Origin of the sequence: Legionella bononiensis, assembly GCF_016786215.1 — a bacterium.
In the GTDB taxonomy this organism is placed as follows: Bacteria; Pseudomonadota; Gammaproteobacteria; order Legionellales; family Legionellaceae; genus Legionella; species Legionella bononiensis.
Genome location: NZ_JADOBG010000003.1, coordinates 1 through 57,671, shown reverse-complemented (window position 1 = coordinate 57,671; position 57,671 = coordinate 1). Strand labels below are relative to the sequence as shown.

Sequence of the window (57,671 nt, the reverse complement as noted above, 5' to 3'; positions counted from 1 at the left end):
TAAAGAGTTGGAAGAGGCAGAGCTTGCAAGACAAGAAGTTATAAAAGTTGATGATTTTGCTGATGATGAACTTAGACGTGAGCCTTTATCTAGTGATCATAAGTCTGTTAAAAGAAAGATCATAAAGGACACTATAGAAAGTGAAATTGTATAAATAGATTTGAAGTTGGCCATCTTCGGGGCACTGCCATTTTGACTGGATTATTTCCTTGTTTAACGGTAGTGCCTTATTAATTGAATAAAAAATAGTCATCTCTTGATTTTAGTTATCCAATCAATTCAACCATTTATTGTTGTTGACATTCATTATTTAATTACGGCTGTTTGCTATTCTAGCAGAGACTTTTAGATATTATGATTAAACGAATATTCTTAATGTATAATAACCCTAAGTTTAAAATAACCACAAAATGTGATAAGTGAAGAAGTATTTTTCCTGTAAATATGCGTTAAAGTCATCAAGTTTAAAGTTATTATTACATATTGATGATATCAAGCATTGAATTGGCATATTCTATACTTTTAAGGTAGTGCTTTGTAAGCTCTTCTTCATTTATAGATAAAGAATTAAGACTGGTACAATTTGCCTGTTCATAGTCAATCGAAAATTTAAGGAATGAACCTAACTCTCCTTTCTTATAGAGTAGTGCGTCATTTAGTTTTTCACTCAAATGGATCTTTGATAAGAGCAAATCTAATGGCTTATTTAATATGCCATCTAAGGTAGATAAGATCCCTACAGTGTATGCTTGATGTGGTGTTGCATGCTTCATTGTTTTGGCCAGTGATTCACACATTTTAGCTCGGATTAAAGTGCGCTCAAGCAGGTCAGGTGCTATCTCATCAAAGCTCGCTAATAACAATAAATTTAACCAGTTACGAATTTGTATTAGCCCCAACTGGCCAATTGCATCAAGCAAGGATTCAAATTTTCTACTGGAATACATAGAAGGAGAATTCGCTAAGCGTTAAATTCGATAACTTAGTTTGGGAATTTGTAAAATAATTTCCTCGATGCGCTCAATACTTACATTATCATCATTCAGTTCAGTCAATAGACGTATGAGTTGCGCTTTATTTTCAGTGATCACTGTGCCTTCAACTGATTCTGGTTTATTTAGAAAAAATCCTTGAAAATATTGAAATCCAAGATCTTGACAGACTTTAAATTGCACTTTGTCTTCAATTTTTTCTGCTAAAAGAATACCCTTATATTTTTTCAAGGGAGCCAATTGATTCTCAATTTCTTGCTCATTTTGGTTCAGCACATCAATTTTTATGATGTCTGCAATTTCAATAAGCTCTTCAAGATTTTTATTGTACACAAAATCATCTAAAGCAATTTGATAACCTTTCTCTTTGAGTGTCCATAAATTGTCTACTATATCCTTGTCCGCTAATACTGTTTCAAGAACTTCAATAACAATTCTATCTTTAGGAAGTAACATTGGTATTTGTTGAATGATGTTGTTATAAGTAAAATTGATAAACGCCTTTTTTCTTCCAATAAGTGCTGTGAAGTCCAGATTTGTAAAAAGTTGAGTGAGTACAGAGGAGGTTGCTGTATCTCCTTCATGATGATTGTTATTATTCACTTCTGCTGAGAGTAAATTGCCATTACGGTACAATATTTCGTAAGCATATACGATACTGTCTTTATCATATATTCCTTGACGAGCGAGCAATATACATGGTTTGTGATCAGTCATTATAATATTATTCCTATTCTATAATTTTGTTGATTGTTCAACGGACTGATTTATTTTTAAATGGGCTATATTAATTTTGAAAAGACATAATCAATTAATCTAAAATGTTCTCTCGTAAAGTAACATTCATGTTTTGATTTAAATTATAGCTTAATTTCATCAGATATTTGATTTTATGTTCTTATTCAAATAGAAACATTACAAAATTATTTCTTTTGATAATAATCTAATTATGTACTGTGTTGAATTGAGGTAAGAATGCAATTTCAATAATTGTTACAGCTTGAGATTGCCTATAAATTTAGTAGAAATCAATGAAAAGCAGTTATCTATTGGTTCATTCTGATCAATGATTTAAACTTGTTCTGCAACATCTGGCATTGTAATATTTAATTCCAGAACTGCATTATCGCCCATACGTTCCAGATTAACACTTACCTGATCACGGGTAATATGTACGTATTTTGCTATAACCGCAAGAATTTCTTCTTGCAGTTTAGGTAAATAATCCGGAGTATTACGTTGAGAACGCTCATGAGAAATAATGATTTGCAGACGTTCTTTAGCAACCGAAGCGGTAGAGTTTCTTCTACGGAGGTAATTAAAAATACTCATATTGTCACTTCCTCCTTGTTCTTACCAAATAGGCGACGAAGTAATCCTTTACGCTCATTATTAATAAAACGCATTGGTCGCTCTTCCCCGAGAAAACGTGCTATAGCATCCTGATAAGCAATACCTGCATCACTTGCTTCATCAAGTATTACTGGTGTTCCTGTATTAGATGCCCTTAAAACGGATTTCGATTCGGGTATTACTCCAATCAATGGAATTGCCAATATTTCTTTAACATCAGTAACGGACAGCATTTCACCACGCTCAACACGTTCGGGGTCATAGCGTGTTAACAAGAGATGCTCCTGAATTGGCGCTGCATTCTCTACAGCTCTTTTAGTCTTGCTGGCCAATATGCCTAAGATTCGATCTGAATCTCTAACGGATGATACTTCCGGATTGGTCACAACAATTGCATGATCGGCGAAATACATGGCCATTAGAGCGCCAGTTTCAATTCCTGCAGGGGAGTCACAAATGATAAAATCAAAATCTTTAGCCAAATCATTTAGTGTTTTTTCTACACCCTCAAGAGTTAATGCATCTTTGTCTCGTGTTTGTGAGGCAGGTAGAATATACAAATTCGGGACACGTTTGTCCTTAATAAGCGCTTGATTCAAACTCGCTTCGCCATTGATGACATTAACAAAGTCATATACTACACGGCGTTCACAGCCCATGATGATATCAAGGTTTCTTAATCCTATGTCAAAATCTATAACTACAGTCTTATGCCCTAATAAGGCAAGACCCGAAGAAATAGCCGCAGAAGAAGTGGTTTTTCCCACTCCGCCTTTACCTGATGTGATTACTATTATTTTAGCCAACGCTGAACCCTTCCTATTATTCGATTCAACACAATATTTAACCAACAGTGTACACGCTAATCAATCCTTAATTCAAGATGTCAAGAGCTACAAACAGAATTAAACCCGAAATTAATAATAAAGTGTAATAATTATGAATTAAATGTTTAACTTTTCTTACAAATGTAGTAAACTATTCGGTTAATTTAACTACTGGAGTGAGAACAATATGGCTCTTTCCATTGTACAGCACGCTTTAACTTTTGATGACGTTTTACTTGTACCTGCCCATTCCCTTATTCTTCCTAAAGATGTGACTTTAAAAACCAAATTAACGCGCTCAATAAACTTGAATATGCCCTTGCTTTCAGCGGCAATGGATACGGTTACTGAAGCACGATTGGCTATTGCCCTGGCTCAGGAAGGTGGTATTGGGATTATTCATAAAAACATGGGAATTACGGATCAGGCTGAAGAAGTAAGACGGGTTAAAAAGTTTGAAAGTGGTATGGTTAAAGATCCGATTTCAGTAACACCAGATGTAACAGTTAAAGAATTACTTGATGTGATGACCAAATATAACTTTTCAGGAGTACCGGTTGTTGATGGTCAAAATCTGGTTGGAATTGTAACCAGTCGCGACATTCGATTTGAAACGAATATGGCACTGACTGTAGCACAGGTCATGACCCCAAAGGACAGGCTGGTTACAGTCAAAGAAGGAGCCAGTAGAGAAGAGGTGCGCAGCTTGTTGCATAAGCACCGAATTGAAAAACTTTTGGTTGTAAATGATTCATTTCAATTAAGAGGTTTAATTACCGTTAAAGACATTCAAAAAGCTAAGGATAATCCTTACGCTTGTAAAGACGGATCAGAGCAGTTACGTGTTGGAGCTGCAGTTGGCGTTGGCGATGGTACAGATGAACGCGTAGAAGCACTGGTTGACGCTGGTGTGGATGTTCTGGTTGTAGATACTGCTCATGGGCATTCTCAGGGCGTATTAAACCGGGTTAAATGGATAAAACAGCATTTTCCAGAAGTTCAGGTCATTGGTGGAAATATAGCCACGGCTGCCGCAGCTCGCGATTTATACAAAGCTGGAGCTGATGCTGTTAAAGTAGGTATAGGTCCAGGTTCCATATGCACTACACGAATTGTGACAGGAGTTGGAGTACCTCAGATCAGCGCAATAGCTAATGTAGCTAATGAACTTAATGGCTCGATTCCGGTTATTGCTGATGGAGGTATTCGTTTTTCAGGCGATGTATGTAAGGCACTGGCCGCAGGCGCAGATACTGTTATGTTAGGTGGTATGTTTGCCGGTACTGAAGAATCGCCAGGTGAAATTGAATTATATCAAGGACGTACTTATAAAAGTTATAGAGGAATGGGGTCCATTGGAGCGATGTCCTTGGCACAAGGTTCCAGTGACCGCTATTTTCAGGATGTTTCGCAAGGTGCGGAAAAACTGGTTCCTGAAGGAATTGAAGGGCGGGTACCTTACAAGGGGCCGGTACAAACAATAATTCATCAATTACTGGGTGGACTACGATCCTGTATGGGTTATACAGGTTGTTCAACCATTGATGAGTTGCATTCCAAAACAGAATTTGTACAGGTTACCAATGCGGGAATTCGTGAATCACATGTACATGATGTGAGTATTACCAAGCAGGCGCCTAATTATCAAGTGGATAATTAATAATGATTGATTTAAAACAACGTCCTTTACTTATACTGGATTTCGGTTCTCAGTACACACAGCTAATTGCACGACGAGTTCGTGAAATGGGAGTTTACTGCGAAATATATCCCTACAATATAAATCAGGATCTGTTCAAACAACGAGATCCTTGCGGTGTGATTTTATCTGGTGGTCCTTCAACTGTAACTCATGATGCCAATCCTAGAGCACCTCAATGGATATTTGACGCTGGCTTACCTGTATTAGGCATTTGCTACGGTATGCAGACGATGGCTGTACAACTGGGAGGTGAGGTTCAATCCTCTTTAATCAGAGAGTTTGGCTATGCGGAATTAAGTCTGCATGGGAAGAGCAAACTTTTTGAAAATATTGAAGATCGTACATCAGATAAAGGGGAGGCGCTTTTAGATGTATGGATGAGTCATGGAGATAAGGTAACTCAATTACCCCCGGGTTTTAAAATCATCTGTGAGACCCGTAATGCACCTATTGCTGGAATGGCTGATGAGTCACGTCAGATGTATGGCCTTCAATTTCATCCTGAAGTAACCCATACTTTGCAAGGATTACGCATTTTACAACGTTTTGTTGTAGATATATGCAAGGCCTCAACTACCTGGACTGCGGGACATATTATTGATGAAGCAATCACTAAGATAAGAAAACAGGTAGGTCATGATAAAGTGCTTCTTGGTTTATCTGGCGGTGTTGATTCTTCTGTCGTTGCTGCACTGTTACATAAAGCCATAGGCAAACAATTAATTTGTGTCTTTGTTGATACCGGGTTGTTACGTTTACATGAAGCAGAACAGGTGATGACCATGTTTGGTCAACACATGGGAATCAATATTATCGCTGTTAATGCAGAAGAGAAATTTTTATCCGCTTTGCAGGGAATTACCTGCCCGGAAGAAAAAAGAAAAATCATCGGTAGAACTTTTATTGAGGTATTTGACGAAGAAGCTCAAAAGATCACGGAAGTTACCTGGCTGGCTCAGGGAACTATTTATCCCGATGTTATTGAGTCTGCGGCAACCAGTACGAATGGAGCGTCAGTGGTCATTAAATCGCACCATAATGTAGGTGGATTGCCAGAAACGTTGAATTTAAAACTATTAGAACCTGTTCGTGAATTATTCAAGGATGAAGTGCGTAAAGTGGGTCTTGAATTAGGGTTACCTCATGAAATGGTGTATCGACATCCATTTCCGGGGCCTGGATTAGGCGTTCGTATTCTTGCTGAAGTGAAAAAGGAATATGCGGACATTTTACGTAAAGCAGATGCTATATTTATTGAAGAACTCCACGCGGCGCAGCTGTATCATAAAGTCAGTCAGGCCTTTGCGGTATTTTTACCAGTAAAAAGTGTTGGAGTAATGGGGGATGGACGTCGCTATGATTACGTGATCTGTCTTCGTGCTGTAGAGACAGTAGATTTCATGACCGCTCATTGGTCCCATTTACCATGGGAGTTTTTAGGTACAGTATCTAATCGAATTATCAATGAAGTAGAAGGTGTATCCCGTGTCACTTATGATATTTCAGGTAAGCCTCCTGCAACTATAGAATGGGAATGAACGATAAATTCTGGATGCAAATGGCATATGAACAGGCACTTCTTGCTCAGTCGGAAGGGGAAGTGCCGGTTGGTGCCGTGTTAGTGAGTAAAGACAATGAATTATTGGGCATTGGTAGAAATGCTCTGCAAACCAGCCACGATCCGTCCGATCACGCGGAATTCATGTCCATCAGACAAGCCTCTCAACATCTTAAAAATCACCGGCTTTTGGATACCACCCTCTATGTGACGCTCGAACCTTGTGTCATGTGTGCGGGACTCATAGTTCAGGCTCGCATCAAACGTTTAGTCTTCGCAACTCGAGATTTTAAAGGCGGAGCAGCTGGTTCTGTATTTAATCTTCTCCAAGGTTATCCATTGAATCACAAGGTATTAATAGATGAAGGACTTATGCAACATGAATGTTCGAATCTATTATCTGATTTTTTTAAATCATGCCGTTAAGAGTATTATTATTGCGTTAATTTGGATCGTTAAGATTATTTTAATATCAATCTGATATAAAGGTAAATTAACTGTGGTCGCATTCAAATGTTTAGGTAATAAATCAGTTATAGAAGCACAGGTTTCTGATCATGAACCGATTATCGATGGGGCTGTCTGTGTATTTAATTTGATGTGCAGGGGGAGTGGCTCTAATAATTATTTCAAAAAATCTGAGTCAACTACAGAATACCTACAGAGATTGGATCAACTTATCCAGGTCATCAAGGAGTTGAAAAACTCAGGAGTTGATGTATTTATTTTTCAGGAAGCGCCTCAATACAATAGTACTGATGACAGAAGCAACTCGGTTTATAATAAATTAAAACAAATTCCCGGTTTTGAAACCCTTAATTTAAGTAATATAACGAATACAGTTGGTACTCGTTCAGCATTATTCACTATTGCTGATTACAATCGCTTTCCAAAACCAATAAATACTACTGCTAAATCCAACATTCCTATTCCAGGAAGGGGTCAATCGGTACAGATTACCTCTCTCTATTATCGAACTCTGACTGTGGTTAATATTCATGGTGATTACATGAAGCAGGGTGACACTCGTAATGCGCTTCGGTATTGTGTATCAATGGATTCTGCTGTTGTAGTTGGCGGTGAGTTTAATATCACAACTGGCGCAGCTGATTTCAATGAATTTCAAGGAGCAGGCATCTATCAAAAGACAGATTGGTTTGGTACTTGTGATGGTTTACTTGCGAGCAGTAATGGCAGAGTACAGGATTTTGTACCCGTGATTAATAAGCAACAGGATCATTAGGAATACCGGTTAATAGTCATGAGGAGAAAACCTTATTAGGTAATTTTAAATACAGTCCTTACTTTCGTGCACTTCATATCGGTTTGAATCAATCAGGACATATACCCAATATAAAATTAACCAGCCCACCCGAGTTATTAGTGAATAGACAGTCACTTATTACTTTCATAGGTACTCATGCTGTGGCTCTGAGTAACGTTTTTTAATAGTTACTGTGACAATCAGGTAATTAGGGAAAGCACGCAAAGAAACCTTAACCCTAATGAGCATTTATCAACAGACTCTGATTTAACTAGAATTGAGACTGCAAGAGCGCTCTTTTATAAATCTCATCGTGAAGCGTTCAAGAAATCCCAATCAGGTTTTTTTTGATTTTTTAGAAGTACTGAAGTACGTTCAAATATGACTTTAACTGAAATTATTGAACACGCGCAAAAACATGATAATCGAAGTCATAAAGTAAGCGTGGCGCTGGGGTGGATGGATATAAATGGATCTTTGAACGAGGTGGTCAGGGCGCTAATTCAGATGTATACACCTCGAACTTCGAATAAATTCCATGAGCTGGTTTGTATTTATCTGTTTTGATTTTTAATAAGGTGGGGTAATTTATTTTGGTTTGGCATTTGTAACAATAATTAATTAAACCAGCTCTAGTATCTGAGGAAGTGGTTCTGTAAATGATTGGATTGTCGCTGGTAACCCTTCTGTCATTTCAACTTCAGTTGCAGCTGATTGTCTGGGCTGAATATCAGGAGTCTTCTCTTGATTAGCATTTAAAATAGTATCTAATGAATTGGCTTGATTATCCAGTACAGAATATTCATTAATCAGCTCATAAGCAAAAGCCACATCAGCAGTTTTTCCGATAGATCCGTCACTATAAGTAAAAATCCCTTGGCCAAATTCAATAATGCCTGTCTCGGGAATTTGATAATGATTATCAGATTCCAGTTGAATAGATAAAATATTTAACTCATCCAGATTCATAAATTGATTATTTTGAGTTACTCCAAAAGAAGCCCAATCTTTATCATCCTGATCCAATTGATTATTATGATTAGTATCAAATGCCTTTAACCCCTCTAAATCGGTACGAGCCCCTTCACGATAGGTTACAAATGAAATTTCAGTTATATCAGTTAGACGTCCATCTGCATTTTTATCAAATGTAAGCATTCCATCTTCTTTACTTATCCATTGCGTCTTATCTAAAATGCCATCGCCATTTGCATCAAATAGTACTGGTTGGTTTGAATAATGAACGCCATCACCATTCAGGTCCAGAACTACCGGGGGAATTACAGGCGTAAATACGCCTGCATTGAATGAATACAGCGTACCATTGAAGTTGTAAAATTCAAAGTTGACATAGGTATCTTTTTCGACTCCTTCTACAGTATTGGTTGCTGTCAGGATCTGTGTTCCAGCATTGTAGCTGAAGGTATAGTCACTATAATTAAAACGTAGTAATGCGGTATCAATGTCAACTCCACCATTTGATACATCGTTTCCTTTTCCATCGTTCACGAAATCGTTACCTGCATCTCCAAAAAGAATATCATTGCCATCATTTCCGTTCAGATCATCATTGTTTTCATTACCATGAATGGTATCGTTACCGGCATTACCGTAAAGAGTATCATTGCCCAGATTACCATTGATGACATCAGTACCATCATTACCGTAAAGGGTATCATCGCCATTAAAGCCATTTAGCGTATCATTGCCCAAGCCTCCGTCGATGGTATCATTTCCTGTTGATCCGGTGACTGTGTCGTTACCACTACCGGTTTGAATGGCATCAATATTAGTTAATGCGGTAGTGGAAAAATTCCAGTTTTCATTAATTCCATCGCGGCCTTGAATGATGTTGGTACTGGGGTTGACTGCACCGTTAATCTGTTCTATGGAATTTGCTGCACCATAAGTGGTGCTTAAAAAGAGGGTTGCGTTGGTAGCAGCAACTATTTGATCGGTTCCTGTACCACCCTGGAAGGTATTTACCCCTGATTCACCGGCATTGACTTTGAAGGTGTCGTTGCCTGCCCCCCCATCCATAGTATTAGTACCATTTCCACCCTCAATAATGTCATCATTATTATCACCGAAAATGGAGTCATCGCCATCATTGCCAAACAGCAGATCGTTGCCGTTACCTCCTCTCAGGGTATCATTCCCTAGGCCTCCGTCGATGGTATCATTTCCTGTTGAACCGGTGACGGTATCGTTGCCACTGCCGGTTTGAATGGCATCAATGTCTGTTAAGGAAGTAGTAGAAAAATTCCAGTTTTCATTAACTCCATCCTGGCCTTGGATGATGTTGGTACTGGGGTTGATTGCGCCGTTAATCTGTTCTATAGAATTAGTCGCACTATAAGTGGCGCTTAAAAAGAGGGTTGCGTTGGTTGCAGCAACTATTTGATCGGTTCCTGTACCACCCTGGAATGTATTCACTCCGGTTTCAACGGCATTGACTTTGAAGGTGTCGTTTCCTGCGCCTCCATCCATAGTATTAGTACCATTTCCACCTTCTATAATGTCATCACCATCATCACCAAAAAGAGAGTCATTGCCAGCGTTACCGTAGATCAAGTCGTTGTTTTCATTACCATGAATAGTATCGTTACCGTCATTACCGTAAAGAGTATCATTACCCAGATTACCATTGATGACATCAGTACCATCATTACCGTAAAGGGTATCATCGCCATTAAAGCCATTTAGCGTATCATTGCCCAAGCCTCCGTCGATGGTATCATTTCCTGTTGATCCGGTGACTGTGTCGTTACCACTACCGGTTTGAATGGCATCAATATTAGTTAATGCGGTAGTGGAAAAATTCCAGTTTTCATTAATTCCATCGCGGCCTTGAATGATGTTGGTACTGGGGTTGACTGCACCGTTAATCTGTTCTATGGAATTTGCTGCACCATAAGTGGTGCTTAAAAAGAGGGTTGCGTTGGTAGCAGCAACTATTTGATCGGTTCCTGTACCACCCTGGAAGGTATTTACCCCTGATTCACCGGCATTGACTTTGAAGGTGTCGTTGCCTGCCCCCCCATCCATAGTATTAGTACCATTTCCACCCTCAATAATGTCATCATTATTATCACCGAAAATGGAGTCATCGCCATCATTGCCAAACAGCAGATCGTTGCCGTTACCTCCTCTCAGGGTATCATTCCCTAGGCCTCCGTCGATGGTATCATTTCCTGTTGAACCGGTGACGGTATCGTTGCCACTGCCGGTTTGAATGGCATCAATGTCTGTTAAGGAAGTAGTAGAAAAATTCCAGTTTTCATTAACTCCATCCTGGCCTTGGATGATGTTGGTACTGGGGTTGATTGCGCCGTTAATCTGTTCTATGGAATTTGCTGCACCAAAAGTGGTACTTAAAAAGAGAGTTGCGTTGGTTGTAGCAACTATTTGATCGGTTCCGGTACCACCCTGAAAGGTATTTACCCCAGATTCACCGGCATTGACTTTGAAGGTATCGTTTCCAGCGCCTCCATCCATGGTATTAGTACCATTTCCACCCTCTATAATGTCATCATTATTGTCACCGAAAATGGAATCATTGCCATCATTGCCAAACAATAGATCGTTGCCGTTTCCACCCCTCAGGGTATCATTGCCCAGGCCTCCGTCGATGGTATCATTTCCTGTTGAACCGGTGACGGTATCGTTACCACTGCCGGTTTGAATGGCATCAATGTTCGTTAAAGCGGTAGTGGAAAAATTCCAGTTTTCATTAACCCCATCCTGTCCTTGAATGATGTTAGTACTGGGGTTGATTGCGCCGTTTATTTGTTCAATAGAATTCGCCACGCTATAAGTGGAACTTAAAAAGACGGTTGCATTGGTAGTAGCAACGATTTGGTCGGTTCCGGTACCACCCTGGAATGTATTCACTCCGGTTTCACCGGCATTGACTTTGAAGGTGTCGTTGCCTGCGCCTCCATCCATGGTATTTATACCATTTCCACCCTCTATAATGTCATCATTATTGTCACCGAAAATGGAGTCATCGCCATCATTGCCAAACAGCAGATCGTTGCCGTTACTACCTCTCAGGATATCATTACCCAAGCCTCCATTGATGTTATCATTTCCTGTTGAACCAATAACTGTGTCGTTACCACTGCCAGTTTGAATGGCATCAATGTTCGTTAAAGCGGTAGTGGAAAAGTCCCAGTTATTACTTACATCCTGGCCTTGAATAATGTTGGTACAAGAGTATCATTACCCAGATTACCATTGATGACATCAGTACCATCATTACCGTAAAGGGTATCATTGCCATTAAAGCCATTTAGCGTATCATTTCCCAGTCCTCCATTGATGGTATCATTTCCTGTTGAGCCGGTGACTGTGTCGTTACCACTGCCAGTTTGAATGGCATCAATGTTCGTTAAAGCGGTAGTGGAAAAGTCCCAGTTATTACTTACATCCTGGCCTTGAATAATGTTGGTACTGGGGTTGATTGCGCCGTTAATCTGTTCTATGGAATTGGTTGCGTTGTAAGTGGAACTTAAAAAAATGGTTGCGTTGGTTGCTGCGACTATTTGATCGGTTCCGGTACCACCCTGGAAGGTATTTACCCCAGATTCGCCGGCATTGACTTTGAAGGTGTCGTTGCCTGCGCCTCCATCCATGATATTAGTACCATTTCCACCTTCTATAAAGTCGTTGCCATCATCTCCATAGATTATATCATCGCCATCATTGCCTAAAATATTATCATCATTTTCATTACCATTCAGGACATCATTACCATTATTTCCTGCAAGAAAATCGTTTCCTAATCCACCATCAATAATATCGTCATTATTATTTCCAGAAATAGTATCTGATCCGTCTCCACCAGCAAGAGAGTCATTGCCATTTCCTCCCTCTAGAATGTCATTTCCATCATCTCCAAAAATAGAATCATTATCGTCATTACCCATAATGTGATCGTTACCAGAACCACCCTGGATCATATCATTTCCATCATCACCTGAAATAACATCGTTTCCACCTCCACCAAGCGCGACATCCGATCCTTGTCCTAAATTGATGTTGTTTTGGCTTAAAGAGGTGGAGCTGTCGACAAAATCATTTCCACTGTCTGTATTAATGTGATTGATGATGTCAAAACCGGAGTTAATATTGGGGATGCCGTTGACGGTATAAATAAACTGAGAAGGCTTGATATAAATCATATCATCACCCGCCAACGTATCAATTTTAAATACACCCGGAGTTCCATCATCATTACTGGAGTGATAGATGATAATATAATCATTTACTGAGGTGGCTTTAATGGAGCCTTCTTTTGCTCCATCTATAGAGAGATTTATGCCTACCTTGGGTAACTGATCATAGAGAGGTGAATCAAACATCGCGATTTGTACCGCTTTAAAATTGGTAAATGACAGTTCTTTGCTGCCGAGATCAAATGCATCACCTGTAAAAAGTATGTCTTTAATAGCTCCCCATTCACCTTGAGAAATAAAGTGTACCTGTAAATCGGTAATAGCATAGTTAATAATTTGCCCACCGACTGAGTATTGAGTAAATGATGTTGTATTTCTCGCTGTTGTATCTTTAAATAAATTATAGTTTTGATCGATTTCAACCCATGCTGATAAGGTATATAGAGTTTCAGGGGTTGGGCCTGGCGTAGGGGGTATTACGTCTGTCACAGTGGGAATTTCCATTGGTAATTCATAAAAGAAAACCTGTGGACTCTCATAATCAGCAGCGTTTGCAGAACCTGGATTTAAAATTGAAATAGTAAAAAATGTATCACCAGCAGGGGAGTGGAACGCATTCATTAAAGGTACATAGACCAAAGTGCCAAAACCTGAGCTGAGGGTGTCAATACCTGAGGCAGTGGAATTTAAAGATTCAATATAGGATTCAAGTTCCTGATTTTGATCTGTATCTATAGGATTTATAAAGGATTCTTTACCCGTTTCAATTATTTTAGAGAGTTGAATAATTATGTCCATCAGCGAACTTGGGGCAAAGTTTATCAAGAGCTGAATCAACTCAGGTTTTAATACCGATGTAAGAATGAACTTATTATAATTATTCATATAGTTACAAAACCTCCACTACATTTATAAATTATAGACCTATATTTTAGATATAATTATTGAAATTGATTGTTTTGTAAAAAAATGCTAAGTAGTTCAATAGGAATGAAGGAGAGGAATCAATACATTTTTAGATTAATTTATAAAATCATATAGTTATAACTTTTGTCACAAACTGTTCAAAGTCATGGAAATTTTTATATCCCTAAAAAAAACTGAGATTCAAAAGAAGGCATTTGGTCGATTTCAGGAGATTTTTCACTTCGTTGGAGATGATGAATACCGGTCTGTTGAGATGTTACATAGGTATTGACTTCTAATTCATATTTGTTTAAATGGATAAAGTAAACCTGATTAAAGAACAATTCCATTAACTATTTAGTACTGGCTAAGTCATGAACTAATTTTTGCCGTAGCACTTCTTTTTCTTCGCTAGATAATGGTTGACCTTGATGATTAGTAATATAAAACATATCTTCGACACGTTCCCCAGCTGTTGCAATTTTCGCATTATGTAAATGAATGTTTAAACTAAGAAAAACTCTGCTAATGGCTGCCAGTAATCCGGGTCTGTCATTGGTTACCAGGAATAGACGAGTGTGGTGATTTAGATTATCTTCGCTGTAGTTAATTTGTGTTTTGACATTAAAATGAGCGAGAACTCTTGAGAGTCTTTTTCGAGTAACCGGAGGGAGATGGTCTTTATCAGCTAGATGGATGCATAAAGCTTTTTGGATGTCGTTTGAACGTTCCTCATCAAAAAATGCCTGGTTCTGTTCATCTAAAATAATATAGGTATCCAGGTCAAATTGATTATCGCAAGTTGTAATTGCTGCTTCCTGAATGGTTACGTGATGATTACTCAGAACAGTGGTGGTAATTGTAAACCGTTCATCTCTATGGGGCGTATATATAAATACTTCTGTTCCTCCCTGGCTATGATGCGGCATGATCATGACCAGGGGAAATTGTTTGCAGGATAGAATTGCTCGGGTATGTCGAGCGATGATCTCTGGTGATTCATGAAGAAAATATTTACCCTTAAATTGACTCCAGAGTTGTTGAATGGATTCATCTGAAATGTGTTCTGAAATCAGTATATCTCGTGCGAGTTGTTTACGAGTATTAATAAGTTCGGTTTCATCCATCAGTTCTTGTTCTTTGTGCAACATATGTTTTGCAGCACGATAGAGTTCTTTTAATAATGAGTCTTTCCAAGCATTCCAGAGTGTAGGGTTGGTTCCGCATATGTCAGCGACGGTCAGTAAATACAAATAATCCAGATAGCGTGGATGAGGGAGGAGTTGGCAAAAATGCTCAATGGTTTTGGGATCATATATATCCTGACGTTGAGCTGTTTGTGACATTAATAAATGATATCGTACCAACCAGATTAATAGGTCACTGTCTTCTTTATTGATCTGGTGTTTTTCGGTGAATAATTGCGCTTCATAAGCACCCAACTCAGAATGATCTCCTCCTCGACCTTTGGCAATGTCATGAAATAATGCACTTAAATACAAAATTTCCGGCTTATCAAGGGTTGGCATAATTTTGGCGCAGAGTGGAAATTGTTTTATAAAGGCCTCTTGTTTGAACCGTGATATGTTGCGAATAACAAAAAGGGTATGTTGATCTACCGTATACACATGAAATAAATCGTATTGCATTTGTCCGGTAACTGTGGCGAAGCAATCAAGGTAATGAGCTAATACACCGTATCGATTCATTCTTTGTAAAGCTTCATAGGGATCGTTCCCTGTTCTGAGAATGCTGATAAAAATTTGTGTCGCTTCAGGTGAATCTCGAAATCGTTTACTCAATAAAAATAAGGATTCCCTGATTAATCTGATTGTACTGGCTCGTACCCCTTCAATATCAGGACGTTTTGCTATCCAGAGAAAGAGTTTAAGTATGGAATAGGGGCGATGCTTGAATACATGAGTATGACGTACTTCAATATAGTTATTGGATAATTGGAATTCATTATCAAGGTGAATTATTTTTTGCTTTTGGTGATGAGCAATTGTTTCTTCAAACCATTGCAGGAGCATTTCATTTAATTCACGATTACGTTTAATGACTTTAAAGTAATCCTTCATAAATTGTTCTATTGCCAATGAATGTGGTTGATCCTGATAACCAAAAACCTGAGCTAATTTAACCTGATAATCGAAGGATAAACGCTCCTCTGCTTTCTCTGCGAGCATATGTAAAGCAAAGCGTACTCTCCACAGAAAGTGTTGGCAATACATGAGTTTTTCATACTCTTTTTCTGTAATAAATCCATAACCGATACCGTCAGCCAGCTTTTTAACGTTGAAGTGACGTTTACCGATACTGAGGAGTATTTGAAGATCACGTAAGCCTCCTGGTCCGTATTTAATATTAGGTTCAAGGTTATAAGCTGTTTCTCCGTATTTTGCATAACGATTTTTTTGCTCTTGCTCTTTGGCATAAAAATATTCATTGCTTGGCCACATGTGAAGAGGATGAATTTGGTAATTTAATTCTTCCATTAATGTTCCTTTGCCACAAATCAGAAACATATCCATAAGGGTAGAGATAACGGTTAAATCCTTACTGGCCAATTCAGCGCAGGAATTTACACTGGTAATTTGATGGCTTACTTCTAAACCAACATCCCAGCAATCCTGTATAAACGTTTGTGCCTTATGCAGTTGAGCTTTTGATATTTTATCAGTATGCAGAATGAGTAAATCAATATCGGAATGGAGTTGAAGCTCTCTGCGCCCGTAGCTGCCCAAGGCAAGCAGGCAAAAATGATCACCTTGATCCATTTTATTTTTAGTAAAGAGGTCTATTAGCAGGGTATCAATAAAGGCAGCCAATTTGCGTGTGATGGAAATAATATTGGCTTTTTGTCTGAATTCATTACACAGCTCATCCTTGAACTGTTTAATAATATTTTTAATGGTACGATTATCGTTCTTCATTACGCAGAGTCAAAATTTCTACACCGTTATCTGTAACAAGCAAGGTATGTTCCCATTGAGCAGAAAGGCTATGATCTTTTGTAACTACGGTCCAATGATCGGGCAATAAACGCGTATGGTATTTCCCAACATTCACCATAGGCTCTATAGTAAATGTCATTCCCGGTTCCAGTTTCATACCAGTACCAGGCACACCATAATGTAATACTTGTGGATCTTCATGAAACACTCGGCCAATTCCATGACCGCAGTAATCTCGCACTACAGAGCAGCGATTTTTTTCAGCATGCTGTTGAATTGCATGGCCAATGTCACCCAGCTGTACTCCGGGTTTAACCATATCTATTCCAATGAACAGGCAATCATGAGCGATTTGGACCACGTGTTTTGCTTTGATGGATGGCTCACCAACAATAAACATTTTACTGGTATCACCATGGTATTCATCTTTAATTACGGTGATGTCAATATTGATGATGTCTCCATCTTTTAAGGTTTTTTTACCAGGTATTCCGTGGCAGACTACATGGTTGATCGAGGTACATATAGATTTGGGAAAACCATTGTAGTTTAATGGCGCGGGAATTGCCTTTTGAACATTAACGATGTAGTCATGACAAATGGTATTAAGTTCATCGGTGCTAATTCCTTCTTTTACATAAGGCCCGATCATTTCCAGAACTTCACCTGCCAGTCGACCTGCGACACGCATTTTTTCTATTTCATCAGGTGTTTTAATTGTTACTGCCATTATGGATTTTCCAAAAATATTAATCTTAACACATGCAAAAGGAGAGAAACAGTATCGCTGATTTAATGAGGATATTCATTTACCAGGTGGCCGCAATCCATTCATTTGTAAGGATAAATTGAACTGAGCATATTAGCTCATCTGGATTTACCCTCTGAAGCAAATATCGTGAGACCTTGGGTTTTGAACCATTCTTTGTCTTCATTGATAACCAGAGACTCCAGACCGGGGATGGATGCAAGTGTTGGGTAGTCTGTAGTGACAAAATAGGTTTGTCCTAGAATATAAAATTCCTTGTTTTTTTGAGTGGGACTTACGAGTACATGACCTGATGGTACCAGTTGCATTAATTGCGTAATAAATTCAACGATCTCTTCTTTTTTTTCTATTCCATTAGTTACACCTAGTAAATAAGGAACGAACGCAGTATCAAAAACGGGTTTATTTTTGTTGTGCATCAGGTGTTTTAATTCTCCAGCATAAAAGCAGATATTTTTTTCAAATTCATAGTGTTTTTTATCTTTATTTTGAATGGCGTTTCGAACAAGCGATAAAATATAAAAAATATAGTTACGACGTAACCACCTGGGATTGAAAAGCCAAAGGATTCTATGGGTAATTTGTCCTGTAGGTAACTTAAGCAGGGGCGGATACCAGCATGTCAGTGCGGTTAATAGTTCTCCAACTGAAGGATAGGGGTTTCCTGCTTCGTCATATTCTCTGTAATGATAATATTTTTTATAAGCTTTCATCCAGGCAATTGTCACGGGATCCTTATCATAAACAGTAATGGAGTTCGCTCCAGCTTGGGCAAATATAAAGCTGCTGTTGCCATAACCCGGGATGATAAGGATGTTTTTATTTTCTATGTCCGCTTTAATATTATAACGATGCTTATTTTCACCTGATAAAACTGAGAACAGATAGCGTTCCGCTCCCATTGGATAAATCAAGACTTCTTTTTGATCCGAGATTCGAGTAATCCGCTGTTCCTGGATCCAATTTTTTTCCTGCTTGCTTAAAGTGGTTGTATTCATATCAGAGGCTGACATGGGGTATTCCTTAACTTGGAGAGTTCCTCAGTTTTATCGTTTCAGGATTCTTTGAGCAAAGTATCAAAATTTTCTCCCAACCGCCATCTTATCATTATTAAATATAGATTTTGCCTATCACAAGGATAGGTTGTTCTGGATTTACACAAATTATTTTAAAGATTAAAGTGCTTTTGATTTAATTAATTACAGAGGTATTTATATGCAGCAAATGAAACTAGTGTCCTTGTTCCTGCTGATTACAGGTGTATCGTATCAATCCATGGCCGCCATTGGTACCGACGATCAATCCTTATTAAAATTGAGACAGGAAGTCATTAAACAGTATATTGAGGATCTGGCCTCAGGAAATGCTGAAGAGATGAAAAAATTATTTGAACCTGATGGAATCGTCGTATCTACTTCAAGAGGAGCTGTTAAAGCCGAAGAGTTCTTTGATTCCTTCTTGCCATTAATTAATCAGGCCAATACACAAATTCATGCTCGATATTCTGTTGATTCCGATCTGAATCGCTATGGCGCTCGATTTCATTTTGATTTTGTTCTTAATGACGGCGAACATGGTGGTGGAGAGTATGTTGATGAATTTGTTTTTTAGAAGGAACTTCAAAATTATCAGCAGTTTATATGTTTGAAAACCTTAAATTTCCAGAACATAATTTAATGTAATATAAGTGGTTGAGCTCTGTTGAAAGCTCAACCTCATTGAATCACCCTCAGGATTATTGCTGAGTACATTGAACAACCACGCAATTCTTGGCAAATTCTGAACCTTCTGAACACAATTCCATTGCAGTTCCCAGAGCGGCTGCTCTGTCTGGACCGGTACCGTTGAATACTTTTCCTTTTGCGTCATTGACTATACATAACCAGTTGGCACTTGCATTGAAACTTAATGTAATGATCGTTAATGCCAGTAAAAATTTAAAGGTTTTCATTGAACTTTCTCCTTGTGGACACTTTTTTCAAGTTGATGTTGAGCTTATTGCCAACATCAGTACTCTGGTTTTCAACTTGGTTCTCGACCGGATTGGGAATAACTTTAATTTGAAGGATCAAATGTGAATAAAATCCGAACTTATTGGTTCAAATTATAATTACAGTGCAAAAAAATATAATTAGTGTTAAACTTGCTCAATTAATTGTACTTAATGAGCATAATTTGTTCATTTGTTTCGACGCTAAAATTAGGAACTATTGATGCATACAGGAACTGTAAATCGTTTTAATAAAATTAAAGGATATGGATTTATTACACCAGATGAAGGTCAAAAAGAGATTTTTGTGCATTTTTCAGAAATTCAGGCTGCTGGTTACAAAGAATTAAAAGAAGGACAACGGATTAGTTATGTGTTGGGACATGGTGAACGAGGTGAGTTTGCTACCCAGGTTATGATTATTAGTTAGAATGTGTCATTGAATATAAAATAAGGCTGGGCAGATGTTAGAAGTAAAAAATATCAGTATGCAGTTTGGACCTAAATCGTTATTCCAAAATGTGGACTTAATCTTGTTGCCTACCCAGCGTTATGGCGTTGTCGGAGCAAACGGTACCGGTAAATCGACTTTTTTAAAAATATTGGCTGGAGAAGAACAAGCGTCCAACGGTACAGTTGAAAAAGCTAAAAATCTTAAAATCGGTATATTAAAACAAGATCATTTTCGCTATGAAGAAGATCGACTTGTTGATGTAGTGATTCGTGGTAATTCGGACTTATGGGATGCATTGGTTGAAAAGGATAATTTATATTCCAAGGATGTTTTTAGTGAAGCGGATGGGTATCGATTAAGTGAGTTAGAAGAAATCATCATGAACCAGGGCGGTTATGAAGCAGAAGCCACTGCCAAGAAGCTGCTATTGGGCCTGGGTATTGCTGAAAAATTTCATTATGGTCCTCTTAGCGCATTATCAGGCGGATATAAATTACGTGTTTTATTAGCTCAAGTACTCTATCAACAACCGGATATCATGTTACTTGACGAACCGACAAACCACCTGGATATCGTATCTATTGCCTGGCTTGAAGAATTTTTGAAAACACAATTTAAAGGGTTATTGATCTTCATTTCTCATGATCGCAGTTTTCTTAATAATGTTTCGACGAATATTCTCGATATTGATTACGATACGGTACTCGATTATCCGGGTAATTATGATAAATTCTGTTTCTCTAAAGAAGAAAGTTTACGTTTAAAACAAAGTGAATTAAAAAATCAGGAAAAAAGAATTGAAGCCTTACAAGGTTTTGTCGATCGTTTTGGGGCAAAAGCAAGTAAAGCAAGTCAAGCCGCTTCCCGACAAAAAATGATTGATCGGATTGAGTTGGTAGAAATCAAAGAGTCCAATATATTCAAACCGTATTTTAATTTTCATCAGAAAAGACCATCAGGTAAATCAGTAGTTAAGGTAGAACAGCTTCATAAGAAATTTGATGAGCGCGTTTTATTAAAAGACGTCTCATTTACCATCCAGCGTAGTGATAAATGTGCAATCATTGGACCAAACGGCATCGGTAAATCAACTTTATTGAAAATCCTTTTGAATGAGTTGCATTCCGATCATGGCGCATTCGAGTGGAATGACACCGTGAGTATTGGTTATTTTGCCCAGGATTATCGTACTCAATTAGTGCCTGAACAAACAGTATTGCAATGGATGGAAGATCAGATTGCTGCGCCGTCACAGGAAATCAGGAAAGTTTTGGGACAGGTGTTATTTCGAGGTGTGGATGTAGATAAAAAAATTGGGATGTTAAGCGGGGGCGAATCAGCCCGTTTAATCATGGCAAAATTAATTTTGGAACAACATAACGTCCTCATCTTTGACGAACCAACCAACCATTTGGATTTGGAATCTATTGATGCTTTGATTGAAGCGATACAGATATTCCAAGGCGCTGTTTTATTTGTTAGCCATAATCGGTATTTTATTGATAATATTTCAACACGGGTATTGGTTCTTACTGAACAATATGGAGTACAAAATTACCTGGGTAACTACAACGATTATCTGGAGCAATACGGTGAAGATTATCTTGCCACAGCATAGATAAATTGTTTGAATGATAGGGTAGGTTGACAATTCATCAATTATTTTCCAATGACACGTGACGTTGAATCCTAAATTGTCAACAAGCCTGGTGTGATGTAGAACCTTATTGAACTGAGGAAAAGCTCATGAAACTCAAGCAGTTGATTCTGTCCCTATCTATTTTAATGTTCTTATTCTGTAATTCGGTTAGTGCATCTCAACCCGATGCGGAAAAGAATTTAGATCTCCTGGTACCTTCGATTGCTAAACCGTTTATTTCATCTCATCAGATTCCCGGAGTTTCAATAGCTATTTATTATAATGGCCAGGATTACTTTTATAACTATGGAGTAGCCGATAAACAAAAAGGTACTCCAGTTACCAAAAATACTATTTTTGAATTGGCTTCGATTACTAAAATATTTGTGAGCACGTTACTTGCTCTTGAAGTAGAGATGGGGAAAATTAAACTATCAGATTCTGTCGTTCAATACATACCTCAGCTTGCTAACACGAAGGGTATGCCTATAAATCGAGTTAAAATAGTTAATCTTGCGACACATACGGCAAGTTTTCCGCGTCAAATGGAAGAATTTGGTGTGGCCAGAAGTGACAGGGAAGCGTTTATTAAACAATTAAAAACATGGCATCCCAATGTACGAATTGGAACTCACTATCACTATTCAAACATTGGCTTTGGTTTTTTAGGCCTGATTTTGGAACAGGCTACCGGAACCTCTTTAACTGCTTTAACCGCTGAAAACATCACCGGACCTTTAGGAATGACTCATACTTATTTTGATGTTCCTCAATCCTTGAAAGCGAAAGAGGCTCAGGGTTATCGAAAAAATAATAACAAAGCACCCTATTATGTTCCTGCTAACTATTTAGGTGGGGGTGCATTACGATCATCTTCTGCTGATATGTTGAATTTTATGAAAGCGAATCTGGGTATTAAAGTGAATAATGCTTCTTCACAATTGCTGACCGCCATGCAATTGGCTCAACAACCTGCTTTTGTAGTCAGACCTAAGTTTATTATGGGGTTAGGCTGGCAAAGAGTGATTCGTGGAAACAACCTGCTGATAACCAAAAATGGAGGGAATCAGGGTTTTAATACCTTTATTGGTTTTTCGCCAGAGAAAAAACTTGGAGTTGTTGTTTTAACCAATAAAGCGAAAGTTAATGCTACCCGTTTGGGTAATCTGATTTTGAATTCTCTTATTAATTAGGTGCGTCACCTAATATTTTCATTGTTTTGTCGTATTAAATGCTTACTGTTGCGCATTTGATTTACTTTATCTTGTGTTTAAAAAATAAACTATAATTAAGGATGAAAACATCAGACTTAATGAAGATTGGATGATTCCATGAACAGCAAAGTAAAGAAAAATGCGTTACGAACTCTTGTTTTTGCATTGTGTGTTATTGCCAGTGCCGCTGCTGCAGCATATGGAGGTTGGCATGCTGTAGGTTGGCATGGTGCCGTTGGTGGATGGAATGGTGTTGTATGGCATAACAACGGTTGGAACAATATAGGCAGGTATGGTGGGGCAGTAGTAACAGGAGCCCCCGGTGTCGGATACTATGCTCCTATGTGCCAGCCTGTAAGACTATGTAATTTAGATGGCGAATGCTGGACACAACAACAATGCGATTAAATCGATCGTGTAGCGTATCTGAATGCCCCAGGGCACATGAACATTAAGAGAATCTGTAAACCTGTATTAGCGTAGCGTAATACAGGATCGAAGTAACAACAAACTCCACTGATTCCCGTATTACGCTGTGCTAATACGGGCTACAATAAATAAATTTTAATTTAATTAAGGAATCCAGAACAGGGACACTAACTATTGGATACTACCCAGATAATCTGTTTTACCAATGACTAGACCATTGTGACGCAGAATGGCATAGGTCATGCTGATATGAAAATAAAAGTTTGGTAGAACAAAATGCGTTACATAATCCAGTCCTTTAAAATGAAGTTCATGATGTTGTGCTTTCAAAGTAACTTCTCTGTTTTCGCTACTGTCAATTTGTGATGAACTGAAGCTTTGTAAAAAATGGATGGTTTTTTGGATTCGATCGTCCAATTCCGCGAAGCTGGATTCAGTATCTTCGTAAACAGGGATTTCAATAGCCGCAAGACGAGAAGCGCAACCCTTTGCTGTATCAGTGGCGATTTGTACCTGGCGTACCAAGGGAAACATATCCGGCGCTAAACGAGCATTAAGCCATTCGGCTGGATCAATTTGTGCTTTGACACAATGAGCTTCGGCTTTTTTTAGAATAATTGATATGTTATTTAACATTCGAATGAATACAGGGATGGTTATTTGATGCATTGATAAAGACATGTTTGCTTCCTGATTGAGTTGTTAATACGTTTATTTACCCAGTGAATATATAACATGTTTTGCAGTAACTTGGGGATAGTATATTTCGTTAAAAAAATCGAGCTCAAATTCAACGGATTTGGAAAAAAATTCTATGAGTTCAGAATGTTTCATTTGATTCGCATCCCCCACTATTAAATTCACGGTTGCTGCCAGATCTTTTGTAACCTGTACGAATTCAGCTCCTGAATAGGTCGCTATCCATTCATAATAGGGATGTGGTGTCATTATGGAAGACGTTTGTATCATGGTGCCTAATTGGTAATATATCCAGAAGCAGGGCAGGATACTGCAAAGAGCTTCAGGTACTCTGGCTTGCGTTGAGGTGTTAACCAAATATTGTGAATATTGTGATACCGAATAACCCATTTGATGTTCATTAAAATCATTAAAATGAATTCGGTATTGTAACTGCATGGTGTGTTCATTGTTTATAACATCTTCAGCCAGCTTGTTAAGCTGTGATGATAAATCCGGATTAATCTTGATTGTTCGTTTGGCAATGTTCTGCAGCGCGGATGAAAATTGACGCAAATATAAAAAATCATCACGCAAATATTGTCCGAATTTTTCTTGGGGCAGTGTTCCTGCAAATAACTCCTGATTGAATGGATGATCGTAAATTGATTGTAAGGAGTTCCGATTAAGACGAATTAGCCTGGATAAAAAACTGCTATCCGGCTTTTTTTTATAAAATAAATGGCAGTACTTCAAGTAAGACATAATTCACTCTTCCTTCGCAGGTATTATCCAGATCAGGTACAAAGGGTTTTTCTCAGCCAAACCAATTAACGGTTTAGCACCCCTGGTGATAATTTGATGTTGATTTTAGGCCTGTCTCGATTGAGAGTCAAGGAAGGGATGTAGCACTGTTGAGTAGCAATTCAACAGTGCGTGAGGAACAAGAAAATAGTGAGATGAGCCATTATGCGTGATGATGCTCATGCATGTTTTTGATTTCCTGATATTGTTGTTTTTGTTGAGCTGTCAGGAGCGAGTATATTTGATGGCGCATCAGGATGTGGCTTTTTAACATAGCGCCTTTAATTTTACTTCTTTGATTGATCAAATTATCCAGTTTTGCTTCGTCGATTTTCTCTGCTTTGATTAAGTCGTTTATTTGAGCCCGAATCACTTTTAGTTGTTTGTAGCTGGACTTTAACTGAGTTTTAGCCTGGACCCGTATTGCTTTGATTTTCGCTTTTTGATCATGGGTCAAATTTAAATTCTGGGATATTTTTTTGCTGTCATTACAATGACATGATTTGGATGGGTTTTTTTCGGCTGGGCAAGCATAAGATGGTTGTCCAATAATCAAGGCTAAAGTAATTACCGATAACCAGATAAGTTTCTTACTCATTATCATTTCCTCTTGTTCGTTAAATGTATATTCCTGTGGGTATAATTAACTCATTCCATCCATGATTGGCGCAGTATAGATCGAAAAGAATAGATAAATACAGTGTTATCTATTAATTTCATTGCTGAAAATCCTTCGATATGTTATAAATAACGCGCTTTAAATACACACACGTTTCGTCACATACGTTAGGGTCCCTTGTGGGTTTCGTATGGGAAGCGTGGAGGCATAACCCTGGAGATATAATATGAATGTTAGTATGCGTGAACTGCTCGAAGCCGGAGCACATTTTGGTCACAGAACTCGGTACTGGAACCCTAAAATGGGTGAGTACATTTTTGGATCAAGAAATAAAATCCACATCATCAATTTAGAAAAAACCATGCCTATGTTGAGCGACGTGGTAAATTATGTTGGTCGATTGGCATCAAATAAAGCAAAAATATTATTTGTTGGAACGAAAAGAGCAGCACAAGACAGTATTCGTGAACACGCGAGACGTTGTGGTATGCCCTATGTAGATCATCGTTGGTTAGGTGGTATGTTGACCAACTATAAGACAGTTCGTCAATCTATATTCCGATTGAAAGAATTAAAAGAAATGAAAGAAAAAGGTCTGTTTAACGACATGATCAAGAAAGAAGCATTGATGTTGACTCGTGAACTTGAGAAATTAGAGCGTGGTTTAGGTGGTATTGAACACATGGGTGGTTTACCTGATGCTCTGTTTGTTGTTGACGTTGGTTTTGAGCACATTGCGGTTGAAGAAGCACGCCGGTTAAAAATACCTGTTATTGGTGTTGTCGATACCAACAACAGCCCAGACAATATTGATTACGTGATTCCTGGAAATGATGATTCCATGCGAGCTGTAGATATTTATGTTCGTTGTATTGCGGATGCAATTCTGGATGGAAAAAACAGCAATACTGTTGGTGGTATGTCTTCTGACTCTGAATTTGTAGAAGTTGCTACTGGTTCCGGTGAAGCTGATAAAGCTGGGGAATAATTAATATTTGAATAAAGGGGGCGTTAATTTTAATTAGCCCCCTTTTTGCTATGTGGAGAAATGAATATGTCAACAATTAGTGCTGGATTAGTAATGCAACTTCGTGAGCGCACAGGCGCAGGCATGATGGAATGTAAAAAATTTCTAATTGCGACTAACGGTGATATAGAGCTGGCTATAACGGAAATGCGCAAAGCAGGCCAGGCTAAAGCAGATAAAAAAGCGGATAGAGTTGCTGCTGAAGGTATCGTTGTTATTGCTCGTTCTGCAGACGAATGTTCCGCAGTGATGATAGAAATCAATAGCGAAACAGATTTCGTAGCACGTGATGAGAACTTTACCAACTTTGCAAATGCTGTTGCTGAAGCTGCTTTAAACAGTTCTGTGTCTGATATTGCTGCATTATCTGATTTAACTATATCTGGTGGAATCACCGTTGAGCAAGCCAGACAACAGTTGGTTGCTAAGATTGGTGAGAACATTAAATTACGACGTATTGAACGAATCAGTTGTGCTGGCGGAGTTATTGGATACTACTTACACGGCTCAAGAATTGGTGTTATGGTTGCTTTGAAAAATGGTTCAGAAGAATTAGCCAAAGACATCGCAATGCATATTGCAGCCAGCAAGCCTATCGTTGTAAATCGTGATCAGGTATCAGCTGAAGCGATTGAAAACGAAAGAGAAATTTTCACAGCTCAAGCAAAAGAAAGCGGTAAGCCACAAGAAATTATCGATAAAATGATTGAAGGACGTATTAATAAGTTTATTGATGAAGTCAGCTTATTAGGCCAACCTTATGTTAAAAATCCTGATATTAAAGTAGGTCAACTTCTGAAAGAGAAAAATGCTGAAGTGGTTTCTTTCATTCGCTATGAAGTGGGTGAAGGTATTGAAAAGAAAGAAGATAATTTTGTTGAAGAAGTGATGGCTCAGGTTCGTACATGATGAATGAAAGTCACCCGAAATTAAAATACAAACGCATATTGCTTAAATTTAGCGGCGAAGCCTTGATGGGCAAGTCGCAATTTGGCATAGATCCTTCTGTTCTTGATACTTTAGCTCGAGATGTTGCCGAGTTAATTCAAATGGGAGTCGAAGTAGGTTTGGTTATTGGTGGCGGTAATTTATTCCGTGGTAAAGCCCTTTCTCAAGCTGGGTTAGGGCGGGTTACCGGTGATCATATGGGAATGTTGGCAACAGTAATGAATGCTTTGGCAATTCGAGATGCCTTGGAGCGAATCGATTTACCGGCACGTATTATGTCAGCCATTCCTATGATGGGTGTAGTGGACTCTTATCATCGACGTAAGGCAATGACTCATTTACGAAATGGTCAAGTTGTGATTTTTGCAGCGGGAACAGGTAATCCATTTTTTACAACGGATACAGCTGCTTGCTTAAGAGCAATTGAAGTAGGTGCTGATGTTGTATTGAAAGCGACAAAAGTGGACGGAGTATATTCTGCTGATCCTCTTAAAAATCCAGATGCTGTTCGATATGATTATTTAACTTATAAAGAAGTATTAACCAAGGGTTTGGAAGTTATGGACTCTACAGCAATTTGTTTGTGCCAGGATCAAGGTATGCCATTACAGGTTTTTGATATGGCGGCTCCTAATGCATTAAAGCGAATTGTAACCGGAGAGCGAGTAGGTACTATAGTCGGAGCGAATCATGATCAATGAAATAAAACAAGACTCAGAAAAGCGGATGAAGAAAACGATTGAATCATTGCACGTGGATATGTCAAAAATTCGTACTGGAAGAGCTAATGCAGGCTTGTTGGATCATGTTCAAGTCGATTATTACGGAACTCTAACTCCTTTAAGCCAAGTAGCAAATATTAGCGCCAGTGACTCAAGGACCATTACAGTTACTCCTTGGGAAAAATCTATGGTGGCTGCAATTGAAAAAGCTATTTTGACTTCTGACCTGGGTTTGAATCCGTCTACAGCAGGAAGTGCGATTCGTGTTCCTATGCCTCCTTTAACAGAAGAACGTCGTAAAGAATTGATAAAAGTGGTGCGTAACGAAGGGGAACAGGGACGGGTATCCATTCGTAATATTAGAAGAGACGCGAATTCTCAATTGAAAGATTTAGTTAAAGAAAAAGCAATTTCTGAAGATGATGAACGTCGTGCTACTGAAGTAATTCAAAAACTTACTGATAAATATATTGCTGAAATTGATGCAATTCTCGTTGCAAAAGAAAAAGATTTAATGGAAATTTAAATTACGCCACCCTATTCTTTTTTCTATAACACGATTTATCAAATAGTATCAAAACCCGGACCCACCGGGTTTTTTTAGTTACAGCGCTAAGTTTTTACCTAAAGAGTACATTTGCCGAAAATGAGTCGCACACGTACCTCTATATTTGAACTGGAATAATTCCATTAATAATCCTAAACTTAAATCAATAATAATAAAAATAGGATACTGCAATGAAACGGATACTGGGGTATATTCTATTGTCTTTAATAAGTACCATGTCTTTTTCCAATGACTTGGGAAAAAAAACCTACGATATTGCCTGCCAAAATTGTCATTCCCCAAAACTGGCAACCGCAATTAAAGCTCCTGCCGCATTTGATAAAAATGCCTGGCAAATACGATTTAAAAAGGCAAAAACTGAATCTGAAAAAAATCCTTCTTATTTCAAAACTCCAATAGATTATCTTCTTTACAGTGTAAAAATGGGTAAAGGCTTGATGCATCATGGCGGTTTATGCAATGAAGCGGATATACCCAATAAGGATTGTTCTGATGAAGCTCTTATCGCTGCAATTAATTATATGAGTGAGCAACAAAGTGAATAAATAAAGTTGGTCCTGCTGTATTTGGATCGAGATAGCTCTTATTTATAGTGGGCTCAATTTAAGTGGACGATGTTTAATATTCTCCAAGGGTTCCCCAGGATTGGGTCCATGAAATATTCTTCATTTCTCCCGTAGCATTTATTTGCTCAATAAACACCTCTTTATTGGGATTTTTGGCTGCAACCAGCACCAGATTCGCGCAATGTTTGATTGGTATCACTATTGCGGTATTAAATTGCTTTTTAATGGTCTGGACGAGTTCCCATTGCTCTTTATAATTAGCCAGATTAACTGCAAGAAATCCATCTTCTGTGAGACGGTTGTGACATGAAATGAAGAAGTTATCTGTTGTACATTCTTTGGGAAAATTATGGGCATCATATAAGTCTACAATAAGGTGCTTGTATAGTAGAGAAGTGCTTTGAACAAACTCGCTGGCATTTTGGTGGATTATTTCAAGCTTGGGTAACTGATTTACCATAAAATAGCTTTTGGATATTTGAATAACTTCTTCGCTGCATTCTACAGCAGTGATTGATTGGTTCGGAGTAATGGTTTTAAGCATGTGGGGTATGCCCGCACCACCTAGCCCGAATAAACAACAATTATCAGGATAGTTCCTAGCCATAAGTGTAAGAGCAGGCAGATAATGCAAGATTGGATTTTGTGGTTTTCGTCGATTGATTACCGTTTGTAACGCCTCGCTGCCCAAAGTAAGCCAACGATAAATTGAGTTTTGAAATACTTTATATCCCGATGGGGAAGTATAAATACATTGCCCCAGTTTTGTTTTCCACATGAGAGTGTTAATCCTTATATCAATTGTATACATTGAGTATTTTTAATTGTTTCGTTGTATTTCAAATAAACCTCTGTTAAGTTTAATTTGCAAAGTTTAGCCTAAAATAACATATTTTTCAGACAGGGAGTCAGTCGTATGGATGAAAAGCGTGATAAGTTATTAGTTAAAAATGATGTTGCACTTCCCCCAAGAGCTCGTAGTATAGAGGAGGTTCAGCCGATAAGATCAGATGATGTGTCTTTGTCCAATAAAGTTGTCTTGGTGCAAAAAATCAAGGATCAAAGAGAATCAGGACAACGTTCTGCTTATTTTTTAAAACATCATAATGCCCAATCAGGTCTTGCAGAACTTGAAGCCTATTGTGGCGCAATTTGTCAGTTTATAGCTACTTCCAGATATGTTCCCAATACTCGCCCTTATTTTGATCGGGATGGAATAGTAAATCGAGTAAGTTCAAAAGCAATGGTTGGTTTTCGTTCAAATTACGACGTTCCTCTTTGCCTCAATGATTTTTTAATCAGTAGCCCTGAAATTGACACAGAGTTCAGACAACGTAGTTTAATACTTTGTACTGAAAATCTTCTAAATTATTACAACACGTATAATCCATCTGGAGGATTTAAATACTATGCTTCATTGAGCTTTGTCTCTTCTTGGTTAAAAACTACACCTACTCAATACGCTACACGAAATGTTTTACTGCAATCCCTCAATAATCCAGGGCAGTCCTCAATGAACACGTCATTAAACGCGCTAAAACAAAGAAGAGATTATTTAATGTCTCAAGCAGCACGGGCTCCTGATTTTTTGAACGAATATTATCAATTAAACCAGGCAATTCGCCAACTTAAAACCTTTAAAACCATTGGAAGCATTAAAGAACCTTTAGGGTTGTCTATTAAAGTATTAGAACAATTGGACAGAATAGTTAAAACTAAAGGAATTGATCTGGATCAATGTGGGCAGAATCTTAGTGAAGAAATTGATGGCATTCAGTACACTGTACCGACTCGAGATTTAAAAAATTATCGTACCATTAAAGGATTGGGAGTGGGATGGAGTACTCGTTATATATTTAAAGAGGGAGATGGTCATAATTCCGATTCGTCAAAGGATGGAATCATTTTAGATTTTGATTGGACAAAAGCAAATATTCTTTATGATTATCGATCGAATGATGTGTTTAATCAGTTACTCAGGCATTCTGATAGTGTCGAGTTTGCTTGTAATGAATATAATATGGAACATTTTCCTGATATCGATGAACCCAATTTATTTTATTGGCCTACAAAACAACCTGATTTACGAGATATTTTGTTAACTAATTTCGCTCAGGTACTGGCAGTTATAGATAAGGAAGTAGTCGAAAGCAATGTGTTGTTCAATCTTATACCGATACATTTAATATTGGCCACATTTGATTATATTGAAAATGATTATTTAGAACATAATAATAAAACGTATTTTGAACAAATCAGTGATTTTTTTCATAGTGTTTATTTAAAGCTGAATAGATTAATAACGAATCAACCAATAGATCAAGTAGATGTTAAAGAGAAAATCAGACATTTTTTTAAATGTCTGATAGAAAAAGTAAGTCAATTAGCAGATCTTATTTATTTAGGGGTAAATCCATTAGATGCCAGAACAATTGGTGCTCATATAAAAGTCGCAGAGCGTTATCTCGCTTCTTTTTTTGTGCATTATCAAGAGCTTCGCACGAATTTCATAACTTTTTCTCAGGGGCCTTTATTTAAAGAAGTAACGGGAATTGAATCACCTGATGAGCAATGGTTAGAGAAAATGCTTCAGCACAGTGATGGTTTTATTCGTGTTCTAAAAGATCAAATGGAAATTCTCAGTTTGGAGTTTCATAAGAGATATGATCATTTTGAACGAAATTCATATACTGTTGAAGATAATACCAATTATAAATTATTAGCTGGCCACCCTGTATTTATTTTTCACAAATATAAAACCTTTCTCAAGTATATTTTAACTGATCCAGAGATTTTTCGAGTTCTTGCAGAATTGAATATTGCCGAAGATCCTGCGTCTGCTGCTTCTTCTTCGTCGAATACATCTAAAAACAACATTCATGATAAGTTGGTAACTGATGAGAAGAATCGCATTCAGGAAATAAGAAATACCCTGGTATCAATGCCTGATTTTAAACGATTTTTAAAAGAACATGGGCAATTTGCTTTTGATTTGATAAAAGAGGAATTTGCAACTGAGCGGGATAAATACAGTAAAAAAACAAAAAATACAGAGTACTATGAGAGGCTGGTTCAAGCGTTGGATTTAGAGCATATTGAATCGAAATTCAATGAGCTATGTAAGGTCTGTGAAGCCGATGATCATGACATATCTTCTGAAGATGATATGCTGTATTCATTATACATCTGACCGTAATTAAAAAACCAATTAATGGTTAGAGCTTATTTCATAAAGATCGCAATTTAATCTGCCTGGGCTAATGTACCAGGCGATTGATAAATCTAGAAGCATTTGATAAAGCGCTGCATTGCTTTACCAAAATTTGCCAATCAGGATTGAAAAGGATAAATAGAACCCAATTTTAAAATTTGAGTCAACTCATCCAGTGCCTGTAGGCTTTCATTCATTAATTGAGGATCGGCAAGATCTGTTGCCAATAACTCGGTTCTATAGTGTTTAATAACCCATTGATCTAAAACGTCCAATAGTTGATTCGTCACTAATACTCCAGGGTGCATGGCATCTATCTCTTGTTCATTCAACGGAACACGCAACCTGAGGCAGGCTGGCCCACCTCCATTACGCATGCTTTGTTTCAGATCAAGGTAATGAACGGAGTTAATTGGATTGCTGTTATCATTAATCAGTTCATCAATACAGTGTTTCACTTTAGGATTATTTTGACACTCAAAAGGTGCTATTAAAATCATGCTATTTTGATTAGGCAAACTTATTAGTTGCGAGTTAAACAGATAGGTTTCTACTGCATCCTGCACACTGATTATTTTATTTGAAATTTCTATCAGAGTAAGGGGGAAATCGGCTTTTTCCTTTAATGTCTGAAGTACCTGAGCCTGATTACAGAATGCCTCTTCATGCAGGAGAAATACAGATTCATTAGCAACGGCAATCACATCATTATGGAATACTCCCTGGTCTACAGCGGCTGCATTTTGATAAGCGAAAATAACCTGGTCTGAATCTAATAAGTGGCTACGGGCTATTGCTTCTGAGGCTTCTCGTGTTTGTCTTGCTGGATATTTTGACGGTTCTGGATGATTTATTTTGGTACCTAAAGCTTTTTTGCCAAAAACAAAGAGATTGATTCCCTTATCTGCATGACTTTTACATAAACGATTATGATTTGCTGCCCCCTCATCACCGGTTACGCTGGAACGGGGCAATACTGGATGATGAGTAAAGTATTCTGGATTTGCAAAAATAAAGTGTAATAGTTTTTTGGAAAAATCAGCCTCTTGATGTCGATGCAAATTACTGACTAAATTAGCTGCCGTAAAATGCACCTTACCGTCTGCAGTATCCGCACTTGCTGAAACAGTAGCCGCATTCGCTGACCACATACTTGATGCTGAATAACAGGCGCTGAGCAATTCCGGGGCTGCTTTATTCGCTTTATTAATTTGTTCTGTTGGTGATCCGGTAAATCCTAATTGACGAAGCAAATCAAGGTTAGGGCGCTGATGCGGCGGCAATAAGCCTTGTTTTAAACCCATATTGTGTAACAAACGCATTTTACCTAACCCTTGCAGGGCTGCCGCCTGTGGATTAGACGGACTTAAAGCATTAGTGGTAGAGGCTATATTACCGGCAGAAAGACCGGCGTAATGATGGGTCGGGCCGACCAGACCATCCATATTTAATTCACATACGTTCATATACATTATTCCAAAACAATACCAGGCAAAAGCTGCGCCGGTGTAGATAAAACGGGTTGTTCCATACTGGCAACAGGGTAGGAACAATAATCCGCTGCAAAGTAAGCGCTTGGCCTATGATTACCACTGCATCCAACACCACCAAATGGAAGGCTGCTTGCCGCGCCTGTAGTAGGTCTGTTCCAGTTAATCAATCCCGCACGAACCCTTTGATAGAAGTGTAAGTAATTCTCTTCACTGTCGCTTAATAATCCAGCGGCTAAACCATAACGGGTCTGATTGGCTAACTCAATCGCTTCATCAAAACTGTTGTACCGATGTATCTGAACAAATGGCGCAAAAATTTCTTCATCAGGAGGATTATTGACACGAGTCATGTCAATAATTCCAGGAGATAACAAGCCTGTATATTCTGCCTTCAGCTCCATAGCTAATAAAGATTCACCACCTGCCTCAATGAGCTGGTTCTGGGCGTGAAGGTGCTTCAATGCCTGTACATGGCTTATCACTGGTCCCATAAAAGGTTCCGGTTGATTATCAAACGGACCGACCTGTACCGATTTACATGCTCGAATAAATCGTTGGAGGAATTCATCGCCTTGATGTGTATTCGGAATGATAACCCGTCGAGCACAGGTGCATCGCTGTCCCGAGGTAATCAAGGTAGAAAGAATGGTGTGATAAACTGCCGCATTCAGATCAGCAATTTTATCAATAACTAAAGGATTATTTCCTCCCATTTCAAGAGCCAGAATCACTTCCGGTCGTTCACCAAATTGTTGATGTATCCGTTTTCCGGTAGGATAGCTTCCAGTAAAATAAACTCCCTGAATGTCTTGAGAAAGCAGTGTAACTCCACAGTGATAATCACCTTGTAAACAATTAATGACACCACTGGGTATACCACTATTATGCCAACATTGCATGACGAGTTCGGCAACAGCTGGCGTTTGTTCACTGGGTTTGTAGAGAACGGTATTTCCCGCCAGAAGTGCGGGTACTATATGCCCATTACTTAAATGGGCTGGAAAATTGAACGCTCCTAATACCACAACAACACCTTGTGGTTTGAAACGCAAACAGGCATTTGCTTCCGCAGTGGTCGTTTGTTTGGAACCGGTCCTTTCTTGATAAGCTTGTATGGATAAATTGATTTTACCTACTACAGCAGTGACTTCAGTCTGTGATTCCCATAACGGTTTTCCAGTTTCCAGGCTGATTAACTCTGCGAGCTGAGCACGATTTTTTTCAATCTGTTGGGCAAATTCCCTGGTGTATTGAGCACGTTGTTCAAAAGGGGTATTGGACCATGTTGAAAGTGCTTGATGTGCTGCAATACTTGCCGCATTAATTTCTTCTTCTGTTGCGCTGGTTCCTTGCCATAGCAGGGTTCCATATGAGGGATTGACGGACTCCAGAGTGATTCCTTTGCCTTTTTCCCATATTCCATTGATATACTGACCTTTGCCTTGCTTGATAGGTAATTTGGACATCTTTTTTCCTTATTACAATGGGGGAGCCTCATTGATTCGTATAGGTGAGATACGAAGGCTGTCACCGCATTTTACTTTCAGTAAATTAGCCGTTTCTTTGCTGATAATACAGGTGTTTTCCTGTTCATTAAATACGGCATAGCTAATTGTTGATCGAAAATCCATTTGTGTATTTGCCAGTAAATATTCATTGCTGCTGACTTCGTCACTGATGCTTTTAATCACCATAATGCGACTTAGGGCGATCGTTCTAATTTCTGTAATAGGTGCTTCAATCGTTGGACCTGCATCAAAAATATCAACATAGTTGTTATACCGAAAACCTTCTTTTAATAAAATATTCATTGCGGGTACGGTGGATTGATGGGGCTTGCCTATGACAGCCTGAGCGCTCTCGGATAGTAGCTTGACATAAATTGGATTACGTGGCATCAGATCTGCGATAAATTGTTTGTTGGTTGCTAACGTAAGCCGGTCTGCCTCTGCAAAGGGCATATGAAAAAAATGGGAGCCGATATTTTCCCAAAAAGGGGAGTGGCCTTCTTCATCAGAAATTCCACGCATTTCAGCGATAACTAACGATGCAAAACGAGCTGGGTTGTGGGCCATGAATAAAAAACGTCCTTTGGAAAGCAATAATCCGTTATTGTTCTTTCTGTATTCAGGGTCCAGAAAAAGGGTACATATTTCACTACGTCCCTGATTATCATTAACCAGACTTAGCACTTCATAATCGCTTCTTATGCCCAGTGAATGACATATTCGAGTACGTTTGGATACTTTATACGAATAAAATGGCGTTTCATGTCCTGTTTTTGCTTCAATGGCTGAAGTGCCGACAATTTTATTATTTTCTTGATCTTCCAATACAAAAAGATAATATTCACTGGCCGGCTTGCTTACGTTTTTTGCGTATGAATTACACGACCACTCAAGCCGCTTTTTAAGTAATTCTTTATCTTTGGGCAGGGTTGTCATCCCTATACCGCTTTTCTCTGCCAGTTGGTGAATCGCATCCAAATCTGATTCACGTACGCTGCGAAATAGCATCATTTTTTTAGATCCTCTAAGCCGCCTTGTGCCAAATCCGTCAAGAGCAAGGTACTAAGAGCAGCACGTTCTGATAAACTATCAAGCAATATATATTCTTCGGAGCTGTGAATATTTCCACCTCTCACACCCAGGGTATCCAGGACTGCTAATCCGTGGTGAGCTAGATTATTCCCATCACAGCACCCACCACTGTCTTTCCAGTCTATAGATAAACCTAATTCTTTTCCAATGTTTTGCACACGTTTAAACAAGCGTTCAGTCGCATTACACACGCGTTTTACCGGCCTTCCAAATCCACCATGAACAGTCAGGGAGTAATCCGTCCGTTTCATTCTATTGATTAGTTTGTTCAGTTCTTCTCTGACCCAAAACTCATCTTCTGGAAGACTGATACGAATATCAAGTTGTGCTACTGCTTTGTCTGGAACTACATTCAAGGCTTCGCCACCAGCTATTTTACCTACATTAATAGTGACTCCATCTCGCTGTCCATTTAATGCGTGAACGGCCGTAACGGCTTCTGCAAGGTAGCAAATGGCATTTCTTCCCTCATCAAAAGATCGACCAGCGTGAGCCGCTTTACCCGTAGCAATCAGGGTTAATTTTCCACTGCCCTTACGGTTTTTTGCTAAAGTACCTGTTGCCGTCATCGCGGGTTCATAGACCAGGGCTGCCTGGTAGTTTGGTGCTAACTCATCAAAAAGCATACTTGAAGCGGGCGAGCCGATTTCTTCATCGGAATTAATGATGACATCCCAGCCTAGTTCTGAGGCCATCTCTGTTTGTTCGAATGCGGATAATGCGTGCAACATTACAATGAGACCGCCTTTCATATCGGCTACGCCAGGTCCATTGACGTAATTGTCATTGACGTAGGTTAACTGTTGAAAGGGATTAGTAGCCGCATATACGGTATCCATATGTCCGCTAAGGAGGATTCTGCGTTTTAAATGAGGACGTTTACTGATAAGCAATGCATCTCCACAATGTTGTTTCGTTGTGCTTCCACTCATATTGATTACTGAAAGCGGTTGCAATTTTTTAAATTGAATGGAGTCTGCAATAGGTTTATATGCATTGTGTAACGCATTAGCCATAGTGGCCAAACCTTCAAGATTTGTGGTTCCAGAATTGATTTCACAGAATTCATGGAGCTGAGCTACCATGTTTTTTTGATTGGATTTTATTGTGTCAATTAATTCTTTATACGATTGAACCATGGTATATCACTCTAAAACTAAAGCTTAAACAATAGCTTAAATAATAGTCTGTAGTCAAACGGGTTAAATTCTCATTGAATACCACTTGAATAGAGTCTGAGTGACCAACACACCTATCCATTTCTTGAAGAATTACTTGCTTCAAGCTCTTCTTCAAAAGATGATTCCTCAGGATCTGAAGAATGTTCAGAACTATCCGTTTCATCACTGTCTTGTTTTGTTTCTTTAGGAGCTGGCGCTTTAGTATCCAAGATGGATGATTCTGAAAAGGAGACAGGCTCGATTTCCTTGGCCTGTTCGAATGCTTGTAACGCTTTGGTTTGCGAATTTTTAAGGGAAAGAATTAAATTGTCTCGTGCAATTTCGTCTTTTTTGATTTGTGAATTTAGTGAGGGGATAGTTACTGTTTCCAATGTTTTAAGAGTTTGTTCATTTCGGCCCATATGTTTGGAGTTCATTTCAATAGTGAGCAAATTGGTTTTAATTTCAGAGTCATTCATATGAGCTTTGATGGTGTATACCAGTGCTGCTATCCCTACACCAAGAGTAGCGATAAATAAAGCGGCTGGAGGTATGGATACTAGGGAATAGAGTAAAGCTGGACCTATAAAGAAGGGAATAACGCCGCTAACGGTTAAAATCAAGGGAATACAGAAAGCGAAGGTCAGTGCAGCTAAAAGCAGAGCTGGGTTACCTAAACGATCTCGTAATTTAATATGATTGGCCAGGGAAACCGAAAGCTCAAGATTTTTCGATGCTAAATTTTGGTTGGCTGTTTTTAAGCTCGGATTGCTTTCCTGTAGCAATTTCAATTTGGATTTTAACCCAATCAGTTTCGTGATTTGAGTGCTTATAAATTGTTTTTTCATTTTCAAACTGGTTTCAGTTTTTACTGCTTGCTGTTCAAAATCCAAATGTTTTTTCATCAGTTTTAAAATGACCTTCAGCGCCTCAACTTCCTGTGATGTCAGATTGGGTTTTGAGCTATTTAGATGTTTTTGCAGCTCTTCCAGAAAATAGGGGTAATTGATTTGTTCTGCGTCCTGGATTAAGTCAGCGCATTTTTTCTCAATTGCATTACGTTGATCTTTGATACTTTTCGCAAGCTGGTTGCGATTTTTTGTTGATAAAGTTTCTTCAATGCCTTCACCGGAAGTACGATAACCTATGCTGGCTTGAGCACGTAGAGTTCTTTTATCCTGATGCGTTTTGCGTATCTCGCCGCGCTCCTCAATTTCTCTCAGTTTGATCTGGCTCGTGTGTTGTTCCTGTAACAACGCTTGAATTTTCATTTCATAATCAACGAGCGAATTTCGTATTCTTTCAATAGCTCGATTATGTTCATTAAGAGTCGATGAGTGTACTTTGTCTGAAGTGGATGATGATTTTTGAGTTACTTCGATTTGGGGCGGAGCTTCAAGAAGACGAGTCAGTTTTCGTTGAAGTAACCGGCACTCAGTTTCATGACTGCTTATCTGGGTTGGAATATGTTTCAATTCACGATTCAGGCGATTTTTTAATTCTTCATCTTTCGATGCTTCTGATTGATCCTGCTTTTTTTGCTGTTCATCTTCAGCAAGTTGATTTTTATGCGCTTGAGTTTCGAGCGCTTTTTGAACTTGATGGAGATTCGTGTCTTTCGATTCGGTCAGAATAGTTACAATATTGGAGTGAACCTGTGGAATAGGGGCTTTGCTTAGAATCATCGCTTTTAATTCTGAAAAGGCAGGTTTGGTGTTTGATAAATACAGATTAACTTGTTCCGTCAGTAATTCCGGTATATTGAAGTTGGCCAAAAGCATAATCACTCCAGATTATCATTTTGATCGATGTTAGAATAATTTAATAGTTCAAGCAACAAGCCCTGCGCTTTTGTTCACCGAAAATTCAAGTAGCTCATCACAGAGGATTGTTCGTTCCGACGCAAAAAAACCTGTTTTGGCAAGGGATATCCCCTGGTTGATGAGTACTGTAGAGTAACTTAAGGAGGGAAGATAGAGTATCAATCCTAATAAGGTTTCCATGATTCCAGCGACTATATGCAAGATGGGGTAGTTTATTCTTAACTCAGTAGCCAATTGTTTATACTCCTGGATGGACTCTTTAGTTGGAGCGGCATTCAACAATTGAGATGTCCTGGTGACTACTTCGAGTAATAGTCGTTGCCCATTAACTTTTAGGTCATATTGTTGATTAATATGATGAAGAAGTCTAAGGCCGGAATTTTTTATAGCGTGTTGGTTTGTTGATAAATCATAAAGTTGTTCTTTACATTGCTGGATTCGAATGTTGATTAAACGATCGACGCGAGAATGAGGGCAATTCATATCCCGCCAGTAGATTAACCAGGATAATCGTTCATTCTGCTTAAAGGCATCATAATTCGCATTAACCAGCGTATCCAGTGCATTCCAGATAATTTTACGATGGAAATTCATGCCTCTGGCTTTAACGTTGGCCGCAGCACTATCCAGAGCTCGTTCAAACTCTTCTCTTTGTATGGGTTGATCCATTTTAATGGATTTAAGTAAATTGTAATAAACTGAGGAAACAGCTCCTCTGTCAATGGCATCACGACAGGAGAAATTATAACCGATTGCATTGTTATTAGGGGTAAGGGTGTTGATGATAAAATCAGTTAATTCATATTTAGTAAAATGCAGCCATACAGCCTGTTTTTGAGCTGTTGATAATACGTCATCTTCTCTAAATCCCATGTATTCAAAACTTTTGGTTAGCAGTTGTTTTAATACTTGGGATTCATTTTTTTTCTCGGAAAACAGCAATGCTCTGATTGCAGGACTTATTCTAAAATCTGAGACGCCACTTGCATGCATTTTGCCTTCGGCGACATCCAGTAGTTCAGTAAATACTTGTTCATACGGTAACTTATCATCCAGTTTCTTATAAAGGTGCGCACCCATAAGCGCAGTATTTGCAGGGAGAGTGATCACTGCGATTTTATATTTGGGGTTTTGCTCCAGTTTGTGCAGTTCAAGGCTTAACTGTTTTTCATTGTTACCAGGAATATCCAGAAGATCATTCCTATCAAGCCCAAGATTATTAAAATAGATGTGACAAATGGGTTGCTCGGGTGGATATTTTTGGGCATTGATCTCTAACCAACGTAAAAATAATGGGCTAATTCGCACCGATCCATTGTGACGTTGTGCCTGAGTACTGAAACGGAACTCTATATTTGAGGAGTATTTATTAAACGAGAAATGCTTGATTGATGGGAGATTAGTATCCAGTTGCGGTTTAAAATTTGGGGTAAATAAAGTTAAAAATCGATTGAGCAGACTCTCAGCCTTCGTAGGGGATAATTTATTAACGGAAGTATCCTGATGATCAGCTAAAGCTTTGGCAATTTCATTAGCTATATCGACTTGGCTTGGTCTTGTTTTTGCTCCAATTTTATTGATCCATTCTGTATTTTCAAGAATATGATTGTCATTGTGATAGATACTGTAAATGAGCTTGTCCAGCATCTTCGCTTTCCTTTGACTCAGTGTTTTATATACATCGTCGATCTGATCTTCCAGATAGGCAATAGTAAAGCTATATAAATTGCCGTAGGGATAGGTCGCATCATACTCTTTGTCCAGTTGTTCCAGAGCGGATAACCCAGGTAGAATAGCGATTAGTTTTCCTGATATAAAGGGGTGTAATTGGCGTAGATAAGCGTAGCAGTTTTGATTATGGAGCATATCACTTGATATATTCTCATTAAGGTTCAAAGCAGTACTCACAGTGAAATCAAAGAACAATATTTGATTGCATTGTAACAAAATAGATCTAAAAAAGATAGGGTGATGCCATTATTTATACAACGTGGGATCTCTTCCTGGAGACACTGGCTCTGATTTATCTATGGGTATTAATTACTTCATTCATTATGGAGTCAATGAACACGAGTATTTATGTAGCGAAATAATGGTAGTGAATACCGCTGCAACTCTTTATAATTCAAAATTAACTTAATAAAGCGGTTTCAGGTTGTGTTATGAACCATCATTTTCTTTTAGATAAATGCCATCCTGAATGGCAACAGATATTAAATACGGCAATTGACGTGATGGATAAGAATTATTTTAACCAGTTGCTGAACGATAAAAATTGGTTGCCGGGAATCACTAATCTCTTTTCCGCCTTTAGTTTATCTCTTTCTAATACGCGATATATCCTTTTTGGTGAGTCTCCATATCCACGAGTGGAGTCTGCAAATGGATACGCCTTCTGGGATAATTCGGTTCAGGAACTCTGGAGCAGTCAGGGGTTGGCTAAATCGGTAAATAGAGCTACTTCTTTAAGAAATATGATTAAAATGTTATTAATTGCTCGTGGGGATTTACAGGAAGATACGTCACAACAGGCTATAGCGGAAGTGGATAAGCAGAACCTGGTACACACAGCAGAAGAGCTCTTTCGAGGTATGATGAATAAAGGGATTTTATTACTGAATGCCTGCCTGGTCTATAGTGAGGGTAAAGTACCTTATCATGCACGATATTGGCATCCATTTATGAATAGTGTATTGGAGCAGTTATTGTTGCTCAAATCATCAGTTCAGCTAATTTTATTAGGTAAGATTGCCAATAATATTCCTCAGGATATATTATCTGTAGGTTTGATGGCTGAACATCCATATAATGTCAGTTTCATTACCAATCAGCACGTCATTGAATTTTTTAAACCACTGGACTTATTAGCATATGAATAAAAGTGAATCAACAATAGATGAACAGGAACTGCATAAGTTCGCACAGCATGCAAAGGATTGGTGGGATACAGAGGGGCCTCTTAAAACGTTGCATGATATTAATTTGACTCGTCTTGATTTTATAACACAGCAAATAAATTTGACCGGTATTCGCGTTCTGGATGTTGGTTGCGGAGGAGGGATATTATCTGAAGCTATGGCCAGAAAAGGCGCAGAGGTTACTGGTATCGATGCTGAAGGGGAAGCAATTAAGGTAGCAGGAGAACATGCTCGGAACAATGGCTTGACTGTCCAATATAAGTGTACTCCTATAGAGGATTATGAGGACAACCACTTCGATGTTATTACCTGTATGGAAATGTTAGAGCACGTACAAAGACCGGAACAGGTATTGCAACATTGCAAGCGCTTGCTAAAACCTGGCGGTTTGTTGTTTTTATCGACGATCAGCCGAACTCTTAAAGCCTATGCCAGTGCTATTATTGCTGCAGAATATGTATTAAATCTCTTACCCAAGCAAACTCACGATTATGATAAATTTATAAAGCCCAGTGAACTGGCGTCAATGGCTCGCTCCTATGGCTTTACTATGATGGATTTAAACGGTTTAAATTATAATCCAATAGCCAGAACTTCTTCTCTTGGGACTGATGTCTCGGTCAATTATTTAATGGCTTTGCGTGGAGGGGAGTAATTGCCAATAGATTTCTGGGGATTCTGAGCTATTAATGTGTTTTTGAAGAGGCAAATGGAACATTGATTTCCTCAAGATGATAATTCAAACATTATCATCTTGAATTTTTAGATTGTTGCTGAGGCAACTATCTAAGTATACTAATGTGAATCAGCTATTTTAGGTCTTAAAAGTAACTTATTCAGTTTCTTTCTTTTTGTTATATCGTTCTTGAAAACGTTGATGAGCATATTTTGCCTGGTCGGGGGTAACAACATCAATTTCATTTCCATAAATATCAACTCGAGCAGTACCTGGTTTTTGGCAGTTCAGATACGCTGGTGAGGCACTATAATAACTTAAGGCTTCTCGCAGAGATTTTTTACTGAACGGAGGAGAGTCCAATCGCTCATAAAAATCAATAATATCGTCAAAAATACCTATTTTAAGTGGTTTTACCTGATTCCCTTTTTTAAAAAAAGCATTGGGGAAATGTTCAATAAGCCAATCAATAATTTGCAACTTATCTTTTTTAACTGGATTTATCTGTTGGTTCATAGTCCTACTCGGATACATTTTAACTTGAATAAACTATCATAACTTATAGCATAATCAAGCATCAAATACTGCTGATCAGGTTAAAACATTATTAAATTCAAATTTTTATGTTAATTGTTTGATCATTTCGAATAAAAATTGTTGGCTACTTATCATCCTGTAGATGTTATTCATTTGTCCATTGAAGAAATAATTGCAGTCCATCATGTGTCCTGAGGACCACTTATATTAAGTTAAGGATTATGTTCGTAGCGCGTATTACTTTTTGCGCTGAGGAATCATATCCCCGTCACCCTCCTCACCCCATCCCCGTCACCCTCCGCATCCCATCCCCGTCACCCTCCGCATCCCATCTTCGTCACCCTCTGCATCGCTTCCCCGTCACCCTCCGCAATCCCATCTCCGTCATCCTCCGCGCAGGCGGAGGGTCCATTCTTATCATTTTGTTTGCGAGCCTCATAATCGCATTATTCGTGTGTTCTTCAATCCATTTAATGAACTTTAATGTAATGCCAGAATATAACAATTACATTGATATAATTTGCAATGTACTGTTATGTATATTCTTTTGTGGTTTTTTGGTTTTGGATTTACCCTACCTGGACCCTCCGCCTGCGCGGAGGGTGACGGGGAATCGCGGAGGGTGACGGGGAGATGCGGAGGGTGACGAAGATGGGATGCGGGTGACGGGGGATCGAGGAGGGTGACGGGGAATCGCGGAGGGCGATGGGGAATCGCGGAGGGTGAGGGGGAATCGCGGAGGGATTCCTCAGAGTTTCTCGAAAACTGGCTACTATGGTTTAAATTAATGATGGTGACTCTAATCGGTACAGGATTGAGGATATGTCGAACTTAGAACTGTCGGTATGCCCATATTGTATAGTTAGTGAATTAGTATTGAGATTAATTGCTCTAATTCGTGTAAGAGATTTCTCAATTCAGACGCAGATAATGCCAATTTTTTTGACATCCGATGTCCTTGCATCTACCTAAGCCCATGTAATTAAATGATTTTTATTTTTATATGCAGAGTGGTTTTCATTCAAGAACACAGTAAAAGTCTCAAGTACGTCCTTGCGATTATACTAATCCGTTGCTACATTATAAACATGACTTGTAAGGATATAAGTCAAGCAAAGGGATTTGTAATCAGATGGAACTGATTTGTCAGGATGACAATAAGAACTGGAAGTTCTTATACGGATGACTGCGAAAAGCCAGGGCTTGCCCTGGCTTTATTTTTTAGGCTACCAGATATCCTGAGTGTGATAAGAAGTTTTTATCAGGATAATATGCAAATACTACCGAACCATTTTTAATGGTGTTGATTACGGGCTTAGCCAAAGTCTGGGCTATTGCCGGGCATCCCCAGGACAGGCCAGCACGACCAGCTCTTTTGATAAAATCAGGTTCTACATACCATGCGCCATGTATTACAACACGTCTGTTGTATGCGTTATCATTAAAACCTCGATCCAGTCCCTGTAGGTTTAATGAATATCCTTTATGACCTATGTATGTATTTTTAGTAATGTAAGTACCAAGGCTTGATTGTTTACTTGATTCTCTATTCGAAAAATGGTTCGCAACAACACCGGAATTTTTGCCATGAGCAACATAAGTGTTGTATAGAAGTTTTTCATTACGAACATCGAATACCCACATACGTTGCTTATTTGATGGAAGTGAGTAATCAATTACGGTTAGAACTGGCTTTTTAACAGCGCCTCTTTTGTTCGCGTTTGTATATGCGGTTAAAGCAAGCTTCAAAACATTTTTGTTCAGCTTGGGAGCTTTAGTGCTTAAATGTTGAACTTGCGTATTCAAATCTGGTCCAGGCTTCGCAAATGAAGGGGTGCTGGAAGTAATATTACTTGTTAATATGACGGTTGAGATTAGAGTTAATAATGTATTCATACTGCTCCTTTCTTCTTGTTAAATCACCGTTATTGGTCATCGAAAAAGATGGTGATTATATTAACAAATGACGCAATTGTAAAATCATAAGGGTTTTCCTTGCTCATCAGGGTAAAATATTATTCAATTCATAGACTTATCACTCGCATGAAAAACCTAATTGAATTTAATTTGCACAACTTGTATTATATTGACTCGAAATTAACTGTCTTTCCCTTGTCAATTTGTACTAAATATATTCATTATGCGATCAATTTATCCTGAAAAATGCAGTTTCAGGACGAGTTTTTACTTTATTAGACACGATAGGAAGCATATAATCCACTACAATTTTTAACTAATGCATTTCATTTGTATTAGTTCTGAACTATGATCTTTTGTTGAAACTTATTATTAGAATTCGGAGAATATTATGCTGGAAAAGCAGTCCATTCATTTACCAGAAGGTTTACGAGCTGCTATTAATAAAGCTTATCGTGCTGATGAGCTTTCTTTAATAACCGAGCTTTGTGAAAAAGCGGCAATCGAACCTTATCAACGGACTGCAATTCGAGCTAACGCAATGAAGTTGGTAGAATCAGTACGCTCAGAAAGAAAGAAGAGTACAGGTATTGATTCATTTCTTACCGAGTATGCTTTATCCAGTGATGAAGGCATTGCCTTGATGTGTTTGGCTGAAGCCTTATTGCGAGTACCAGATAACGCCACTATAGATAATTTAATAAAAGACAAGCTGGCCGGAGGAGACTGGAAATCTCATCGTGGCCAAAGTGATTCTTTTTTTGTGAACGCTACGACCTGGGCTCTAATGTTAACTGGAAAGGTATTAACGCCTGAAAAAGCTGAAAATACACTGACAAAAGCATTGATGAAACTGGTTAATCGCAGCAGTGAAGCTGTCGTTCGAACTGCTGTTGATAAAGCAATGCGCATTATGAGCAAGCAATTTGTTATGGGGCGTACTATCAATGAGGCCTTAACTCGAGCGAAGAAAAAAGAAAGTAAAGGATATCGATATTCTTATGATATGTTGGGTGAGGCGGCTTTAACGTCAGTGGATGCCATACGGTATTTTGAGGCTTATAAAAAAGCAATTGAATCCATTGGGCAACAGGCAGATAAAAACTCAAACATTTATAAACGTGCGGGTATTTCTATCAAATTATCCGCAATTCATCCCCGTTATAATGAATCTCAATACGAACGGGTTATGGAAGAGTTGCCTCCCAGATTATTGGATCTTTCACGTTTGGCGAAAGATTATGGAATTGCTTTAACTATAGATGCTGAAGAATCAGAACGTCTGGATTTATCGTTAGATGTGATTGAAAAGGTATTTAATGATGAGAGCTTGGACGGCTGGGATGGATTCGGTCTTGCTGTTCAATCTTATCAAAAAAGAGCATTTTATGTTCTTGATTGGGTTGCTGCCTTAGCCCGAAGCAAAAAACGCAGGATAATGGTTCGATTGATTAAAGGTGCTTATTGGGATAGCGAGATCAAAAAATCTCAGATGCAAGGCTTCTCAGAATACCCCGTTTTTACCCGTAAAGTGTTCACTGATGTTTCTTTTCAAGCCTGTGCAAAAAAGATACTAACAATGACCGATGCTATATATCCTCAGTTTGCTACTCATAATGCTTATTCAGTTGCAATGATTTTGAATCTGGTTGGTGATTATAGAGATTTTGAGTTTCAATGTTTGCATGGAATGGGTAATGAGCTCTATGAGCAAATAGTTCCGGCTGACTGTTTTGGTATTCCCTGCAGAATTTATGCGCCTGTTGGCAGTCATGAAGATCTCCTTCCTTATCTGGTTCGTCGTTTATTGGAAAATGGCGCTAATTCTTCATTTGTGAACAGAATTGTCGATGACAATGCGCCAATTACCGATTTAGTTGAAGATCCGATTTCTAAAGCCAAGTCTCTGTTTAATAGTATGAATAAGAATATTCCTTTACCTGAACATTTGTTTTTACCTGCACGTAGGAACTCAAAAGGTTTTGATTTTACTAATCGTCACGAGAGGGCTTTATTGCAGCAGGAGTTAGCACAATTAAACTTAAATCAATGGAGTGCTGGACCATTGATTGCCGGAAAAACAACAGCTGATAATCAACAGACGGTGACATCACCTCAACAACCATCACGAGTAGTGGGCTCGGTTCAGAACTCAAATTTGGATGATGTTGAAAAAGCATTAACGCAGGCTGAATTAACCTTCCCAGTATGGAGCAGTACTTCAGTTGAAGAACGAGCCGCATGTATCAATCGGTTTGCTGATTTACTACAGGCTAATATGGTGGAGTTTTTATCTTTAGCTTGCCTTGAGGCAGGAAAAACCTGGAACGATGGTGTAGCAGAAGTTCGTGAGGCTGTAGATTTTTGTCGCTATTATGCCCATATGGCTCAACAATTAATGGCGACTCCAACAAAACTTCATGGCTATACTGGTGAGTTAAATGAGCTAAGTTTGCATCCTCGAGGAACGATACTTTGCATCAGCCCCTGGAATTTCCCATTGGCTATTTTTACTGGTCAAGTGGTCGCTGGCTTGGTTACAGGTAATTGTGTTATTGCCAAACCTGCAGAACAAACCCCTTTGATTGCCGCTTATGCAGTTAAATTAATGCATCAGGCCGGAATTCCTGTTGGCGCGATTCAATTATTGCCTGGTGCAGGAGAGACAATAGGAGCCGCTCTGGTTTCAGATAAAAGGATAAAAGCCGTCCTGTTTACCGGTTCAACCGATACAGCAAATCTGATCAATCGTACTTTGGCTACACGTGGTGGTGAAATAATCCCTCTAATTGCAGAAACTGGTGGACAAAATGCCATGCTTGTTGACTCATCAGCTTTGTTAGAGCAAGTAGTTGTTGATGCGGTAGTTTCTGCATTCGGCAGTGCTGGCCAGCGATGCTCTGCACTGCGTGTTCTCTTTGTTCAGGAAGAAGTTTACCCACGAACCATAGAATTACTCAAAGGTGCTATGGCTGAATTGGTCGTCGGTGATCCGCGTTGGTTGGCAACAGATATTGGACCTGTGATTGATAAAGATGCTTTGACTCTTTTGACCAATCATGTTGAGAATATGAAAAAAAGGTATGAAATTCTGTACCAATGTAAACTGAGCGATGAGTGTGAATCAGGATACTTTATGCCTCCAACAGCAATTGCCATAGATAATATTGATGCTTTGGAAAAAGAAGTATTTGGCCCAGTACTGCATGTGATTCAATTTAAAAGAAAAAATCTGGATCAGGTAATAAACCAAATCAATAAGACTGGTTTTGGATTAACTTTGGGGATTCATAGTCGTATTAATGAAACCGTTGAATACATCCGAAAACGAATTCATGCAGGTAACTGTTATGTGAATCGTAATATGATAGGCGCGGTTGTTGGATTGCAACCGTTCGGAGGTGAAGGATTATCAGGCACAGGACCGAAAGCAGGTGGACCTAACTATCTGGTTCGCTTGTGCCATGAGAGAACCTATACTGTTGATACAACCGCGGCAGGAGGCAATGCCAGTTTAATGTCTTTACCCGAAGATATTTAGTCCCTTTTACTTCAAATTAATTGAGTTGATCTGATTTTAGATCAACTCAATAGTTCGATCACGTTATTCAATACATTGTTTATTACAGCATCAATTTTCCTAGCTAGCATTAAAAAAGATTATTTATTGTTGATGAAATTATATACATTTATTCATATGCTATAATTTATTCATGTCCTATGACATGGATTTACGAAACGGAGAGGGGCATAAACTTATATTGGAGTGAATCATGAATTATTTACCTGATGATGATCTCGATCAGATTGTTGGGGGCTTTGTACCCATGACCATTAGAAGAATCAATGGAATGAAACCGCCGCTGGGTGAACGAGGTGAAATTGCTCGCGCGGGATCGGTGGCAGCTAAACCGCCAGTGAATCCTATAGGTTCAGCCAGTACAAAAATCGCTTCTGTTGGATCTACTTCTATTGTTCGCGGTATTAGAGTCAGATCTAAAAAAGATAAGCGGCTCCTTTAATTAAAGGAACCATAGATAAATTGTATTAACTTTCCCGTAGGTTTTGTTGATGTTTGCAGGAGCAGGCACGAAGTGATGTATTTGTGCCCTGGGTCAAATGTCAACAAAATCTAATCATATTCCCCTAATAATCTGTTATATAAATCCAATAACTTAATGGGAAGCAATGAGAATATATACCCTTATCCATATGCTATAGTTTATATATGTATTTTTAATGGATTAGGGGATGGGAGATGGACATAAACCTTTATTGGAGTAAATCATGAACTACTTACCTGATGAAGACCTAAATCAGATCGTTGGAGGTTTTTCCTTTTCACCAGTTAGAAGAACTTATATAAGACAACCGCTTGCGCCATTACAAGAAGTACCCACTATACTTCCTAATGACAGTAAACTTAGAGTTTCACCTGCAGTCACACTTAGAAATATGAATAATCGTGATTTAACACTATTTAATAGCGCAACTCACTTGTTTGCATTCAGAGTAAAAAACAGACACGGATTTTCATAATATAAGAACAATCGATAGTGTATATTAAGTTCTGTTGACAATTCATATAAGGAAGGGAAGCTTTGTCCAGGCGAATAAGGTTTCGTAAAGAAGCTCTAAAACAGCTTTCATCACCAGAACAATTAGATCAATTGATTCAAGTGGTGACTCCTCGTTCATGGATTATTGCTGGAACGTGTTATCTGGTACTATTTGTTCTGTTTTTATGGTCAATATTTGGAAGCATACCGACCCGAGTTGAGGGGCAGGGTATTTTATTGGCTGGAGGCGGTGATATCTACAATGCGGTTGCTCCAGATGGCCCTGCATTTCTTGTTGGATTATTAGTTAAGCCCGGTGATCAGGTTAAAAAAGGACAAGTGGTTGCCACTTTATCTCGCCCGGATCTGCTTCAAAAAATTAAGGTTCTTGAACATTATCTTAAAGAGTTAAAAAATACCGAATCTCAATTAAAAAGTGAATCTGAACAGGCTATTGCAAAAAATAAGAAAGAAATTGAAGCGCAGAGAGCCTCTTTAAATCAGGTAATTGCAGCAACCGAGCTTAAAGATGCGCATTTACTCCAATTATTGACAATCAGGCAGGCCGCTTTTAAAAAAGGGATTGAAAGCAGGCAAAATCTCGAAGATACCTATCAAGAGTATTATAGTGTCAAAATTGAGCTGGAAGGAAATAAAGATAAGTTAGTTGAACTTGATAAAGAAGAATCCAATTTTAAAGACCAGTGGCTGGAGCGACTCCGTCAATTATCATTAAAAATCACAGATGAAACTCTCGCTCTGAATAATCTGGTAATCCAATTGAAGATCTCCAGAGATGTGATCAGTCCGATTAATGGAGTAGTTACCGATATTCGTAGCACACTCGGCAGTATTATTAATGTTGGAAATCCTATCCTGGCAATTGCCAGTGAAGGAAAAGGACTTGATGCCCTGGTTTATTTTCCCCCTGAAGCAGGCAAACAGATCAAAACCCAAATGAAGGCTTTAGTTTCTCCAACTACAGTTGAAAAATCTGAGTATGGAAGCATCTATGGCACAGTGATGCATGTAGCAGAATTTCCGTCATCCTCACAAGAGATGATTTCTGTTTTGCAAAATGAAGAATTGGTAAAGCAATTTTCAATTAAAGAAGTTCCTGTAGCTGTACGAATTCATCTTCAAAATGATTCTTCGGCCTTTAGTGGTCTGAAATGGTCTTCTTCAACGGGACCTAAAGTAAAAATTACTTCAGGGACTTTGGTTAATGCGATGATTACTATTCGTGAGCAGCCACCCATAACATTGGTTATACCTGCATTTAAAAAAATGTGGGGGCTGGAATGAATCCTATACACAGAGTCAAAACTCCGGTGATTTTACAGATGGAGGCTGTTGAATGTGGCGCAGCAGCTTTAGCTATTATTCTGGCTTATTATCATCGTTATGTCTCTCTTGAAGAATTAAGATACGTTTGCGGAGTTTCGCGAGATGGCAGTAAAGCGCTGAATATTTTACGCGCAGCCAGAAGCTATGGTTTAAAGGCTCAGGGAGCTGAGGCGGATTTGGCTGATTTATCTAAACTTTCTTACCCTTGTATTGCGTTTTGGGAATTTAATCATTTTGTCGTTATTGAAGGTTTTGATAATAACAAAGTATACATAAACGATCCTGCTGTTGGCCTGCGATCTTTGACTTATAAGGAATTTAGTCTCGGATTTACGGGTGTTGTTTTATTGTTCGAACTCACTTCTGAGTTTGTTCCTGGTGGTGTTAAAGATACGTTATGGCACAATTTGAAATCACGGTTTTCCGGTACGCAAAACGCAGTTTTATTTATTATTTTAGCCAGTCTTTTTCTTACGATACCCAATATCCTGATGGCCGCGTTCGCAAAAATATTTATTGATGAAGTACTCATTCGTAACCTTTCGGGATGGTTGTTGCCTTTACTTTGGGGGATGTTACTGACAGGGTTGATGGCTGCTGTACTGACCTGGATTGAACATATTCATATCATCAAGCTTCAACTTAAGTTGGTGATGACAACGTCAGCTCAATTTTTGTGGCATACATTACGCTTACCGATGTCTTTTTTTTCGCAACGATTTTCAGGTGACATTAGCTCTCGTATTGCATCTAATGATCATATTGCAGAACTTTTGTCTGCAGACCTTAGTTCAAATGTGGTTGGGCTTATTAATATGGTGATCTATGCCCTGATTATGATGTTGTTTGATTGGATGCTTGCTGGTATCGGAATCTGTATTGCGTTGATCAATGCGCTGGTTTTTTTCTTGTTTGCAAAAAAAATTGCCAATCGAAGCATGCGCTTATATCAGGAGGAGGGCAAGCTGACTGGTATGGAAATGGCTGGTTTACAGGGTATTGAAACTCTGAAAGCCTCTGGAGTTGAAGATGACTATTTTCAGCGATGGGCTGGTTATCATGCAAAAACCATCAATAGCCAACAGAGCATTGAACTCTATTCAACTTTTATGTCCCTTTTATCGCCCATTTTATTAGGAGTTTCTACTGCATTGATATTAGGGATTGGAAGTCTACGTATTATGGACGGGTATTTAACGGTTGGTGGTTTAATCGCATTTCAATATGTATTACTGAGTTTCAATGAACCATTAAATGAATTGATTGGACTTGGGACAAAACTTCAGGAAATTCGAGCTGATTTGTCTCGTCTTAATGATATTTTAAATAATCCAGAAGATACTGAATTAATGAGTAAAAAGCTAAATAAAGCCAATACTTTGAATGCAGTGAATCAATTGGATGGTACTTTAACCATGAAGAATATTAGTTATGGATATTCTCCATTAGATGAACCCATAGTTAAAGAAATTAATTTATCACTAGTACCTGGAAAATCTTTGGCAATCGTGGGTTCCACAGGAAGTGGCAAATCAACCATCGCGAAATTGGCCTGTGGTCTCTATAAGCCATGGTGTGGAGATATTGCACTTGATAATCACAGATATTCAGAACTATCAAGAGAGTTGATTAGTTCAACTTTAGCTTTTGTAGATCAGGATATTTTTCTTTTCGAGGGATCAATTCTGGATAATTTGACTTTATGGGATTCAACAGTTTCCACCACGGCGGTAGAACAAGCAATTGAAGATGCAGAACTCATCTCATTATTAGAACAGCGCGGGTTGGGATTAACAAGCCCGGTGCATACTCAAGGCGCTAATTTTAGTGGAGGAGAGCGCCAGCAGTTGGAAATTGCAAGAGCCTTGGTAACCAAACCCAAATTACTCGTTCTTGATGAAGCGACATCCTCACTGGATGCCATTACTGAGGCAAAAATTTTTGCTAATTTAAAGAAACGTGGCTGTTCCTTACTGGTTGTGGCTCATCGTTTAAGTACGATACGTTCCTGTGACGAAATTTTAGTTATTGAGCAAGGGATGATAGTTGAGCGTGGAACCCATGAATCATTAATACAACTCGGAGGTGTTTATAAACGCCTTTTGTTCGAGGTGAATGATGGATAAAAACAATGATCGAATCATGGATGAAGCCATGGCTCAAATAGTATCCGTTTTTGATTTGAATGAAGAGGCGTTCACCGGTAAAAATGAAGATGAGCTTTGGATGGCCTGCCAATTAGTTTCAAAATATTTGCAAATCCCTTTGAAGAAACCCGATGTAGTCTCATCTGAGTACACCAATCATGAAATGCTTAGAGCTATAGTAAAAGCATCCGGTTTTCGGTTTCGGACTACCTTATTAACAGGAAGTTGGTGGAATTTTGATAATGGTCCGATGATTGTATTTGAAAAAAATACAGATAAACCTATTGCCTTAATACCGGGTAAATCAGGTAAGTACCGTTTTTTTAATGCTCAGTCAGGTGTTTATGAATCAATTACTTCAGACTTTATCGAGGGTTTATCCTCCAGAGCTTATACTTTTTATCGTACCTTCCCGGATCAAAAAATCAATCTTGGACGTTTGTTTCAGTTTGCACTGGTTAATCAAAAAGCTGATTGCTTCCGCATCCTGTCCATGCAAATTCTAATTGGCATTTTTGGCTTGGTAGTACCTGTTATAACAGGAATTATTTTGGATGATGCTGTACCAGGAGCTAATTTAAGTATCTTGTCTCAAAGTGTTTTTGGCATTATTGCAGCCTGTTTTGCTATAGCATTATTCAGTCTGGCTCAAAGTTTTTCAGCTCTTCGAGTACGATTTAAAATGAATTCGACGGTTCAACCTGCTGTATGGGATCGTTTGTTAAGACTTCCTGTTTCATTTTTCCATCGCTATAGTCCCGGGGATTTGACTTTGCGTGCTGCCGGGATAGATGCGATGCAAGAGGAGCTAACCAATACTGGATTACATGCGCTTTTAGGAGGCATTTTTTCCTTTATTACGTTGATTTTGATGTTTTATTATTCACCAGTTCTCGCGTCATGGTCTATTTTGCTTATTGTATTGGTTGTTATTTTAATTACCATTTCTAATATAGTTCTCCTAAAATATCAAAGACCCATTATTGAATTACAGGCTCAGTTAACGGAATTGTCTTTTCAATATTTGACCAGTATCAGCAAGTTACGGATTAGCAATAGCGAGTCACGTGCATTTGCAATCTGGATAAACATCTTTTGTAAAAAAAGCAGATTATCCTTGTTATTATCTCTTTGGGAGTTACGATTTGAGCTCATTCGAGGTTTATTCTCCGTAGTAATTTTTATCTTTTTATATGCAATGATAGGCAGTGGAGTGGTCACGCTGAGTTTTGGGGCTTTTATCGCATTTAATGCTGCATTTGGGCAGTTTTTTAGCGCGTTGTTAGCGTTATCTGAAGTGCTTTCAAAATCAATAGAATTAATTCCACTTTATGAAAGAATTCGTCCAATTTTACAGGAAACACCAGAGATGGAAGGCGTTGTTATTAACGAGTTGACTGGTAAAATTCAACTTAAAGACATCAGCTTTCATTATAAGGGAGCTCAAACACCTGTATTAAATAGTATATCCCTTTATGCTGAACCCGGTGAGTTCATTGCGATAACTGGGGCTACTGGCAGCGGTAAATCAACTGTGATCCGCTTGCTTTTGGGTTTTGAAACACCGACTCAGGGTGCTGTATATTTTGATGGTCAAAATATAAATAAATTAAATATACGTTTACTCAGAGAACAATTTGGCGTTGTTTTACAAAATGGTTCATTATTTCCTGGAACAGTATTTGAGAATATTGTTGCTGGTAGTTTATGTTCAGTGGATGATGCCTGGCAGGCTGCCAAACTGGCTGGTTTCGCAAAAGATATTGAAGAAATGCCCATGGGAATGTTAACACTGTTGACTGAAGGTGGAAAAACCTTATCTGTAGGCCAACGGCAACGATTAATGATTGCTCGCGCATTATCAAGAAAGCCCAGAATACTGCTTTTGGATGAAGCGACTTCTGCTTTGGATAATACAACTCAGGCAGAGGTAATGCATAATATCGAACAACTGAACATTACCCGAATTGTTGTTGCTCACCGCTTAAGTACATTGATTAACGCAGATAGAATCTATGTAGTTGCTGAAGGAAAGATAGTTCAAACTGGGAATTATCAACAGCTATTGAAGGAGGGTGGTTTTTTTGGGCAGTTGGTAAAAAAACAAATGATATGATGGTTAGTTAATTAAACCACTTTATAGTGTGTGTTAATTCACACTGAGTCATATAACCTACAAAAGCGGGTATCGTTCGGGTACACGTCGCGAAGCGTTAGGAAAAAAATGATGTATAATCAACACCCCTTGATGATCTATGAACATTTAATCTTCATGCCTTTTTGCGAAAAACCAGGGTACCAGGACAAATAAGATTAAACCGCCAATCAAGAACGCTTCGAAGAAATATACATTACCTATGGGAATTTGTGATGGCGGTATGAAACCGACTATCATCGCGATGACGCAGCATATAATTCCGATCCCGGCAACAAGCCACATAACGATAGTACCGCCAGGAATGGTATAGCCGCGTGGATGATCGGGTCGGGAATACCTTAGTTTTATAGCAGCTGCAAACATGATGATATAAACTAATAAAGCCATTTGAGCACTCAAATCACTTAAAATCCAATAGGCGGCATTAATAGAATCAAGCAATATAAAAATAGTACTCAAAATCGTAAATATTATTCCCTGAGTAACCAGAATAGTAACCGGTGCTCCGAAGCGATTTACACGAGCAAATCGTGCTGGAAGTGACCCATCTCGAGCCGATACTAACAATCCTTTAGTTGGACCAATAATCCATGCAGAAACACCACTCAGGCCCCCTAAAATGATCAGTACGGCAATAACTGAGGTCATCCAGGGCATATTATAGGATTTGAAAAATATGGCATAAGCATCAATTAATCCAGATACCACGCTCAAATGATCATTAGGAACGACAATTACGATAGCTAATGATCCCATGGATAAAGTTGATATAATCACAATTGTCGAGTAAAGCAGTGCTCTGGGATAATCTCGCTGTGGGTTCTTAACTTCTTCGGCATGCACGGCAGACATCTCCATGCCGATCAAACCAAACAATACTGCTGAAAAAAGTGCTAAATTACCTAAAGAGCTAAAATCTGGAAACCAGGAAGAGGGATAATTAACCGCCATTGGTCTGCCTTGAAACATCCATACGACACCAAGAATTATTATGATAAGCATCGGTAGAACGGTACCTAGAGTTGCGCCTAATATACTGACTATGCTTGATAATTTCATACCAAAACAATTTAACAGAGTAAACAGCCAAAAAAGGCTTAATGCGGTGCCTAAAAGATAGAATTTATTATTGGCTAAATGTGGGGCGATTAAATAGGATAGTGTTGCCGCTATAAAAGCCAGCATGGTTGGATACCAGACAACATTGTATATCCATTGCAACCATATGGTTATAAAACCCGCTCGTCTTCCAAAAGCTTCTCTAACCCAGACGTAGATGCCTCCGGTATTAGGGTAAGCGGTGGCCAATTCGGCTGCTACCAGGGCAACGGGAATAAAAAAAGCAAAAGCCGCTACTACATAATAAGAGATTAATGATAACCCGAGTTTGGCACTGATGGGGAGGGTTCTTAAACTGTCTACAGCAATTATGTTAATCATAACCAAAGAAAAGACGCTCAACACTTTTTTTGAATGATTCATAATTGGATCCTTAAAGGGTGCAGTAGTAAGGCAAATTGCTAGGCAGATAACTATAATAATGTGAGTTTAGTAGAGTGAAATAAAAAATGTCCATGCACCTGGATTCATCATAAATAGTTAACCATCAAATTTAACATTTTATGTAAAAATAATCAATGAGTTGCCTGATTTCTTGTTATTCTGATTCCATTTTTTGTTTTATTAATACTGAATTACATCGCCCCGAAGACAGAATAGAAACTCCCTTAAAGTGGCATTGTATTTGTTTCCAGCCACATTCAGGAGATCCCTCGTTTCACTCGGGATGACGAGGAGATATTAATTAGTTCTATTTATACCAAACCATTTATAACAAACCACTTATATCAAGCGGCGTCATCCTGAACGCAGTGGAGGATCTCCCTCAATGTGGCATTGATTTCATTTCCCAGCCACATTCAGGAGATCCCTCGTTTCACTCGGGATGACGAAGAGATA

Annotated in this window: 46 protein-coding genes, 1 pseudogene and 1 riboswitch (1 of these 48 running past the window's edge); of the genes and pseudogenes, 24 read left to right on the top strand and 23 right to left on the bottom strand. The window is 38.6% G+C overall.

Annotated features, from left to right (window positions below; genetic code table 11):
• On the top strand, positions 1–154 hold the final stretch of the coding sequence (locus IZU94_RS03195) for an acyl-CoA dehydrogenase (protein WP_203107946.1). Its footprint begins 2,330 nt before the window's first position; 154 of the gene's 2,484 nt are visible here — the last part of the coding sequence; its start codon lies beyond the left edge, outside the window; its stop codon occupies positions 152–154.
• Between the two features lie 322 nt (positions 155–476).
• Here the strand turns inward: IZU94_RS03195 and IZU94_RS18135 are convergent.
• From IZU94_RS18135 to minD, 4 genes and pseudogenes are all read right to left on the bottom strand, one after another.
• A pseudogene (locus IZU94_RS18135) lies at positions 477–956 on the bottom strand (YuxH family protein); the annotation flags it as partial.
• A 12-nt stretch (positions 957–968) separates the two neighbouring features.
• Positions 969–1,709 carry an EAL and HDOD domain-containing protein gene (locus tag IZU94_RS18130; RefSeq protein WP_238400482.1) on the bottom strand — a complete coding sequence of 247 codons (741 nt, stop codon included), beginning with the start codon at positions 1,707–1,709 and terminating at the stop codon, positions 969–971.
• A gap of 354 nt (positions 1,710–2,063) precedes the next feature.
• The gene (gene minE, locus IZU94_RS03185; protein ID WP_203107944.1) at positions 2,064–2,324 is read right to left on the bottom strand and encodes a cell division topological specificity factor MinE; all 261 of its coding nucleotides are present in this window, start codon (positions 2,322–2,324) and stop codon (positions 2,064–2,066) included.
• Positions 2,321–3,151 (bottom strand): septum site-determining protein MinD, encoded by an 831-nt coding sequence (minD, locus tag IZU94_RS03180; protein WP_203107942.1) that lies wholly within the window; start codon positions 3,149–3,151, stop codon positions 2,321–2,323. Before minD ends, minE begins: the two co-directional genes overlap by 4 nt.
• A gap of 208 nt (positions 3,152–3,359) precedes the next feature.
• Between minD and guaB the strand changes: the two genes are divergently transcribed.
• The 4 genes from guaB (at position 3,360) to IZU94_RS03160 (ending at position 7,675) form a co-directional block, all read left to right on the top strand.
• Positions 3,360–4,832 carry an IMP dehydrogenase gene (guaB, locus tag IZU94_RS03175; RefSeq protein WP_203107940.1) on the top strand — a complete coding sequence of 491 codons (1,473 nt, stop codon included), beginning with the start codon at positions 3,360–3,362 and terminating at the stop codon, positions 4,830–4,832.
• A 2-nt stretch (positions 4,833–4,834) separates the two neighbouring features.
• On the top strand, positions 4,835–6,412 hold the full coding sequence (guaA, locus tag IZU94_RS03170) for a glutamine-hydrolyzing GMP synthase (RefSeq protein WP_203107938.1): 1,578 nt from the start codon (positions 4,835–4,837) through the stop codon (positions 6,410–6,412).
• Complete coding sequence (tadA, locus tag IZU94_RS03165) at positions 6,409–6,858, top strand: tRNA adenosine(34) deaminase TadA (RefSeq protein WP_203107936.1); 450 nt, start codon at positions 6,409–6,411, stop codon at positions 6,856–6,858. Before guaA ends, tadA begins: the two co-directional genes overlap by 4 nt.
• A 73-nt stretch (positions 6,859–6,931) precedes the next feature.
• A complete protein-coding gene (locus IZU94_RS03160) occupies positions 6,932–7,675 on the top strand; it encodes a hypothetical protein (RefSeq protein ID WP_203107934.1) in 744 nt (247 codons plus the stop codon).
• 642 nt (positions 7,676–8,317) lie between these two features.
• Here IZU94_RS03160 and IZU94_RS18410 read toward each other — a convergent pair.
• The 5 genes from IZU94_RS18410 to IZU94_RS03130 all read right to left on the bottom strand — a co-directional run bounded on the left by IZU94_RS18410 (position 8,318) and on the right by IZU94_RS03130 (position 18,521).
• On the bottom strand, positions 8,318–11,833 hold the full coding sequence (locus IZU94_RS18410; protein ID WP_369410899.1) for a beta strand repeat-containing protein: 3,516 nt from the start codon (positions 11,831–11,833) through the stop codon (positions 8,318–8,320).
• Between the two features lie 47 nt (positions 11,834–11,880).
• Positions 11,881–13,761 (bottom strand): calcium-binding protein, encoded by a 1,881-nt coding sequence (locus IZU94_RS03150; protein WP_203107931.1) that lies wholly within the window; start codon positions 13,759–13,761, stop codon positions 11,881–11,883.
• Positions 13,762–14,135: 374 nt separating this feature from the next.
• Complete coding sequence (gene glnD, locus IZU94_RS03140; RefSeq protein ID WP_203107927.1) at positions 14,136–16,718, bottom strand: [protein-PII] uridylyltransferase; 2,583 nt, start codon at positions 16,716–16,718, stop codon at positions 14,136–14,138.
• Positions 16,705–17,469 (bottom strand): type I methionyl aminopeptidase, encoded by a 765-nt coding sequence (gene map, locus IZU94_RS03135; protein WP_203107925.1) that lies wholly within the window; start codon positions 17,467–17,469, stop codon positions 16,705–16,707. The genes glnD and map overlap by 14 nt, the downstream gene beginning before the upstream one ends.
• Positions 17,470–17,606: 137 nt before the next feature.
• A complete protein-coding gene (locus tag IZU94_RS03130) occupies positions 17,607–18,521 on the bottom strand; it encodes an ABC transporter permease (protein WP_203107923.1) in 915 nt (304 codons plus the stop codon).
• Between the two features lie 202 nt (positions 18,522–18,723).
• Here IZU94_RS03130 and IZU94_RS03125 point away from each other — a divergent pair, with 202 nt between their 5' ends.
• Complete coding sequence (locus tag IZU94_RS03125; RefSeq protein ID WP_203107921.1) at positions 18,724–19,119, top strand: hypothetical protein; 396 nt, start codon at positions 18,724–18,726, stop codon at positions 19,117–19,119.
• A gap of 124 nt (positions 19,120–19,243) precedes the next feature.
• Here the strand turns inward: IZU94_RS03125 and IZU94_RS03120 are convergent, their stop codons facing one another.
• Positions 19,244–19,459: a hypothetical protein gene (locus tag IZU94_RS03120; RefSeq protein ID WP_203107919.1), complete on the bottom strand. Its 216-nt coding sequence runs from the start codon at positions 19,457–19,459 to the stop codon at positions 19,244–19,246.
• Between the two features lie 262 nt (positions 19,460–19,721).
• On the opposite strand from IZU94_RS03120, the gene IZU94_RS03115 reads away from it, so the two are divergent.
• The 4 genes from IZU94_RS03115 (at position 19,722) to IZU94_RS03100 (ending at position 23,213) form a co-directional block, all read left to right on the top strand.
• The gene (locus IZU94_RS03115) at positions 19,722–19,928 is read left to right on the top strand and encodes a cold-shock protein (protein ID WP_203107917.1); all 207 of its coding nucleotides are present in this window, start codon (positions 19,722–19,724) and stop codon (positions 19,926–19,928) included.
• Between the two features lie 34 nt (positions 19,929–19,962).
• A complete protein-coding gene (locus tag IZU94_RS03110) occupies positions 19,963–21,570 on the top strand; it encodes an ABC-F family ATP-binding cassette domain-containing protein (RefSeq protein ID WP_203107915.1) in 1,608 nt (535 codons plus the stop codon).
• Between the two features lie 128 nt (positions 21,571–21,698).
• Positions 21,699–22,784 (top strand): serine hydrolase, encoded by a 1,086-nt coding sequence (locus IZU94_RS03105; RefSeq protein ID WP_238400481.1) that lies wholly within the window; start codon positions 21,699–21,701, stop codon positions 22,782–22,784.
• A gap of 138 nt (positions 22,785–22,922) precedes the next feature.
• Positions 22,923–23,213: a hypothetical protein gene (locus IZU94_RS03100; protein ID WP_203107913.1), complete on the top strand. Its 291-nt coding sequence runs from the start codon at positions 22,923–22,925 to the stop codon at positions 23,211–23,213.
• Between the two features lie 192 nt (positions 23,214–23,405).
• Here the strand turns inward: IZU94_RS03100 and IZU94_RS03095 are convergent, their stop codons facing one another.
• The 3 genes from IZU94_RS03095 to IZU94_RS03085 all read right to left on the bottom strand — a co-directional run bounded on the left by IZU94_RS03095 (position 23,406) and on the right by IZU94_RS03085 (position 25,314).
• Positions 23,406–23,915: a DUF1993 domain-containing protein gene (locus tag IZU94_RS03095; protein ID WP_203107911.1), complete on the bottom strand. Its 510-nt coding sequence runs from the start codon at positions 23,913–23,915 to the stop codon at positions 23,406–23,408.
• Positions 23,916–23,945: 30 nt separating this feature from the next.
• A complete protein-coding gene (locus IZU94_RS03090) occupies positions 23,946–24,677 on the bottom strand; it encodes a TenA family protein (RefSeq protein WP_203107909.1) in 732 nt (243 codons plus the stop codon).
• Positions 24,669–24,771: riboswitch (TPP riboswitch) on the bottom strand. Its footprint overlaps the gene before it by 9 nt.
• Before the next feature lie 108 nt (positions 24,772–24,879).
• Positions 24,880–25,314 carry a Spy/CpxP family protein refolding chaperone gene (locus IZU94_RS03085; protein WP_203107907.1) on the bottom strand — a complete coding sequence of 145 codons (435 nt, stop codon included), beginning with the start codon at positions 25,312–25,314 and terminating at the stop codon, positions 24,880–24,882.
• Between the two features lie 247 nt (positions 25,315–25,561).
• Between IZU94_RS03085 and rpsB the strand changes: the two genes are divergently transcribed.
• The 5 genes from rpsB (at position 25,562) to IZU94_RS03060 (ending at position 29,145) form a co-directional block, all read left to right on the top strand.
• On the top strand, positions 25,562–26,323 hold the full coding sequence (rpsB, locus tag IZU94_RS03080; RefSeq protein ID WP_203107905.1) for a 30S ribosomal protein S2: 762 nt from the start codon (positions 25,562–25,564) through the stop codon (positions 26,321–26,323).
• Positions 26,324–26,389: 66 nt separating this feature from the next.
• Complete coding sequence (gene tsf / locus IZU94_RS03075) at positions 26,390–27,271, top strand: translation elongation factor Ts (RefSeq protein ID WP_203107903.1); 882 nt, start codon at positions 26,390–26,392, stop codon at positions 27,269–27,271.
• Positions 27,268–28,011 carry a UMP kinase gene (gene pyrH, locus IZU94_RS03070; RefSeq protein ID WP_058473493.1) on the top strand — a complete coding sequence of 248 codons (744 nt, stop codon included), beginning with the start codon at positions 27,268–27,270 and terminating at the stop codon, positions 28,009–28,011. Before tsf ends, pyrH begins: the two co-directional genes overlap by 4 nt.
• Positions 28,001–28,558, top strand: coding sequence for a ribosome recycling factor (gene frr / locus IZU94_RS03065; RefSeq protein ID WP_203107901.1), 558 nt, complete (start codon positions 28,001–28,003; stop codon positions 28,556–28,558). The genes pyrH and frr overlap by 11 nt, the downstream gene beginning before the upstream one ends.
• Positions 28,559–28,770: 212 nt before the next feature.
• Positions 28,771–29,145: a c-type cytochrome gene (locus tag IZU94_RS03060; protein ID WP_203107900.1), complete on the top strand. Its 375-nt coding sequence runs from the start codon at positions 28,771–28,773 to the stop codon at positions 29,143–29,145.
• 73 nt (positions 29,146–29,218) lie between these two features.
• Here the strand turns inward: IZU94_RS03060 and IZU94_RS03055 are convergent, their stop codons facing one another.
• On the bottom strand, positions 29,219–29,944 hold the full coding sequence (locus tag IZU94_RS03055) for a spermidine synthase (protein WP_203107899.1): 726 nt from the start codon (positions 29,942–29,944) through the stop codon (positions 29,219–29,221).
• Positions 29,945–30,082: 138 nt separating this feature from the next.
• On the opposite strand from IZU94_RS03055, the gene IZU94_RS03050 reads away from it, so the two are divergent.
• Positions 30,083–32,356, top strand: coding sequence for a hypothetical protein (locus tag IZU94_RS03050; protein WP_203107897.1), 2,274 nt, complete (start codon positions 30,083–30,085; stop codon positions 32,354–32,356).
• A gap of 140 nt (positions 32,357–32,496) precedes the next feature.
• Here IZU94_RS03050 and astB read toward each other — a convergent pair whose 3' ends face one another.
• The 6 genes from astB to IZU94_RS03020 all read right to left on the bottom strand — a co-directional run bounded on the left by astB (position 32,497) and on the right by IZU94_RS03020 (position 41,361).
• Positions 32,497–33,843, bottom strand: coding sequence for an N-succinylarginine dihydrolase (astB, locus tag IZU94_RS03045; protein WP_203107895.1), 1,347 nt, complete (start codon positions 33,841–33,843; stop codon positions 32,497–32,499).
• Positions 33,844–33,848: 5 nt separating this feature from the next.
• Entirely contained in the window at positions 33,849–35,336 is a 1,488-nt protein-coding gene (astD, locus tag IZU94_RS03040; RefSeq protein WP_203107893.1) for a succinylglutamate-semialdehyde dehydrogenase, read from the bottom strand.
• A gap of 12 nt (positions 35,337–35,348) precedes the next feature.
• A complete protein-coding gene (astA, locus tag IZU94_RS03035) occupies positions 35,349–36,389 on the bottom strand; it encodes an arginine N-succinyltransferase (RefSeq protein ID WP_203107891.1) in 1,041 nt (346 codons plus the stop codon).
• Positions 36,386–37,609, bottom strand: coding sequence for a hydrolase (locus IZU94_RS03030; RefSeq protein WP_203107889.1), 1,224 nt, complete (start codon positions 37,607–37,609; stop codon positions 36,386–36,388). Before IZU94_RS03030 ends, astA begins: the two co-directional genes overlap by 4 nt.
• A gap of 113 nt (positions 37,610–37,722) precedes the next feature.
• Complete coding sequence (legC3, locus tag IZU94_RS03025; protein ID WP_203107887.1) at positions 37,723–39,411, bottom strand: Dot/Icm T4SS effector LegC3/PpeA; 1,689 nt, start codon at positions 39,409–39,411, stop codon at positions 37,723–37,725.
• A gap of 48 nt (positions 39,412–39,459) precedes the next feature.
• Positions 39,460–41,361, bottom strand: coding sequence for a hypothetical protein (locus IZU94_RS03020; protein ID WP_369410895.1), 1,902 nt, complete (start codon positions 41,359–41,361; stop codon positions 39,460–39,462).
• A gap of 254 nt (positions 41,362–41,615) precedes the next feature.
• On the opposite strand from IZU94_RS03020, the gene IZU94_RS03015 reads away from it, so the two are divergent.
• Positions 41,616–42,332, top strand: a complete 717-nt coding sequence (locus tag IZU94_RS03015; RefSeq protein WP_203107885.1) for a uracil-DNA glycosylase family protein — start codon at positions 41,616–41,618, stop codon at positions 42,330–42,332.
• Positions 42,325–43,026 carry a bifunctional 2-polyprenyl-6-hydroxyphenol methylase/3-demethylubiquinol 3-O-methyltransferase UbiG gene (ubiG, locus tag IZU94_RS03010; protein ID WP_203107883.1) on the top strand — a complete coding sequence of 234 codons (702 nt, stop codon included), beginning with the start codon at positions 42,325–42,327 and terminating at the stop codon, positions 43,024–43,026. Before IZU94_RS03015 ends, ubiG begins: the two co-directional genes overlap by 8 nt.
• A 177-nt stretch (positions 43,027–43,203) precedes the next feature.
• Here ubiG and IZU94_RS03005 read toward each other — a convergent pair whose 3' ends face one another.
• Positions 43,204–43,563, bottom strand: a complete 360-nt coding sequence (locus tag IZU94_RS03005) for a ProQ/FINO family protein (protein ID WP_203107881.1) — start codon at positions 43,561–43,563, stop codon at positions 43,204–43,206.
• A 1,242-nt stretch (positions 43,564–44,805) separates the two neighbouring features.
• Positions 44,806–45,480 carry a murein L,D-transpeptidase catalytic domain family protein gene (locus tag IZU94_RS03000; RefSeq protein WP_203107879.1) on the bottom strand — a complete coding sequence of 225 codons (675 nt, stop codon included), beginning with the start codon at positions 45,478–45,480 and terminating at the stop codon, positions 44,806–44,808.
• 412 nt (positions 45,481–45,892) lie between these two features.
• Between IZU94_RS03000 and putA the strand changes: the two genes are divergently transcribed.
• From putA to IZU94_RS02970, 6 genes are all read left to right on the top strand, one after another.
• The gene (gene putA / locus IZU94_RS02995; protein ID WP_203107877.1) at positions 45,893–49,042 is read left to right on the top strand and encodes a bifunctional proline dehydrogenase/L-glutamate gamma-semialdehyde dehydrogenase PutA; all 3,150 of its coding nucleotides are present in this window, start codon (positions 45,893–45,895) and stop codon (positions 49,040–49,042) included.
• Between the two features lie 232 nt (positions 49,043–49,274).
• Positions 49,275–49,523 carry a hypothetical protein gene (locus tag IZU94_RS02990; RefSeq protein ID WP_203107875.1) on the top strand — a complete coding sequence of 83 codons (249 nt, stop codon included), beginning with the start codon at positions 49,275–49,277 and terminating at the stop codon, positions 49,521–49,523.
• 265 nt (positions 49,524–49,788) lie between these two features.
• Entirely contained in the window at positions 49,789–50,040 is a 252-nt protein-coding gene (locus IZU94_RS02985) for a hypothetical protein (protein ID WP_203107873.1), read from the top strand.
• 62 nt (positions 50,041–50,102) lie between these two features.
• Complete coding sequence (locus tag IZU94_RS02980; protein WP_203107871.1) at positions 50,103–51,365, top strand: NHLP bacteriocin system secretion protein; 1,263 nt, start codon at positions 50,103–50,105, stop codon at positions 51,363–51,365.
• Positions 51,362–53,533 (top strand): NHLP family bacteriocin export ABC transporter peptidase/permease/ATPase subunit, encoded by a 2,172-nt coding sequence (locus IZU94_RS02975; protein WP_203107869.1) that lies wholly within the window; start codon positions 51,362–51,364, stop codon positions 53,531–53,533. The genes IZU94_RS02980 and IZU94_RS02975 overlap by 4 nt, the downstream gene beginning before the upstream one ends.
• Positions 53,523–55,670: an NHLP bacteriocin export ABC transporter permease/ATPase subunit gene (locus IZU94_RS02970; RefSeq protein ID WP_203107867.1), complete on the top strand. Its 2,148-nt coding sequence runs from the start codon at positions 53,523–53,525 to the stop codon at positions 55,668–55,670. Before IZU94_RS02975 ends, IZU94_RS02970 begins: the two co-directional genes overlap by 11 nt.
• A gap of 147 nt (positions 55,671–55,817) precedes the next feature.
• Here the strand turns inward: IZU94_RS02970 and IZU94_RS02965 are convergent, their stop codons facing one another.
• Entirely contained in the window at positions 55,818–57,194 is a 1,377-nt protein-coding gene (locus IZU94_RS02965; RefSeq protein WP_203107865.1) for an APC family permease, read from the bottom strand.
• Positions 57,195–57,671: the final 477 nt, after the last annotated feature.

What these genes read in the sequence shown, in the direction of transcription:
- IZU94_RS18130 (WP_238400482.1), bottom strand. Translation starts at nt 1,709, where the DNA reads ATGACTGATCACAAACCATGTATATTGCTCGCTCGTCAAGGAATATAT.
- minE (WP_203107944.1), bottom strand. Translation starts at nt 2,324, where the DNA reads ATGAGTATTTTTAATTACCTCCGTAGAAGAAACTCTACCGCTTCGGTT.
- guaB (WP_203107940.1), top strand. Translation starts at nt 3,360, where the DNA reads ATGGCTCTTTCCATTGTACAGCACGCTTTAACTTTTGATGACGTTTTA.
- guaA (WP_203107938.1), top strand. Translation starts at nt 4,835, where the DNA reads ATGATTGATTTAAAACAACGTCCTTTACTTATACTGGATTTCGGTTCT.
- tadA (WP_203107936.1), top strand. Translation starts at nt 6,409, where the DNA reads ATGAACGATAAATTCTGGATGCAAATGGCATATGAACAGGCACTTCTT.
- IZU94_RS03150 (WP_203107931.1), bottom strand. Translation starts at nt 13,761, where the DNA reads ATGAATAATTATAATAAGTTCATTCTTACATCGGTATTAAAACCTGAG.
- glnD (WP_203107927.1), bottom strand. Translation starts at nt 16,718, where the DNA reads ATGAAGAACGATAATCGTACCATTAAAAATATTATTAAACAGTTCAAG.
- map (WP_203107925.1), bottom strand. Translation starts at nt 17,469, where the DNA reads ATGGCAGTAACAATTAAAACACCTGATGAAATAGAAAAAATGCGTGTC.
- IZU94_RS03130 (WP_203107923.1), bottom strand. Translation starts at nt 18,521, where the DNA reads ATGTCAGCCTCTGATATGAATACAACCACTTTAAGCAAGCAGGAAAAA.
- IZU94_RS03125 (WP_203107921.1), top strand. Translation starts at nt 18,724, where the DNA reads ATGCAGCAAATGAAACTAGTGTCCTTGTTCCTGCTGATTACAGGTGTA.
- IZU94_RS03120 (WP_203107919.1), bottom strand. Translation starts at nt 19,459, where the DNA reads ATGAAAACCTTTAAATTTTTACTGGCATTAACGATCATTACATTAAGT.
- IZU94_RS03115 (WP_203107917.1), top strand. Translation starts at nt 19,722, where the DNA reads ATGCATACAGGAACTGTAAATCGTTTTAATAAAATTAAAGGATATGGA.
- IZU94_RS03110 (WP_203107915.1), top strand. Translation starts at nt 19,963, where the DNA reads ATGTTAGAAGTAAAAAATATCAGTATGCAGTTTGGACCTAAATCGTTA.
- IZU94_RS03105 (WP_238400481.1), top strand. Translation starts at nt 21,699, where the DNA reads ATGAAACTCAAGCAGTTGATTCTGTCCCTATCTATTTTAATGTTCTTA.
- IZU94_RS03100 (WP_203107913.1), top strand. Translation starts at nt 22,923, where the DNA reads ATGAACAGCAAAGTAAAGAAAAATGCGTTACGAACTCTTGTTTTTGCA.
- IZU94_RS03095 (WP_203107911.1), bottom strand. Translation starts at nt 23,915, where the DNA reads ATGTCTTTATCAATGCATCAAATAACCATCCCTGTATTCATTCGAATG.
- IZU94_RS03090 (WP_203107909.1), bottom strand. Translation starts at nt 24,677, where the DNA reads ATGTCTTACTTGAAGTACTGCCATTTATTTTATAAAAAAAAGCCGGAT.
- IZU94_RS03085 (WP_203107907.1), bottom strand. Translation starts at nt 25,314, where the DNA reads ATGAGTAAGAAACTTATCTGGTTATCGGTAATTACTTTAGCCTTGATT.
- rpsB (WP_203107905.1), top strand. Translation starts at nt 25,562, where the DNA reads ATGAATGTTAGTATGCGTGAACTGCTCGAAGCCGGAGCACATTTTGGT.
- tsf (WP_203107903.1), top strand. Translation starts at nt 26,390, where the DNA reads ATGTCAACAATTAGTGCTGGATTAGTAATGCAACTTCGTGAGCGCACA.
- pyrH (WP_058473493.1), top strand. Translation starts at nt 27,268, where the DNA reads ATGATGAATGAAAGTCACCCGAAATTAAAATACAAACGCATATTGCTT.
- frr (WP_203107901.1), top strand. Translation starts at nt 28,001, where the DNA reads ATGATCAATGAAATAAAACAAGACTCAGAAAAGCGGATGAAGAAAACG.
- IZU94_RS03060 (WP_203107900.1), top strand. Translation starts at nt 28,771, where the DNA reads ATGAAACGGATACTGGGGTATATTCTATTGTCTTTAATAAGTACCATG.
- IZU94_RS03055 (WP_203107899.1), bottom strand. Translation starts at nt 29,944, where the DNA reads ATGTGGAAAACAAAACTGGGGCAATGTATTTATACTTCCCCATCGGGA.
- IZU94_RS03050 (WP_203107897.1), top strand. Translation starts at nt 30,083, where the DNA reads ATGGATGAAAAGCGTGATAAGTTATTAGTTAAAAATGATGTTGCACTT.
- astB (WP_203107895.1), bottom strand. Translation starts at nt 33,843, where the DNA reads ATGAACGTATGTGAATTAAATATGGATGGTCTGGTCGGCCCGACCCAT.
- astD (WP_203107893.1), bottom strand. Translation starts at nt 35,336, where the DNA reads ATGTCCAAATTACCTATCAAGCAAGGCAAAGGTCAGTATATCAATGGA.
- astA (WP_203107891.1), bottom strand. Translation starts at nt 36,389, where the DNA reads ATGATGCTATTTCGCAGCGTACGTGAATCAGATTTGGATGCGATTCAC.
- IZU94_RS03030 (WP_203107889.1), bottom strand. Translation starts at nt 37,609, where the DNA reads ATGGTTCAATCGTATAAAGAATTAATTGACACAATAAAATCCAATCAA.
- legC3 (WP_203107887.1), bottom strand. Translation starts at nt 39,411, where the DNA reads ATGCTTTTGGCCAACTTCAATATACCGGAATTACTGACGGAACAAGTT.
- IZU94_RS03015 (WP_203107885.1), top strand. Translation starts at nt 41,616, where the DNA reads ATGAACCATCATTTTCTTTTAGATAAATGCCATCCTGAATGGCAACAG.
- ubiG (WP_203107883.1), top strand. Translation starts at nt 42,325, where the DNA reads ATGAATAAAAGTGAATCAACAATAGATGAACAGGAACTGCATAAGTTC.
- IZU94_RS03005 (WP_203107881.1), bottom strand. Translation starts at nt 43,563, where the DNA reads ATGAACCAACAGATAAATCCAGTTAAAAAAGATAAGTTGCAAATTATT.
- IZU94_RS03000 (WP_203107879.1), bottom strand. Translation starts at nt 45,480, where the DNA reads ATGAATACATTATTAACTCTAATCTCAACCGTCATATTAACAAGTAAT.
- putA (WP_203107877.1), top strand. Translation starts at nt 45,893, where the DNA reads ATGCTGGAAAAGCAGTCCATTCATTTACCAGAAGGTTTACGAGCTGCT.
- IZU94_RS02990 (WP_203107875.1), top strand. Translation starts at nt 49,275, where the DNA reads ATGAATTATTTACCTGATGATGATCTCGATCAGATTGTTGGGGGCTTT.
- IZU94_RS02985 (WP_203107873.1), top strand. Translation starts at nt 49,789, where the DNA reads ATGAACTACTTACCTGATGAAGACCTAAATCAGATCGTTGGAGGTTTT.
- IZU94_RS02975 (WP_203107869.1), top strand. Translation starts at nt 51,362, where the DNA reads ATGAATCCTATACACAGAGTCAAAACTCCGGTGATTTTACAGATGGAG.
- IZU94_RS02970 (WP_203107867.1), top strand. Translation starts at nt 53,523, where the DNA reads ATGATGGATAAAAACAATGATCGAATCATGGATGAAGCCATGGCTCAA.
- IZU94_RS02965 (WP_203107865.1), bottom strand. Translation starts at nt 57,194, where the DNA reads ATGAATCATTCAAAAAAAGTGTTGAGCGTCTTTTCTTTGGTTATGATT.